The organism is Photorhabdus luminescens subsp. luminescens, from assembly GCF_001083805.1.
Classification (GTDB): domain Bacteria; phylum Pseudomonadota; class Gammaproteobacteria; order Enterobacterales; family Enterobacteriaceae; genus Photorhabdus; species Photorhabdus luminescens.
Map to the genome: position 1 here is coordinate 692055 of NZ_JXSK01000002.1, position 44202 is coordinate 736256.

A 44202-nucleotide genomic window follows, 5' to 3' on the forward strand; every position below is an offset into this window, starting at 1 on the left:
ACCGCAAAGAATCTCGCGGCGCTCATCAACGTTTGGATGAAGGTTGTACCGAACGTGATGATGAAAACTTCCTAAAACATACACTCGCTTTCTATAAGCCTGGAGGTGTCCCTCACCTGGAATACAGCGATGTAAAAATCACCAAATCCACACCGGCAAAACGTGTCTATGGCGGTGAAGCCGCGGCACAAGAGAAAAAAGAGAAAAAGTATAAGGAGCAGGAGAATGGTTGATATGAACACCCTGAGAATGGAGGTCATGCGCTATAACCCGGAAAGTGACCATAAACCCCATTTTATAACCTATGAGATTCCTTATGATGAGCAGACTTCCCTACTTGATGCCCTAGGTTACATTAAAGACAGTCTCGCTCCCGACCTCTCTTACCGATGGTCTTGCCGTATGGCTATCTGTGGCTCTTGCGGCATGATGGTTAACCGCGTGCCGAAACTGGCCTGTAAAACCTTCCTGCGTGATTATCCTCAAGGGATGAAAGTTGAAGCGCTGGCTAACTTCCCCATTGAACGTGACCTGGTAGTGGATATGACCGACTTTATTGAAAACCTGGAAGCTATCAAACCATACATTATCGGGAATGACCGTAAACCTACAGAAGGCCCGAATATTCAGACTCCGGCACAGATGGCGAAATATCATCAATTTTCCGGCTGTATCAACTGTGGCTTATGTTATGCCGCTTGTCCCCAATTTGGTTTGAATCCCGAATTTATCGGCCCGGCGGCAATCACGCTGGCTCACCGTTACAATCTCGACAACCGCGACCACGGTAAGAAAGAACGCATGCCCCAGCTTAATAGCCAGAATGGGGTATGGAGCTGTACATTCGTTGGTTACTGTTCTGAGGTCTGTCCGAAACATGTCGATCCCGCAGCGGCTATTCAACAAGGCAAGATCGAAAGCGCGAAAGACTTCATGATCGCCATGCTAAAACCACAATAAGGGGAGGAGAAAGTAATGACGACTAAACGTAAACCTTATATCCGCAGCATGGCGCCCAACTGGTGGCAAAAACTGGGCTTTTACCGCTTCTATATGCTGCGTGAAAGTACCGCAGTGACAACTATGTGGTTCAGTATCTTACTGATATACGGTCTATTCGCCCTAAAAGGCGGCGCACAAAGCTGGGATGAGTTTGTCACGTTCCTGCAAAATCCCGTCATCTTGCTGATTAATCTCATCACTCTGCTAGGTGCTCTGCTGCATACTAAAACTTGGTTCGAACTAGCGCCGAAGGCAGCTAACGTAGTGATAAAAAGTGAAAAAATGGGGCCTAAACCAGTGATCAAACTGCTATGGGCCATCACTATTATCGTCACCACGATTATCTTAGGTATAGCCTTAGTTTAACCTCAAGGAGGATTTAATGAATCAAATACCTAAACGTTCCGATGAACCGATTTTTTGGGGATTATTTGGCGCCGGTGGTATGTGGGGCGCCATTGTAGCTCCAGCCATTATTTTACTGGTAACCATCCTTTTACCATTGGGAGTAGCGCCGGAAGCATTAAGCTACGCACGAATTCTGGCTTTCTGTCAGAGCTTTATTGGTCGTGCGTTCCTATTATTGATGATCATTCTACCGTTATGGTGCGGTTTACACCGTATCCACCACGGTATGCATGACCTGAAAATTCATATTCCCGCGAGTAAATGGATTTTCTACGGCTTAGCAGCAATCCTGAGTGTTATCGCTATCATCGGCGTTTTTACTCTGTAAAGGACGTCTGGAAGATGAAAAACTGGCGGCATTGAAAATTGCCCGTTCAATGCCGGATATCGGTATCGAACGAGAAACAGTGATGAAAAGTCTCTATTTCTTGATTAAAAAATATTGCATATAAAAACTGCACTGCCAAAGTGTGAAATTTTTGGAGTGCAGTTCAATATTAACTGGACAATTTCAGACCGATAATACCGGCGATAATTAGAACAAAGCTTAGGATTCTGGCAAAACTTGCAGATTCACCGAACACAATAATGCCAAAAATGGCAGTGCCCACTGCACCTATTCCAGTCCATACTGCATAAGCTGTACCTATTGGTAAACCTTTCATTGCATAAGCAAGCAGCCCCATACTGAGCGCCACAGCACTAGCGGTAATCAGGCTCGGCGTCAACCGGGTGAAACCATGAGTATATTTCAGGCCAACCGCCCAGACGACTTCGAATAAACCAGCAATAACAAGCACAAACCAGGACATATCAAAGCCCCATAATAATTGAGAGGTCGTCCCCAGAAAACGGCAGCATATCCAGGTCGTCCCGGATAACCATTAGAAATAGAGGCAAATTATAGTCGCGAAAAATTGCAGTATCAATAACGCAGCATTATGCGCTAAAAAGAAAAACCACAGTCTGTTGCCAGAACTGTGGCTTTTATTGAATACAGTCGATGGTTATTTTACGCGGGAAACGTATTCGCCAGAACGGGTATCCACTTTAATCACTTCACCGATTTGAACGAACAGAGGTACTTTAACCACAGCGCCAGTGCTCAAAGTTGCGGGTTTACCCCCGGTACCTGCGGTATCACCTTTCAAACCGGGATCAGTATCAGTGATCTCTAATTCAACAAAGTTTGGTGGAGTGACAGAGATCGGCTGACCATTCCACAGCGTCAGGATACATTCAGCTTGTTCAACTAACCATTTCGCATTATCGCCAACGGCTTTTTCATCAGCCGCTAATTGCTCGAAGGTTTCGTTATTCATAAAGTGCCAAAACTCACCATCGTTATACAGGTAAGTCAGATTCATATCCATCACGTCAGCAGATTCTACAGAATCCGTAGACTTGAAGGTCTTTTCCAACAGTTTACCGGAAATTAGCTTACGAATACGGACACGAGCAAACGCCTGACCTTTACCCGGCTTCACGAATTCACTTTCAAGAATAGCGCACGGCTCGCCATCTAACATGATTTTAAGACCTGAACGGAATTCATTGGTACTATAAGTAGCCATGGAGATCCTCTTTATAAACAAAATGGCTTAGCCAAAAAATGGCGCACATTATAACCCCAAAGATCATCATCAGAGAAGACTGGTTGAAACAACTGACAGATGTTATTACCGATCCTGATGAATTATTACAATTATTATCTTTAGATAAACACCCGGCATTGAGTAAAGGTAGTGATGCACGTCGCCTGTTTCCATTACGGGTACCCAGAGCTTTCGCTGCCCGTATGCAGGCAAACGATCCTAATGATCCGCTGTTGCTTCAGGTTATAACGACACCGGAAGAATTCACGCTTACGCCGGGTTTTTCTACCGATCCCCTGGATGAACAGCGCAGTGCTGTCCCCGGTCTATTACATAAATATCGTAATCGCGCATTATTGTTGGTTAAAGGAGGATGTGCTGTTAATTGCCGTTATTGCTTCCGCCGTCATTTTCCATACGAAGATAACAAAGGTAATAAACGCAATTGGCAGCAAGCATTAGATTACATTCAGCAACATCCTGAACTTGATGAGATTATCTTCTCTGGCGGCGATCCTTTAATGGCAAAAGATCACGAACTTGACTGGTTAATCAGCCATCTGGAAAAGATTTCCCATATCAAACGACTGCGCATTCATACTCGTCTGCCTGTGGTTATTCCTGCTCGGATCACAACGACACTTTGTGATCGGCTAGCACAATCGAGACTACAAGTGCTCATGGTGACCCACATCAATCACGCTAATGAAATCGACCAATCCTTGCGCAACAGTATGATGTTGCTGAAGCAAGCAGGTGTCACGTTATTAAATCAAAGTGTGCTGTTACGCGGTGTCAATAATCATTCTGATACTCTGGCTGATCTGAGCAATGCTCTGTTTGATGCAGGTATTCTGCCTTATTACATTCACGTGCTGGATAAAGTACAAGGAGCCGCTCATTTTATGGTCAGTGATGAAGAAGCCAAGGAGCTTATTCGGGAATTACTGACAAAAATTTCAGGTTATTTAGTACCACGTCTGGCAAGGGAAATCGGTGGAGAACCGAGTAAAACACCTCTTGATTTGGGATTAAAACAAAACTAACAAAAAATTCATGCCCGGATACCTTTTAACCGGGCATATCACTCAAATTCTGAATGCTATTACTGACACTTATAGACCTGACCAATCATCTTACTATCTAGTGGAGCAAAGCTAGATAACAGACTTTCACTCGGACTGGTCACCCCATAAATCACATTTCCCCCCATGACTGCGGCTTTATTGCGTAAATCATTAGCTGCCCCACGCATTGAGCTGCTTTCATTACTTACACCAGTCATCCAATTGCTTTGCGTACCTGTTACTTCACCTAATAACTGACATTCGTTGCCAGGTTTAGTGTCAACAAAACGAACCTGTGAGCCTCCAGAAGTTAATTGGTTGGTGGTTGTACACCCTGCCAGCAGTAGCAACACTGAAGCGCTGAGCAAAACTTTAATTCGCATGTTTTTCCTCACTCATTGTTGTAAATTCGACAATTAATCATCAATATACCTTGTTGTGCACCAATATCGCAAAAAATAATTTAATAAAGTGTCCTTAAGGTAAAGTGTTTAGGCTAAAAATACTTTATACCAAGGTGAATATAGTAAAGAAATAGAGGAAAATAACTGAATAAATAACACGAATAAACTCAATAAATTGCCTTTTCCATAAAAAAGTAACTTATTAATTATCCCATTGATTATGTAAATATTTAACCAGTTTGTTAATCTCCTCCGGGGAAATCTTGAATAAACTTATAATAATCATATGACATATATTCCAGTTAGCTATATTTGTAATTATTTTCTATCTGCTAAATTCAATTCCCATGTTGCGAATGATATTTAAACTTAAATCACCTCATTAAAAATACGATTAGAACATCTATCAACAGTTTTGAGTTAGTAATATCTCACGATAATTTTCTATTAAGTCATTATCTGATGTCATATTCCACAAAAATTCCACTTACTAAGATGATTTAGCTATTATATTCATGTGGATTTTATTATGTATAAATAATTATGCTTTTTTAACATGGATTTAATTTGGATACAGATATTTCATTGACACCACAATAACACTCGATCAAATGTTCTCGTGGTATCAATTTTATGGTTATTGCCATCCATCGCCAATATGGATGTACTCTGTTAGATAGTCGAGAAATACTCGTACTCGTGATGGAGGTTGTCTGCCTGTGCCGACAAAAACGGCATATATTTCTTCTTTATCGCCAGGATTATAGTTCTCAAGTACAGGTAGCAACAAACCAGCCTGAATATCAGCATTCACATGGAAACGGGCCAGTCGAGCTAAACCAAGCCCTGCTAGCGCAGCTTTACACATGGTTTCTCCATCACCAAGTAACAAGTTCCCTGAAGGCAATTGTTGCACCCACTCTTCCGAACCGATGAAAGGCCAAGCTTTCGCATGGCGGGTGAAACCAAAACCAAGTCGATTGTAACGCCCCAAGTCGCCAGGCGTAGCGGGCATCCCCACTCTTTCAAGGTATGAAGGAGATCCTACCACAACCATTCGACTTGACCCCAACCGGCGCACTATGAGACATGAGTCGTCCACAGGAGGGCCAATACGAATTGCCACATCGCTACGATCATCAAGTAAATCCGCTACCAAATCACATAATGAAATGTCGAGTGTGATCTCCGGGTAGCGTTGCAGGAAGTCCGGTAGTAAAGGCATCAAGCAATGCTTTCCAAACGCAACATGACAATTCACACGTATCCGTCCACGTGGCGCGGTTCCCTGATTTGCTTCTTGTTCTGCGGCTATGATGTCCTCCAAAATCCTGACACTACGCTCATAGAAAACAGAACCCTCAGCCGTTAACTGAAGTTTGCGTGTTGTTCTATTCAACAGCCGTACACCAAGCCGCATTTCCAGTCGATTAATAAGTTTACTAACGGCTGATGGAGTCATGTCGAGCTTGCGAGCCGCGGCTGAGAGACCTTCCGATTCAATTACCTGAACGAATACAGCCATTTCTGTAGATCGATTAAATTTGTGCATAGATATTTGAATTATTTTCCAAAATCCTATGAATAAATGAATTTTAGTCTAATAAGCTCATTTTTTCTAAAACTTAAGGAAATATTTTTTTCCTTAAGAATTTGTCCTATGCCAAATTGCTTTTATTACTTAACTCATTGCGTGTTATATGGCCAATGTCTACGGGATCAGCATGATCGAATGTTGTTAACTCCTATCTGGAATTTAAATAAATATTTTACTTATTGCTATTGGGATTGACGCTGTTAACGAACAAGATAATGGAACATCAAGTCGCTTTTTAAGCTGATAATGGGGTCAGTCACTTTATAAAGTCATAGCTTCACACAGGGCAAAGCCTGTGTTGCACAAACTTTCAATCACGAACATGACACGCTGGATAACGCTGACAGAGAGAGAAATGAGGAGAGAATAAACTCTATAGCAAGAAGGCTCTTGTGTCGTTCATCGGAACGTCAGCAAAAATAGAATTGACGGGAAAACACTCTAGCTATCCCAATAAACCGATCACTTAATAAAACGGAGACCAATATCCGGACTTAAACCTCAGCCCGAATATTGGATTTTATCAAATGCTATTTCGGCGGGAAGGTAATGAGTACAACTTTAGTTAGTACCCACTTTTGGACGTAATCCACCAGGCTAGCGACCTACGCGACTATTACATCATGCCGCCCATACCGCCCATGCCGCCCATACCACCTGCTGCGCCTAAATCAGCTTTATCGTCTTTAGGCAGATCAGTGATCATACATTCAGTAGTGATCATCAGGCCGGCGATAGATGCTGCAAATTGCAGAGCAGAACGGGTTACTTTGGTTGGATCCAAAATACCCATTGCGATCATATCGCCATACTGTTCGGTAGTTGCGTTATAACCGTAGTTGCCTTCACCTGCTTTCACGCTGTTTGCGATAACAGATGGCTCTTCACCTGAGTTGTCAACGATCTGACGCAGAGGAGCTTCCATCGCGCGCATTGCAACACGGATACCTACGTTTTGATCTTCGTTATCGCCTTTCAGACCAGCAATAGCCGCTGCAACGCGAACCAGCGCAACGCCACCACCAGCTACCACGCCTTCTTCCACTGCTGCGCGAGTTGCATGCAGAGCATCATCAACGCGAGCGCGTTTTTCTTTCATCTCAACTTCTGTTGCAGCGCCAACTTTAATAACAGCAACACCGCCAGCCAGTTTAGCTACGCGCTCTTGCAGTTTTTCACGGTCATAATCAGAAGTAGACTCTTTGATCTGCTGATTGATCTGAGCAACACGTCCGGCAATTGCATCTTCTTCACCAACGCCATCAATGATAGTGGTGGTATCTTTGTTGATAACGATACGTTTTGCCTGACCCAGATCTTCCAGAGTTGCTTTTTCCAACTCCAGGCCAATCTCTTCAGAAATAACATTACCGTTAGTCAAGACAGCGATATCTTGCAGCATAGCTTTACGGCGGTCACCGAAGCCAGGCGCTTTAACCGCAGCCACTTTGACGATGCCACGCATGGTGTTAACAACCAAAGTAGCCAGTGCTTCGCCTTCAACATCTTCAGCAACAATCAGCAAAGGCTTGCTTGCTTTAGCGACACCTTCCAGAACTGGCAACAGTTCACGGATGTTGGAGATTTTTTTATCTACCAGAAGAATATATGGGTTTTCTAATTCAACAGAACCGTTTTCTGGTTTGTTGATGAAATAAGGAGAGAGGTAACCACGGTCGAACTGCATACCTTCAACGACATCCAGCTCGTCTTCCAGGCCTGTACCTTCTTCAACGGTGATTACACCTTCTTTACCGACTTTATCCATCGCTTCTGCGATCAATTTACCCACAGTTTCGTCGGAATTCGCGGAGATAGTACCTACCTGAGCAATAGAGGTGGAATCTGAGCAAGGTACGGACAACTTTTTCAGTTCCGCCACTGCTGCAACCACGGCTTTATCAATACCGCGTTTCAGATCCATTGGGTTCATGCCAGCGGCTACGGCTTTCAGACCTTCAGTAACAATAGACTGAGCCAATACAGTTGCTGTCGTTGTGCCGTCGCCCGCAGCATCATTCGCTTTAGAGGCAACTTCTTTCACCATCTGAGCACCCATGTTTTCGAACTTGTCTTCCAGTTCAATTTCACGAGCGACGGAAACACCGTCTTTAGTGATTGCAGGAGCGCCGAAAGATTTATCCAGCACAACGTTACGGCCTTTAGGGCCTAGGGTTACTTTTACTGCATCAGCAAGAATATTCACACCACGTAGCATCTTAACGCGAGCGTCGCTACCAAATTTTACGTCTTTAGCTGCCATTGTTTCTTTCCTTTAAATTCGTTCAGTTAAGAAGATCTAAGCGCAATAATTACGCTTCAACAATTGCCAGAATGTCGCTTTCAGACATGATCAACACTTCTTCGTTGTCGATCTTCTCTGACTTAACACCGTAACCATCGTTAAAAATAACGATATCTCCAACTTTCACACACAGTGCTTTCACATCACCGTTTTCAAGGATGCGGCCATTGCCCACAGCCAGAACTTCGCCACGAGTGGATTTACTCGCAGCAGTGCCAGTCAGCACAATACCGCCAGCAGATTTTGATTCAACTTCTTTACGCTTGACGATTACACGATCATGCAATGGACGAATATTCATTGATAGCTCTCCTATAAGAAAGTCCATATCAGGTAAGAGGATTGATACCAGTATGCTTTCATTAAACTAGTATCATAATAAATTAAATGGGGACTTATTTATGATACTTCAAGGGCAGGCAAAAAAATATTTTACTTTTCTTGCCTACAGAAAAAAACCTATAGTTAAACCAAACATTTAGAAAATAACCGCTTATTAATGAGGCTTATGCTCGTCATCATCGGGCTTATGTTCTCTCAACGAACGGGAGGGATCATCCTGCTTACGCTCGTATTCACCCTCGAAAGTATTGCTATCCCGTCTAAACCCACCGCTATTATGAGGACGATAGAAATTGATATGCGGCATCAGTTTCATTACTAATTTTTTCTGAACCGGCGGCAGTAGCAACAATAATCCAAGGAAATCCGTAAAAAAGCCGGGAACGAGTAACAGGAAACCCGCCAGTAAAAGGGAAACGCTTTTTATCATTTCTGCTGCCGGACTCTCACCGTTAACCAATCTCTGCTGGATCTGGAGAAAATTCTTTATGCCCTGACTGCGAACCAAAGAGATACCGACACAAGAAGTAAACAACACCAGTAACAGAGTAAACAGCACGCCTAGTTCAGAGGCAACACGCACAAATAAAGTTGACTCGATGTAGACAAGCAAAAATATCAGGATAAATGGCAACCAACGCACTTGGTGCTCCTTCAATTGATTTGGATGAACAGGTTGTATCCTGAATAAATCATATCAACAAAATCCAAGGAACAACCAAATTAACGCTTTTTAATTTATTAAAGATATAATTGGGGTCACAGTTATCGTTTTCAATCCGCTGAAAATTTTGCTAATTAGACACGCAATTGTGATAAATATCACATATATCAAATCAGACTAAACAAATACCACTATAAAGTGATCCAGATTCAATGCATTTATTGCTAACCAGCATATGATCACGCGGGCAATCTGGTGATGAAGAGTTCATATCATAACTATTGCTGTTGGCAACATAATAATTGAATAAACGCATAATTAGACAGTAAAAACGTCATCTAATAAGAAGGTTCTCATGTCAAACAACATTCGTATCGAAGAAGACCTGTTAGGTAAACGAGAAGTCCCTGCTGAAGCCTATTACGGTATTCACACCTTACGTGCGATTGAAAACTTCCACATCAGTAACAACACCATTAATGATGTACCCGAATTTATCCGTGGCATGGTGATGGTAAAAAAAGCCGCAGCCTTAGCTAACAAAGAACTGCAAACTATTCCTAAGAAAATTGCAGACATCATCATCAAAGCATGTGACGAAGTGCTCTATAACGGCAAATGCATGGATCAGTTTCCAGTCGATGTGTTTCAGGGCGGCGCCGGTACTTCACTCAACATGAATACCAACGAGGTTCTGGCAAATATTGGTCTGGAACTGTTAGGTCATAAAAAAGGCGAATATGAGTACCTGAATCCCAATGACCATCTGAATAAAAGCCAGTCAACTAACGACGCTTATCCAACTGGTTTCCGTATCGCAGTTTATAACTCCATCCTGAAACTGATCGAGTCTATTGAGCTGTTAATTGCGGGCTTCGATAAAAAAGCTAGAGAATTCAGCGAGATCCTAAAAATGGGTCGTACCCAGTTACAGGATGCGGTTCCTATGACTCTAGGGCAGGAATTCAACGCATTCTCTATCCTGCTGAAAGAAGAAGTTAAAAACCTAAACCGCACGGCTGAATTACTGCTGGAAGTTAACCTTGGCGCTACTGCTATCGGGACCGGTTTGAATACCGCGCCAGGTTATCAGAAATTGGCGGTTGAAAAACTGGCTGAAGTTTCAGGTCTGCCTTGCATACCAGCCGAAGATCTGATTGAAGCAACCTCTGACTGTGGAGCTTATGTTATGGTCCACGGCGCTCTGAAGCGCCTGGCTGTCAAACTGTCTAAGATCTGCAACGACCTGCGTTTGCTTTCTTCTGGCCCTCGCGCTGGCCTGAATGAAATCAATCTACCAGAATTACAGGCAGGCTCTTCTATTATGCCGGCAAAAGTGAACCCGGTTATTCCAGAAGTTGTGAATCAGGTCTGCTTCAAAGTTATTGGTAACGATATTTGTGTTACTATGGCATCCGAAGCAGGCCAGTTACAGCTCAATGTAATGGAACCTGCTATCGGTCAGGCTATGTTTGAATCTATCTCTCTGCTAAGCAACGCTTGCTGCAACCTGGTAGAAAAATGCGTTAATGGCATCACGGCTAACAAGGAAGTTTGCGAAAACTTCGTATTCAACTCGATCGGTATCGTCACATATTTGAACCCGTTCATCGGTCACCACAATGGTGATATCGTTGGTAAGATTTGTGCCGAAACTGGTAAGAGTGTTCGTGAAGTCGTGCTGGAACGAGGCCTACTGACCGAAACTGAACTGGATGACATCTTCTCTGTAGAGAACCTAAAATGTCCATCTTATAAGGCAAAACGCTTTGACGATTAAGTTGTTGAATATAATAAAAAATAGCTCTTAGCAATAAGGCACGCGACTCCAACTGGATAGCGTGCCTTTTTACTTCCCTACATGCACAAAGTATTAACCTAAAATTTTCAAATTTTTAATTATTTCAAGGAGTCACTATTATGTTAGCCGTAGAATTGATTATCGTTCTGCTGGCCATCTTCCTGGGTGCAAGATTAGGGGGAATTGGCATTGGATTTGCCGGTGGTCTCGGCGTTCTGGTGCTGGCTGTAATTGGCGTTAAACCAGGGCATATCCCATTCGATGTTATTTCCATCATTATGGCCGTTATCGCCGCTATCTCTGCAATGCAGGTTGCCGGCGGTCTGGATTACTTGGTTCAGCAAACTGAAAAACTGCTGCGTAAAAATCCAAAATACATCACGATACTCGCACCTATCGTTACCTATTTCCTGACATTGTTTGCAGGTACGGGCAACATCTCTCTGTCAGCACTGCCTGTGATTACTGAAGTTGCGAAAGAACAAGGCATTAAGCCATGTCGTCCGCTTTCCACGGCGGTTGTAGCGGCCCAAATTGGCATCACCGCCTCACCCATTTCCGCGGCGGTCGTCTATATGTCCTCTCTGATGGAAGTCCACGGCGTCAGCTATATCCATCTGTTGATGGTGCTATTACCATCCACTTTCGCCGCTATCGTTCTGATGTCTTTCATCATCTCCTGGGCATTCAATTCCAAACTATCTGATGACCCCGTTTATCTGAAACGTCTGGAAGAAAACCTGGTAACTCTGCGTGGCAGCAAACAGATTGAGATCAAATCAAGGGCTAAAGCTTCTGTTCTGTTATTCCTGTCGGGTGTTATCAGTGTTGTTATTTACGCTATCGTCAACAGCCCAAGCATCGGCCTGATTGCAGAACCCCTGATGAACACTACTCACGCTATTCTGATCATTATGTTGAGTGTTGCAACTATCACCACCATGTTCTGTTCAGTTGATACTGACGCCATCCTGAACTCCAGTACCTTTAAAGCAGGTATGAGCGCATGTATCTGTATTCTGGGTGTTGCATGGCTAGGAGATACTTTTGTACAGGCAAACATGGATTGGATTAAAGGCACCGCTGGAGACTTAATCCACTCTCAACCTTGGCTGCTAGCGATTATTTTCTTCTTCTGTTCCGCCCTACTCTATTCTCAGGCGGCAACCGCAAAAGCATTGATGCCGATGGCTTTGGCTCTGAATGTCACACCATTGACCGCCATTGCCTCTTTTTCTGCGGTTTCTGGGTTGTTTATTCTGCCTACTTATCCAACCTTGGTTGCCGCCGTTCAGATGGATGACACCGGCACTACCCGTATCGGCCGTTTCGTATTTAACCATCCATTCTTTATCCCCGGCACCATTGGAGTTGCTCTGGCTGTTGCTTTCGGCTTCCTATTCGGCAGTATGATCCTCTAATTCTGCCTACCAATAGCCGCTTAATACAGGGGTGTATATCGCCCCTGTATACCCTCCCCAAAATGATATATTTTCTCTGAAAACCTTCGATAACTGTTTCAATCTTAACCAGAACACTTTCTGGTCTGGCAACCTTCGGTTATAGTGCTGAATCTGTTCCATTCAATTAGCTATCATTATCTTTATGATTAAACGTACTCTGATGCTATTTTTGCTGCTTTGCAGCATCCTCTTTACCCCAATGGCAGCGAACGCGCTGTTTGAACAACCGGGGCAAAATCCATATTTGCCAGTAGATCAGGCATTCATGTTTGATTTTCAGCAAAAAGGCGACAAATTGACGTTAAACTGGCAGATCAAACCGGGTTATTACCTTTATCGCAAACAACTTCATATTGAGCCGCAACAGGCCATACTGGGTAAAATTACGTTGCCGCAAGGTACAGCTCATCGAGATGAGTTCTTTGGTGAAACTGAAGTTTATTTCCAACAACTCATCGTCAATGTTCCTGTTACAGAGGCAAACAACAATTCTAATATCGTTGTCACTTACCAAGGCTGTGCCGCCGCAGGATATTGCTATCCACCTGAAACCCGCCTTGTTCCATTAAGTGCAGTTATTCCATCAAAAACAACTGACGCAACACCTAATCAACCTGCCCAGAAAGCACCAGAAAGCGCATCAAATGATCAACAACATTTACCTTTCTCACCACTCTGGGCAATCTTGATTGGCATCGGTATCGCCTTTACACCTTGTGTACTACCGATGTATCCATTGATTTCCGGCATTATTCTTGGCGGCCAACGCCCTAAGAGCCTAAAACAGATATTTTGGTTGGCGTTAAGCTATGTTCAAGGCATGGCGCTCACCTACACGCTACTTGGGTTGATTGTCGCGGCTGCGGGTCTACAATTTCAGGCCGCACTGCAACATCCATATGTACTGATCGGCTTATCAGTATTGTTTATTCTGCTAGCACTATCGATGTTCGGCCTCTATTCTCTGCAACTGCCTTCCTCTGTTCAGACGCGCTTAGTCAACTGGAGTAACCAGCAAAAAAGCGGCTCGCTTTTCGGTGTATTCGCTATGGGCGCGTTAGCGGGATTAATTTGCTCTCCTTGTACTACCGCGCCGTTAAGCGCGATTCTGCTCTACATCGCTCAAAGTGGTAATACCGTGTCAGGTGGCCTAACCCTTTATCTTTACGCTTTGGGAATGGGATTACCGCTCATTGCCGTCACCCTATTTGGTCATAAACTCCTGCCACGCAGTGGACCTTGGATGCAATATGTTAAAGAAGCTTTTGGCTTCATTATCCTCGCGCTACCCGTTTTCCTGCTGGAAAGAGTTATCGGTGATACCTGGGGAATACGGTTATGGAGCCTGCTGGTAGTCAGTTTCTTGGGATGGGGATTTGCTCTGACAATTAGAAGCCAAAACGGTTGGGTACGAGTCATACAACTGATATTGTTAATTCTGATGCTGATAGCTACCCGTCCGTTGCAAGATTGGTTTTGGGGTACAACAGTTACCCAACAGTCGCAGCACAGCCTCAACTTCCGCCAGATAAATAACTGGCAGGAGTTAGAAGATATAATGACACAAAACAGCCATAAAACCGTTATGCTTGATTTCTATGCTGACTGGTGTACCGCTTGTAAAGAATTTGAAAAATATACTTTCAGCGATCCACAAGTTCAGTTACAACTGCGGGATACCTTACTATTACAGGCCAATGTCACAAATAACAGCCCGCAACAGAAACAACTTCTAGAAAAACTTAGCGTTCGGGGATTACCGACTATTCTGTTTTTTGATTCTCAAGGAAAAGAGATCCCCGATTCACGGGTGAATGGTTTTATGAATGCAGCCCGCTTTAACGAGCATTTGCAGCATCTGCCAAAATGATCTTGAAGGAGAACACCGTGCAACGAGAACAAGTCCTTAGTCATGCCTTAAACTTACTAGAGCAACATGGCTTATCCATCACCACTGAGATACTTTTTGGCTCGCTCAACATGGATATCGAATATCTCAAGCAGTTCTGGCCCGATCGGGAAGCGCTGCTTTATGACTGCCTACGTTATCACGGCCAACAGATTGAAGTCTGGCAACGACAGATATTACTGGATGAAAATCTGACTCCAGAACAGAAGCTACTGGCCCGTTATGCAGCCCTTGATGAAAAAGTAAAAGAGAAACGCTATCCAGGCTGCCTGTTCATCGCGGCCTGTAGCGAATTCCCTGAATCTGACCACCCTATTCATCAATTAGCTGAATTACAAAAACAGAGTTCCTCCCGCTACACCACCGAGCTATTACATCAACTGGATATTGAAGATTGCGAACTCGTTGCCAAACAGATGGAGCTGATTCTGGAAGGTTGCTTAAGTAAGCTACTGATCAAACGGAATATTGATGATATCGCGACGGCAAAACTACTGGCAGAAGATGTTTTAGCTATTGCTTTATGCCGCAAAAATGGCGCGTTAAGTTAACAAAAATCAGCCTAAGATGAACAACCACACAAATTCCGGGCAAAAAGAAAGCAAACAATCCGCTTTTATCATTTTTTATCAGAAAGGCATTGACGACTTAGGCTGAATACGGTTTAATGCGCCCCGTTGCCCGGATAGCTCAGTCGGTAGAGCAGAGGATTGAAAATCCTCGTGTCGGTGGTTCGATTCCGCCTCCGGGCACCATATCAAAGAGCGTTGGTTGAGAGATGAGAAGACTGAACGGGCGTTCGATATCGGAACCTAAAAGTGCATCGCGTAGTATTATTCAATCATGCAATATTTCGATGTTAATTAAAGGGGTTCTAAATTCAGGATATCTGAGAAATCAGATGTTCCTTTTTCGTTTGAGCGCAATATTTACAAGTTCCATTGTAACTGTCAAGCCATCCAAACCAAAATCAACGAATTAATTAACACGATGTTGTATATCGGTTCTTCAGATTTCCTGATTGGTTAGAAGAAGGTTAATTCTGGGAGACTGCATCAGTTCAAAAAAATTCCCCATCTTGCAACAGGGAATTATTTATGTAGAAAAAGGCAAATTCAGACAACAGCGAGAATATTCTGTTTTATCCGATTAACATTTCGCCTCTTTCTGGCTCAACATCAATATACAGCATCAACTCACGCTCCAGCGCGCGCCCGGCAATATCCAGATTGATATCAATATATTCCATCGTAGTCGTAATACTGCGATGCCCCAGTAATCCGCGCACCATTTGCAAATTACGATCAGGCGCTTTCATCAGTTCAGTTGCCAAAGTATGCCGGAAACGGTGGGGGCCCACATCAAATCCACACTCCTTTGACAAACGACGAAAGAATGACTTTATCGTCTGTAATTGATCAGTTTCATTTCCTCTGTCTGTTTTGGCGGTAAAATAGTTCACACAGAACAGGGGATCACTGGATTTTGCCCCAGCGGCTTGCGCACGTTCCAGCAAAATCTCCAGCCGCGGATACAACCATTTCACCACCGGCACCTGGTGTTCATAATGGTTCTTACTCCCCTCAGAGCAAAGAATAATCCGGCGCTCATCCAGGTCAATATCCCCGAGCCGGATATGTAATAACTGATTTTGCCGCATCCCGGTATAACGCAACGTATCCAATACCGTCAGCCAGTACCAGGTCGGATATAATGCACAGCGGGCACGATGATTATCCCCTGTCCGTCGTTCCCGCTCTTCAAATTGCCCCATCGTGAGATACAAGGTTGTCAGTTGTTTTTTGGTCAATGTTTTCTTTTTATTTTTGTTCTCATTAACCTCTACACCAATAAATGGGTTTTCCGTTTGGGGCAGTATTTTTTCTTCTATCGCCAAATTAAACACTGACCGCATATGCGCAATCTTACGTTCCAGGTCACGCCTTTCAGTCCGCGCTGATGCAACACATATCTGCGCCACGCCAGGACCTGCTGTCGGGTTACCTGAGCAGGCCGATTGTCGGCACCTGCAAACACCTGGAATGTATTCACCACCTTGCGATAACTCGACTCAGTAGCCGGTCGCAAGATTTTGGCAAAAAAATATTCATCCAGCAGGTTATCCCAGGTCATACTGTCCATCTCTACTTCCTCACTTCATCAATTTAAAAACCCATTGCGGGGCGCGAAAAATAACGCATGGTTATTATAACACATTGTTATTAAAGATACTTTCTCAGGAAATCATTAGAAAAGGGCTATCCTCGGGTACAGGACTACCACGGTAAAGCAAAGTACTTTTGATTAAGTAGCCATGAACACGTTGATAAGAGCCAATCCGATCAGCAGAATCATAAAGATGACAACAACAAAAACACTTTCCACGACTTACTCGATGTCGTCCCAGCCGCTCAAATGCGGTTTGTACCCGCTTCCATTTTTGGCTAACCTCTTTGCCATCCGCCTGTTTTTTCTCACTAAGAAACTGAAAGAAAATAGCCGGCGCACTCACAAACACAAAGCCGCCAACCAAATGTATCCGGGCTTTCGGCGTATTCATGTTCATCACCCCCTGCATTAAGCCAACGGACAACCAGTCCCAGAACTGCTCTCCAATACAGGATGTCTCAATAGCATTTTCATGATTCTGCCATGTTGTCTGAACAGCGTGTTGTGAAGACATTGACGTGTATGGCGGTGCGATTTCCGCTTCATTCACCATAACTTGTTCTGTCACTGTAGTAGCAACATTCATCCCCATCAATGACAGTAACTGTTGCGTGCTTCCGTCCGACTGCATCCCCTTCTCCGGCGTGACTGTCATAGCAGTAAAGGGGAGCTCATCAACAGGCTTCACGGCTGATGAAACAATTTTAGCCATCGTGTTATCTTCTTGCCGTATCTGAGAGGGCAGAACACTTTCCATTGCGGTTGATAAAGGCGTAGCAGAAACATCGGGATTTCCTGAAACAATAATTTGCGATGATGCAGCTGTGACAGATAATATTTCTGATATTGTCGGTGCACCGGCTTTATTCAAAGCTTCTGTCATTATCTGATTTATTGCGTTATCTTTCTTCATCTCACCGGATAGAATACAAAACAGCGAAGGCAAGGCATCAGGTACCGACGCCAGCCAGGTCAATGCCTTAGCCGGCAGCAATCGCCCGGCAAGTAACACCCCAAAATGACAGGCAACCCTCATCGCCACTGGGGGAGTTTTGAACCGGAAACGATACGACCCCTGCGGCACAGCCAGCCCAGGGTACCAGGGTTGGCCTTCATCCAGTTCGCCCTCAAACTTTGCCAAAACAGGCAAAAAATGAAATAACGCAGCGTAAAACACCACCGTGTTCCATATCACACTTTGTGCTGCCTGCGTCTCAGGCGCCACACCCGGCGGTAACATCTGCCCTTTCGCCAGACGTACGGCAAATGCAGTACATTGCAACGTCACATCAATTAATCCGCCCAAACGAGCATAAGGTCCCTGCGGTGCCGCCGGAAGTTGTTGCATCAATGCCACACACTCATGTAATGGGGCCAGCCACAGCGTCTGATAGAGTGTTTTGGATAATGCGCTATTGTCCCACAGACACTGTAAATACTGTCGTCGCCGGGAAGTATCCAGCAATAGCCTGGACTCAGACGGCAAAAAGTAGCCTGCTTTGACCGTTTGTGGGATGGCGGCGGATTGTGGAAGTGGCTTTTTTCCTGTGGATGCTCCTGCCAGCAGGACTTTAATTTTTTTCAACACGATTAATCTCCCCTATTTTTTCTAAAACCCTAATACATCCTCTGACAGGGACAAGGCAAAACTCTTTTTCCGGGAATAAAAATTAATCGATGAAAACAGCACGCAATGATTCAAACGTGTCCAATTCAGTCACGGGTAAACGAAGCATGTATCCAGTTATTTCGTTGAATCCGCTACGATAAGTACAAAAGGCAAGAACTTTATTCAATGAGGGATCATGCAAGAAAGGATTAAAGAGGGAAATAGAATGCGCCCAGTGCATCTGGGAAGCACTATCGATTCAGACTAAAACACGTCAGGGATGAACCCAATAACCTCAGTCGGTTTATTTTGCACCTCCGTCCTGTTGGATAAAAACTCCGGCCCAAGAGCCGGAATTTGCTTAATCAAGTGTCTCAAACCGTTTGAACCTCATACTGCTGACGATTTTTCCTGAGACGACAATGCCAGTTTCCCAGCCAATGTACCGGAGTATACATGACCCGATGACGTTCATTCGTCAGGGCATCACCTATCACCACCTCCCCAGGTATCCCCAATAGAGAAAGCTGGATATAGGCCATCGAAGCCGCCACGACATCAATATCCACACAGGATACCCACATATGCTGAGCAGGATTATAACCTGACATTTTCAACACTTCCGCTGCCGCAATAACCATACAACCCGCACCACAAGCTGGCTCATATAAGGTGAAAAAGGGCTGCTTCGTTAAGCGTTGCTCGACGTCACTCAACTGCATTTTCGCCATGACCAAGCTAATGGGCCAGGGAGTAAAGAATTGCTTCAGATGTTTGTTGCCCAGATTCAATTGCATAAAAACACCGCCAAGAAAATCATGGGGTTCAAATTCCAATCCCATCATGACATGTTCAAGCAGTTGAGAAAACCGGCTAACATCCTCCGGCTTATAGTGTTTGATGATTTGCAGATATCCTTGCTCCAGCTTACTGTCCGGGCAAACTGCATTATGCAGACTAATTGCCGCACATTGTACAAAATCATCGAATACTCGGTTACGATAATAATAACGGGCAGTTTCATTAAACAAGGTAATAAACGCTTTTTTATGATCAATCAAGACAGACAAAACATGCTCCTGGAAAACGGGGAACATGTCCCACTAAGGGATATATTCCCCCTTGTGGGTAAATCGCCGGCGTAATATCCGCCGGCAGTAGCGTTATCAGACACTCAGGCAAACCTGAACTTTTTTATGTCAATTCACCCCAGGGAATTTCCCTACGGGATAACACTGTCAGCGCACTAACAGCCGTCATGTGAAATATTACCGAGAATGTAGGCTGGCCCTATCACCTTACGGATACCGTCTTCCTCACCAAACTCCAGCTCATCAACTCTACCTTCTTCCCACTGCCCATTCCGGTATTTGTCGTAACCACAAAAGCCACAGACATCCTCAAAATAATGGGTGATATGGCAGTGATATTGTCTGGATAAAGGAACCATGATTTTTTCATACCACGGCTCCCAAGGCGCTGCATCAAAACTCCCGGTTAAACTGCCATCATCATTGTGCTTCCAGGCTATTTCATAACCTCGCGGCCGCACCATATCGTACAATCGGAAATACAATTCATGAGTTGTCTCGTGATCCCTTAACAATCCGCCGCAAAATCCATTGATTTCACTCGCAAGATGGGTCGGTATCAGCAGAAACAAGTCACAAGGCACCGTCTCTGTCAGCCGATCATCAAGATGAGACCACTGCATTTCCGTGTCACGTTCTCCGCTCCAATCAACCAAACCGAACCAGTCACAGGACTTTTGGTTAAATAAAGCCATGATGGTTTTCTGCGCTGTCGGGAGCAACGTCTCCCATTTTCGCTCGGCCAGACCACTTTGTTGGTATAGCCTGTCAATCTGTTGGCTGGTGACTTCATCAAGCGCAACATTCTCTTTTAACAAGGCCAGCCATTGCTCAAATGCCCAATTTTCCGGTGACATTTCACCCACTCCACTCGCTACCAGCGCTGGATAAAGTGGGTAATCTATTGTTTCAGTCGGTTGCAGAAGACCAGCACAGCCCGCGACAAACAGCTTAATACTTTGATGGATCGCCTGCCCGTAATAGGGAATTTTGTCTCCCAATCCCCATTGTCGCAGGGCATCCAGTTGGTCAGGTTGGCCAGTGATATTCAAACGATTGGCGTACCACTTCGACATAGTAAAACATCCTCTTTTTTTACCTGAAAAAGGGCACACCTTGTGAAGGCAATGCCCCCACAGGCAAGTGATAAGTTCAGAAATGTGAAAAAAGGCTATCCGGCTTTCAGACAGACCCATTCAAGTTATTTATAACCGGACAGCCGGTCTCCACAATTTTGTGGCCTGCACATCAGAGCGCCTTCTCTTTCCAAACGCCGCGATAACCCTGCCCGTCATCACCCGGTACAAATCAGGCCGGAAACGCCTGCCGTGGCGACGGGCAGTTTTATGCTTACGAACGATTTTTAGGTAAGTTTTGGTATGAATCTTTTTCATCAATAATGCTCCGAAATAAAAACGGGCATTATCCCCTGAGGGGAAATAACGCCCGTCAGGGTGAAAACAACTGCCGGCAGCCCGGCAATCAGGGGTAAAATTGTGTGATAATTTGTGTGGCTGTCAGCGCCACCTTCAGATCACATTTGTCATTCAGTAACCGGTTGAGTGTAGATATGGAGAAACCCAGCTTTTCCGCAAAATCATCGCCGCCCGATTCCTCCCGGGCACGTTCATACCAGCCTTCGTCCTTCTCCGGATGATAACCGCAAGCATAAGCGACAAGATATTTGCCGTTTTGCATCGAACCGATATCAGACATGATATAAATGCCCTGATCCTTGACCAGCAACACGTCACACTGATGGGCTATCGCTTCCTGCAACACAGGTTTCAGATCTTTAGCCTTAAAAAGTAACATCATCATTCTCCTGAGGAGAAACGTTCCCATTGAGGGAACATGTCCCCCAATGGGTTAAAGTTTAGTTATGCCGCCAGCCTCTGTACTGGCGAAGACAGGCTCACTGAACGGGTTTTCAGCACAAACTGCTCATCTACCCATGTGATTGCCTCATCCACCACATCCCGATAATCCTTGAGTGTCGGGTTATTAACATTTTCAATGTCTACATCTGATCGAAAACTCTCTATTACACAACCATTTTTGTATACCACATCAACCTGGAACTGGACTGGCGTCATGAGTCCATCAGAGACCTCATCGATATAGTCTTCGAGATACCATGACTCAAATTCCTCTGCGTCAATATTGTGTAAATCCTGTGGCCCCATGAAGACATCGATGTAACCGACAGAGAAGGAAAAACGCCTTATCAAACGGGGTTCAACCTGTAAGTGACGAAGAAATTGGCCCAGACGTTCAAAACAATACAGACACGTTTCTGTCAACTGCTTATCCAAATAGTCCATAAAACGTGTCCAGTACTTTTGTGTTTTGCTGAACTGTTCCAGCCCAATTTGTTCATCTTCCGGTAGATTATCCTGCGCCGTCAGACGCAAAAATTCCTCTGCCGTTAGATTCAGTAACACGGCTGTATCCGGCCGGATAAGGGTATCCACACGACCATTGCTTTCCGGATGGGTATAAGGCATCAGCAACGGATCCTGATAAACATGAGATATCGCATCCATCCCCCGTATCCATAACGTCAGGATACGTTCACTATTTCTGCATCTAGCCCGGTTTGCCGGATCCTCAGACAAGCTGTCCAAAAGATGAGTCATGACAGGCAAAAGTAACTCTTTGGTAAACTTTATATGGGTATCGACGTAGTCTCTCTGGCTTTCATTAAACAGACAGAAAATAGCGTCGTCATCCAGCGCCAGCCCCATTCGTTCTACGAATTGATGCCGGATATAAAAACGTAATAAAGACATAAGGGAAATCTCGTAATTGACGGGGTTCCCCCTGTAGGGGATATCCCCTATCGGGTTAATGTGATGCCACCCAATGGTGACCTGAATGAAAGATGTGTGTCAGCCGGCCTTGCGCATCGCTATTTCATCTTCAGCTTCCTGACGCTGACGTTTAAATTGCCAGAATCCTAAATGGTACATTGGCGTCACCATTTTCTGAGACATGACATTAGTGAGTGAATTGCCCACCGTGACCACGGCCGGGACACCCAGCAACGACAGTTGGATATAAGTCATCATCGCAGCAACCGGGTCAATATCGAGACAAAACGCCAACATCTGTTGCTGAGGATTAAACCCCGCTTCCAGCATGGTCTGATACATCGCAATAATCATTCCGCCAGCACCGCAAGCCGGGTCAGACACCGTGATATATTCACGCTCACCGGATTCCAGCATTGGCAAACCGTCAGCAAGCTGTAATTTGGCCATCATATGACTAACCGGAAACGGCGTAAAATACTGGCCAACCTGGTCATTACCTAATTCCAGCGCCATGAAAACAGCGCCCAGAAAATCACCGGCTTCATACTCCAGCCCCATAATAACTTCACTCAGCAAACGACTCAGCCGGAATGCATCTTCACGGGAATAACGTTTAACCCGCTGCATATAGTCCGCTTCAAATTCATCATTTTGCAACAACGCGTTGTACAGTGAACAAGCTGCCATATGCACAAAATCACAGAACACCTGCCAGCGATTTTCATGCGGCGCAATCTGGTTAAACAGTCTGATAAAAGCCTGTTTATGTGGATTCGGTTCCCGGTAAGTGGCCGCCAACGGCAGTTCCACAACATTATCGTCAGACGGATCATTATCTTCATCTTCACGGCTACGGTCAGACGCCACCGGCGGTAACAGCAACCGTTCAGATTGTGATAATCTGTCCGGTTCACAGGTATCAGCCGGTTCTGTCGCCGGGATCCGAGAATAGTTCAGACACGATGGCTGGCTGGAAAATAACGCCAATGCCTCACTGGCCTGCCCCAATTCTTCCGGAAACAACCTGCCTTCTGGCTGGTCACGCCGTTCCCAGTGATATATTCGGGCTAAAGCACTGACAGCCATCAGCGGTGTGATACCCTCATCAATATGGCGCTGAACCACCTCATCATATTCCAGCATGGTGTCATTCAGCGGCAGACCATAGTGCTCACTGAGTAATACGGTAGCCATCTGCTGCCACAATTCCACCTGGCTTGGTAACTGCTGTCGCCGGTCTTGCAAATAATCCATTGCACGGCGGGCATCATTAGCAACCTGAAATAACCACCACGGATCTGAGCCCAAAGCGTGTTCCCAGAGTATCGTATTATCAGGATATACCAGGTTACCCCGGACACCCGTCAATGCAGCCAAAAACGCGGCGCCTAGTGCTGTCACCCATTGTTCCCGACTTTTATCCCACTCACTTCGGGCTGTCAGGCCAAAACGGTTTAACCGGGACGGATGGCCAGAGGCATGAACCAGTTGATGCAATAAATCATGCCAGTATTGTGTACTTTCGGCATAGTCCTGACAGCCAGGCAGTTCAATACGGTCATGCAACGACCAGTAAACGGGCACAATGCCTGACCGATGAACCACCGGGATCCCACTGGCCGTCACCAGTTGCTGAACAGCGGCAAAACCGGGAGCCGGACGGGGGGGTAAAGGGCAACCTGGTTGGAGTTCTGCCGGCAGTCCTTCACATTGTTCCAGATTAATCACACGCATCAGCGACATTGAAGGCCGGTAACGGACGATGGTTGTCGGTTTTTCACCTTTGACCACACATCCGCCTAACGCTCTTAAATCATCACCGGTTAACCAGCGATTAGATATCAGCTGCCGCTGCAACATAGTTTGCCAAAGCAACAGCACATTGATACCGCTAAACGGTTGTCCGGTCAGTGCATGCTGCGGCAAACCGTACTCACTGGCCGCTTGCCAAGGCTGCTGCCAGAGCGCCCCTCCACTTTCCATTCTGTCTGTAAGACGTCGGGTTATTAACCGGCAGATATCGTCCGGTAGGTAAGAAAGGGTCATCATCTTTCCTGTCTAAAATTAAGGAAGAGACCATTCCACAGGGAGTCGTCTCTCCCCTGGAGATAAATAATTAGCGCATGAAATAATTAGCTATTCTGGCCGGTAACGCAGTCAGCCCGCGATAAACCGATGACAAATCAACCTCATAAGCGTGAACAATCAAACATACTCCCGTCACCAGCGACGTCAATGCTATCCCGGTCAACAGCCAGCGACGACGCTGCCTGAGTTTTTTCTCCTTTAGCTGAACCTGTTGATACAGGAACAGCCCCAGAGTCTGCAACTCACTGAACCGGTGAAATTCCTCACGCCGTAAGGCTTCACATGCCTCATCGTAACGCTCAAGCTCTGTCGGATGATGACGAGCAAGAAAACAGCGGTAACCGTGATTTCTCAGCGTGTGATAATGATTGTCGAATTGCGCCTGCAACCACTGATTAAACCGGTTACGGGTTTTTTTGAATATTTCCGGCTCAGCCAGCGCCTGCACGGACAGGGACTGGGACGGTGACCGAATATGTTCTTTAGTCGTCATTGTACTCATAGGGTTAACTCCTGTTGTAAAAAAATGACTGACGGAGTTAACCCTCACGGGTTTCCCCGTCAGGGTGATCAATAAATTAGGCGTCCAACGCAATCAGCAACTGTTCAGATTCATGTTTAAGCCGCAGTGCTTGCCATAAGGGGACCTTCATGTCGTCATCATGCGGCAAACAGAAAAAACCAAACGTCACCTCACACGTTCCCGGCTTTGCTGCTGACCAGGCTTTGAATGCCTGGTAAATCAGTTGATGAAACCGTTCTGTTTCATATTCCGGCGCAGACGGATAACTCACCATTCGCCGCCAGACTGGCTCTTCAATCGCTACGGCCGGCATCACCCACCGGGTAACAGCAGTCAACGTCTCATTGACCATTATGCGGCCTCATCATAAGCATGCGATAAACTACGCTGTCTCAACAGGCGCGTTAGCATCTGTTGTGCCGAATCCACCGCTTCCGTTTCGTCGATAAGGTACCGCTCGCCATAAAACGGCTCCGAACTCTCCTCACCGAAATACAGCAACTCCACACCCGGTTTGTAGCTGTGTCTATCTCTGACCACAACCGGTCTCCCGCATGACTTCGCGTCATCAGAAAGTTGCCATTTACCCGCATACACCGTTTGTCTCCGAGCCTGGGTCATATGAGTCACCGGTAGTCTCACCTGTCTTCGGCGTAACAACCAGGACATCACATGGTAAAACGACAGAGAAATCCAACGAATAACGCCCCAAAGTACTGTCGCAAAGATCATTAACATCGTTCGTCTCCTTTATCCCCATAACAACTGGAAAACCAGCAACAGCACACCTAACGTCAGGATCCCCGCAACTTTGAACAGCGTTATCATGCCCAAAAGTTTAAGGAGTGCGTCACGATCCCGATAATCACACTCATCACGGATCAAATCGCGGATAAGTGAGCGTTGTTTCGGCGTTAACATCTCTGAAGCCGACAAGGTTGTCGTATCAGTGGGGGGATGAAAAGCAGGCATTAACCACTCCTGTTACCGGGAGCCTGCCCTTGACGGGGACAAGCCCCGGGAAATGTAAGGAAGATGTTCATCACGAACATCATACAAAGTAAATAAATCCGTCAGGTCAATCCCTGTCAGGATGCCTGATAAGTATCGCCAGCCGAGGCAATCTCCCCGACTTAACTTTGCGCCCAATCAGTGCTTCAGACCGGACAGATTTCATCAATATTTCAGTTAATCACGATAAAGTTTGCATAATATTTCCTCAAATGTAAAAAAATGAGGAATAACCTCATCCCTCAGGGAAAGGCATTCCCCATCAGGAGGTGGTTGTATGACAGAGACAACAGAGAACTAACCCTGTCCCTCGGAGGTGAGATCACCAAATGGCAAGCCTGCCACCGTGTGTTACTAAAAATGCACCTTCATCACTGTAATCAGTGATACCCGTTTTCAAAGGATAAACGGGTGTACCGCCCAAAGGCACCATCTCTCAGGTTACAATGGTTTTATGACGAGCCACCCAAAGGCGTCAGTCTCAGACTCATCTGACATTGGCCGTTGTCCGAAAACAACAAGTTAACATATTGATATTAAGCCCAGGGCTGTTTCGATTCAAGCTAAATTCAAAAGCCAATTAATCATCACTGCACTGTTTATTGTAGACACGGGCAACATAATGTCCTCGTCCATCTCCATGTCCCAAATCCATTGCAACCATCGCTTCTGCTTCTTTTCGACTTAATCCTTTCGACAAATGATAATTTATTGCCTCAACAGCATAAGCATAACGCAAACTGTGTGGTGAAGACTTTCCGGTTAACCCCGCTTCCCTGACTCTATTCCGGTAACGATCAATGGCCGAATGTAAATTTGGCTTATCAATCAAATGCCCCTCATTTTTATTGGTATACTTTATTGCCGTCCTGACTGCCGGGATCACTTTATCCCGATCAACCACCGTCGTATCACGGGGACGTCCCCCTTTTGTACCAAACACCCCCCTCAATCTTTCATCCCCACGCAATAAAGCTTTTTCCCACGTTCTTAATGATTTTACCGTCTGAACAGCTCCTTCCATTCGTGATAAGGGTTAGCTAATTGAGATCTTCCCGCCATAGCAAATATTGCCCGAACAGCCGCCATCTCATTTTGTAACGTTCGCTTTGAAAATTTCCTTTTTAACACACACAACACAACCGCTTGCAACCTGACAGATACAGGCAATACCGAACGGCATTTTGAATGTTATATCTCAACCCCAACGGCACGGTTTGGTTTGCGCTTCCTGCGGCTCGACTGATATCTGTGCATCGGGGCGGTGAAATTGTTGAATTCTTACAAGGCACCCCAGCTCTCTGAGCTGTTCGCGGTTTACACCGTCCTGACCGTTGTCAGACTACCTCCAACGCCAGTTTTCACTGACGTCGCCATCAATACCGAGTCGATTGTTCTCCTTCTTCTGAATATAAAACGTCAACATGATTATTTTTCACTCAAGACGTTAAGGTGGATTGCGATCTTCAAACCCTCCGACCGGGGTACTACGTATTGGTCAGAAGGTAGAAGATACAGGGAAAGCTTGTATTACGTGGTTTGGGATGTTGTACGCTGGCAGCGTCACTTGGTTTTCGTTATCACGCCAACAAGTGACGCTGCCCGTTTCTTCTGGACCCAATGCGTTATCCGTAAAATATCCAATAACCTGTCGAATCTGGCAACAGTCACCCGAAATGCTAAACGAAACCACCCAAGCAAGCCAATCGTAGAAAGCAAAATCAACCCGTAGATTGTTTTTGATGATACTGACAAGTTAGAAAATTATATGTGAAATTGCACCTTCATCACTGTTGTTAGTGATACCCGTTTTCAAAGGATAAACGGATTTACCGTCCGAAGACGCCATCTCTCAGGTTATGATGGCATTGAGATTCAGTCACCCGAAGGCGTTCCTCTCAGACTGCGGGAACATTAACGATCGCTTACGCGACAACCAAATACTTCCTTAAATTAATCAAGGTCCATCTCAACGTCAAGAAAGCTTTTCATGCTGTATAAAATAATCATTTATGTTCTTCAAAAAGTGAGCAAAATGCAGGTTGAAAGTTGACTGGCATAGAGAAATCCAAAATAGCATAGCGCCAGTGCTGCCAACTGAGCTAAAAGTCATCATCTAACCTCATCAGAAAAGATAATATTTCATCACCAATTTACGACAAGTATCACTTCGTCAGTGATTTCATCCTGAAATCAAACATCATAAATGTGACAAGAATCACATAATTAACACAAAAAATGAAATTAATTTGAAATTATTAACATTGGTTATTAAATGATTAATATTAATCTATTTTTTATACAATATTGTCACAAAATAATCACATTGGCCTGTTTTTTGCTTGCAATATAACCCCTTGTTTTTGCTGCTATCTTAACCAACCTCCTATTTTAGATGTCCAGTTGATCATCAATCTCAAATATTGATCGCTAAGCTAAATTCGTGGTTAATACCGCTATGGCATTGTGGAATAGAAAGTCAATGAAAAGCAGTATTTTAGTATTAACAGTTTTTTGTAGCATGGTTTCAGGCAGTCAAGCTGCCGACATCGCAGATCAACAACTCATTCATCAACAGGCCCGCCAGCAAGCCCTGGAAGCCCAGTTAACGCCACCCCCTGCGGAGGTTCACCTGTCTGTCCCCGAACAGGCGGTGTCATCCGCCTTTCCGCTGGAAACGCCGTGTTTTCCGATCACCCGCGTCGTGTTGGCCGGCACTGAAAATTTCCCGCACTGGTTGCCGTTCAGGCGTGTCGCTCAACAGGGCGAAAACCATTGCCTCGGCGCTCAGGGCATTAACCGACTGATGACCGAATTGCAAGATCAGCTCATTAATCACGGTTATGTCACCAGCCGGGTTCTGGTTCCTCGTCAGGATTTGCGTACCCAAACGCTAAAACTGGTGATGATACCGGGCAACATCCGGCATATCCGCTATACCCCTGACAGCGGGAAATATATCCAGCGGATAACCCCCTTTCCCGCGCGTGAAGGAAAATTGCTGGATTTACGGGACATTGAGCAGGGACTGGAAAACTTGCAACGCTTCCCGACGGTTCAGGCGGAGATGAACATTGTCCCGGCAGCGCAACCGGGGGAGAGTGATATTGTGCTGGACTGGCGTCAGTCCCGGCACTGGCGAGTCGCCACGTATCTGGATGATACCGGGTCCAAAAGCACCGACCGTTATCAGGGCGGACTCACCTTTTTTCTGGATAACCCGCTGGCGCTAAGCGACCTGTTCTATCTCTCCGGTGGACGCGATATTCATGCGTCTGCCGGGAAAGGCAGCCAAAACGACACGCTCTATTATTCGCTGCCCTTCGGCTACTGGATGGCGAGCGTGACGGCCAGTCATTACGATTATGTGCAGACAATCGCCGGGCTGAATCAGGCGATCCAATACCGGGGCAAAAGCCAAAACCTGGCGGTCCAGCTCAGCCGGGTGCTGCACCGTAACGCCGACCAGAAAACCCTGCTCAACGGTGAAATTTATCGCCGGGCGTCCCGCAATTTTATTGACAACACTGAAATCGATGTTCAGCGCCGGGAAACCGCAGGCTGGAAGCTGGGGCTGTCCCATCATCACACTATCGGCAACGCCACTCTCGATACCCGGGTGACTTACCAACAGGGCATGCGCTGGTTTGGCGCGCAACCGGCGCCGGAAGAGTATCGCAATGAAGGGACCGCCTTACCTAAAATCACCCAATTCTCAGCGACGCTGGCCGGGCCGGTAACGCTGTTTTCTCAGCCCTTCTCTTATCAAACCCAATACTTACGTCAGATAAGCGCCAGCCCATTGACGCCCCAGGATCGCTTTTCCATTGGCGGCCGCTGGACGGTACGCGGCTTTGATGGCGAGTTGACGTTATCCGCTGATCGGGGTTGGTACAGCCGGAACGAACTGGACTGGCAAACCCCGTTGCGCGGGCAATCGCTGTATCTGGGGATCGACTATGGCGAAGTGGGCGGACGGGGCAGTGACGCGCTGCTCGGAAAACACCTGGCGGGAAGCGCCCTGGGCTGGCGAGGCAACCTGAAAGGGGTGAGCTACGACCTGTTTGTCGGCATCCCGCTGTCCAAACCCGCCGGTTTCCAAACCTCCCCGGTCACGGCCGGATTCAACCTGTATTGGCAGTATTAATTCAAATAGCAAAACTGCCAGTGGGTAGTGTTGTGTGGAGCAAAAGTCATGAATAAGCAGTTATATCGTATTATCTTTAATCAGGCCCGCCAGATGTGGATGGTAGTGGCCGAGATAGTGTGTGCCGGACAGGGACGAACCGGACGTCGTACTCGTCGCCCCTCTTCACCGCAACGTTGTTGTCGGCTTACTGCGCTACGGTTTGGGGTGTTATTCGCCCTTGGCGGGATTTCCCTCACGGCACAGGCGGCGATTGTGGCTGACGGACAGGCGCCGGGACGTCAGCAGCCGACTATCATTCGCAGCGCCAACGGCACGCCGCAGGTTAATATCCAGACGCCCGGCTCTGATGGCGTTTCTCACAACAGCTACCGTCAGTTTGATGTGGATAAACAAGGGGTTATCCTTAATAACAGCCATCAGGCCACGCAGACGCAACTCGGTGGTATGGTGGCGGGTAATCCATGGTTAGCCAAAGGGGACGCCAGCGTTATCCTCAATGAAGTCAACAGCCATGACCGCAGTCACCTCAACGGCTGGATTGAAGTAGCCGGGCATAAAGCCGAGGTGATTATTGCCAACCCGGCCGGTATTACTTGTAACGGTTGCGGGTTTATTAACGCGCATCGCACCACGCTCACCACCGGACAAGCGCTGATGGAGCGGGGCCGATTGAAAGGGTTTGATGTCAATCAGGGGGAAGTGCGCATTGACGGGCACGGCATGGACAGCACCCAGCAAAGTTACACCGATATTATCGCCCGCTCCGTGGCGATTAACGCCAAATTACACGCGCAAGACCTGAAAGTGACCACCGGGCGCAATCGGGTGGATGCGGCACACCAGAAGATTGAGAAAAAATCCGCTGAGGCCACTGACCAGCCGGAGTTTGCGTTGGATGTGGCGGCACTGGGCGGCATGTATGCCCATAAAATTAGGCTAATAGGCACCGAAACGGGGGTGGGCGTCCATAATGCCGGCAATATCGGGGCCTCAGCCGGGGACGTGCATATTACCGCCGATGGCTGGATAGAAAACCGCGGCGCCATCAGCAGCCGTGACGGGCTGCAATTAACGTCGTCTGCCGATGTCACTAACGCGGGCAAATTGCTGTCACAATCAACGGTGAATTTACAAGCCAACGGGGCGTTAAAGAATCAGGGCCGGGTGGAAGCCCGCGGCGATACCACCGTTACCGCAGGCACCATACACAGCAGCCATGACAGCGTCTGGGCCGCCGGACTGGATGATAAGGGCAACACCACCCGCCCCGGTTCACTGACCCTGACCGCGCAACACGTTCAGGCCAATGGCAAAAATCTGGCGACCGATACGCTGGCTATCCACAGTCAACAGATTGACCTGAGCGACAGCCAGACCGCCGCTAGCCAGATTCAACTCACCGCCGGCCAATCGGGGATAAATACCGCTCGCGCCACCGTTAACGCAAACCGTTTGACTGCGAAAACGCCGGGCCAGTTTAACAACAACGGCGGCCAGTTAGTGGCGCGGGAAATCCACCTCACGACCCCGGATATCTCTAACCTGAAAGGAAAAATTAACCAGACAGGCAGCGGTGAACTGACGCTCCATACCCGTACCCTGAATAACCGTGAAGGGACAGTGTTCAATCAAGGGAAACGGTTGATCCTCACCACAGACCAGCTCGACAACCATCAGGGCAACATTGCCAGTCAGGGCGAGGACCTGCATCTCACTGCGCGTCACGCAGATAACACTCAGGGCACGGTGCAACTGGCGGGTAACGGGAAACTGGCACTCAACAGCCAACACTGGCTGGGCAATAAGGGCAAACTGCTCACCAACGGCGCCCTGACGATACAAGCCGGGGAACTGCAACTCAACCAAGCTGAAACTCAAGCCGGGCAGATTACCGTCAACGCGGATACCCTGAACCATCAAGGGGGTGTGATGCAACAACAGGGTAAAGATACGCTGTCTCTGACGGTGAACACCCTGAATAATCAGGAGGGCACCCTTGCCGGTAACGGCAACCTGAACCTTAAGGCAACGACCGTCGATAATCGTCACGGCAACCTTGTGGCTGCCGACAAAGGGTCGCTGACACTGACGGTCAAAGACACGCTGGACAATCAGGCGGGCCGGCTGGAAGCGGGTAACGCGCTCCGGCTCAGCGCAGCCCAACTGGATAATCGCCGGGGGAGCATCGTGGCGGCCGGGGACAGCGCCACCTTGACCATTGGCAAAGCCATTCAGAATGCCCACGGTCATCTTGAAGCCAAAACCCGACTGACCACGACCAGCCAGACACTGGATAACACGCAGGGCGTGTTGCTGGCGCAGCATATCAACAGCCAGACCACCGGCCAGCCCTTCATCAATACGGCGGGACAGGTGATAGCCGGGGACACCCTGACCTTAAACAGTGGTGAACTGGATAATACGGCGGGGCGGTTACAATCCGGCAGGGAGATGGCCGTTGATACCCACGGGCATGGGCTCATTAATACCCGCAATGCCGACCAAAAAGCGGGCCGGTTGTTAAGCGGCGGGCAGTTAACCCTGCGCACCGGCGACATTGATAACACCGGCGGCATGATAGCGGCGGACGGCAAAACGACGCTGACCAGCAGCATGCTCAACAATACTCAGGGACAGATAGCCGGGAATGGCGGGCTGGACATTCACAGTCAGCAACTCACTAACCGCAACGGGACCTTACAATCCGCAGACGCCCTGAATCTGGATACCGACGGGCAGTTACTGGATAACCAGCAGGGCCAGATTATTGGCGAGGGCAAAACCACCGTCACCAGCGGCCCGCTGGATAATCGCCACGGCCATCTTCAAGGCGGACAGTTGGTTATCGACACCCGACAGGCGCAAACCGATAACCGGGACGGCAAATTGTTGTCGGCCGGTACATTCAACCTGAAAACCCAGCGGCTCGATAATCGACACGGGCAGGTGCAAGCCGTGGGCGACACCACACTCAATGTCAAAACCCAAACCGATAACACCGGCGGCCTTATCCGTGGCGGTCAGCAATTGACCTTGAGCGCCGCTCACCTGATTAACCGCGACACGGCGCAGACGGATAAAGGACTGGAAGCGCAAAACCTGACGGTCAACGCCCAACAGGTGGACAACCGCCAGGGCGCTTTACGGGCGGCCGACCGCCTGCAAGCGAACATCAGCCAGACCTTGAATAATACTCAGGGGCTGGTCTCCGCAGGCAAACAGCTCACTATCAACCGCGAGGCTCAGCAACCGCATCTGAGGATTAACAACCAACAGGGCGCCTTAATTGCCGGAAAGCAGTTCGATATTAACGCCGAGTCCCTCAGCGGTGACGGCCAACTGTTATCGCAGGGGGATATGGCCGTCACCTTAACCGAGGATTTTCACCATACCGGCAACACGGCGGCCAATGGCAATCTGACCCTGAAAACCAGCGGCAATATTCTTAATGACCGCCAGATAAAAGCCGGTCGGGCGCTGCATCTTGGGGCGCAAAATCTTACCAACAGCGCTGCCGGTGAAATCAGCGCCGGGCAAACGCAAATCAAGGTCCACGATACGCTGAACAATACCGGATTGATTGACGGCGGCCTGACCCATCTCACGGCCAACACCCTGAACAATACCGGCACCGGGCGCATTTACGGCGACCAACTCGCCCTCCAGACGGGCACGCTGAATAATACCGCACAGGACGGCAAAGCCGCCGTGATTGCCGCGCGTGACCGGCTGGATATCGGCACCGGGATACTCAACAACCAGCATCATGCCCAGATTTACAGCGTGGGCGATATGCACATTGGCGGCCAGTTGGACAACAGCCTGACGGCGACTGGTCAGGCCTGTGAGCTCAATAACCACGCGGCGACAATTGAGGCCGGGAACAACCTGAAAATTCAGGCCGACCGGATTAATAACACCAACGCCGGTCTGGTGACGCAGGTCGTCGAAACAGAAAAGTCGCCACATCACGACGCGGTACTGAGCGGCCGGACCACCCGCTATGACTGGTCGCAAGTGGACACTTCCCGCCACAACTCATACGGCGTGCACGATGCCATCATGCCGGACGGCAGCCGCAGTAATGACTTTTACGAATATCAGTACACCCGCACCGTGAAGGAAACGCAGGTTAAACAGAGTGACCCCGGTAAAATTCTGGCGGGCGGCAATATTACGCTCAACAGTGCGAAAGTGGCTAATCACGACAGCCAAATTGTCGCCGGTGGTGAGCTGAACGGCGAAATAGGCGAACTGCACAATATAGCCACTCAGGGCGAACGTATCACCACCGATAAAGGTCGCCAGACTCACTGGTATGCGAAAAAGAAACGACTTAAGCCCAGATTCCGCGGCACCAAAACCTCGCAGGGGAAAAGCCGCAGTGGTTATAACCCCGCGCCGGTGACAGAAACGATTGACCTGAAAACGTTGGCCTGGCAGGACCACACCCGTCCACAGGGTACCGATATCACGATTACGGACCGACAGACCGGTCAGGTACATGCTGCTCCCACGGCGGTCAAACCGGTGAGCGGGATAAACGACCAGCCGCTGGTCTTGCCCCCCAGTCAACCGTTTGAACTGTCTCTGCCCCCGGAAACGGTAAAAGGGCAAACAGTCGACCCGGCGATACGTGTAGTGACCCCCAATACCCGCCTGCCGGATAACAGTCTGTATACGGTGCAACCGGGCAGTGACAGCCACTATCTGGTCGAGACCGACCCGAAATTTACCCAGTATAAACAGTGGCTGGGCTCGGATTATATGCGGCAACAATTAACGCACGACCCGGCGCTGGTCCACAAACGCCTGGGCGATGGGTTTTACGAACAGCGGCTGGTGCGCGACCAAATCACCCAACTGACTGGCCGACGCTATCTGCCGGGCTACAACAACGACGAAGCGCAGTTTAAAGCGCTGATGGATGCCGGAATTGCCTTTGGCCAACAGCAACAGTTAACGCCGGGCGTCGCCTTAAGCCCGGCGCAAATGGCATTGCTGACGTCGGACATTATCTGGCTGACGAACCAAACCGTGACTTTGCCGGACGGCACTACCGAAGTGGTCACCGTGCCGCAGGTGTATGCGCGCGTCCGTCAGGGCGACCTGAGCAGTGATGGCGCCCTACTCGCCGGTAATTCCGTGGCCCTCAACAATCAGGGCGATATTACCAACAGCGGTACGATTAGCGGGCGTGACGTCACCCAACTGACCGCCAACAACCTGACCAACAGCGGCTTTATTCGCGGCGGTAAAGTCGATTTAGCGGCCCAACAGACGCTCACCAACCGGGGCGGGCAGATTCAGGGAGATGACCGGGTAACTTTGACAGGTCGCGATATCACCAGTGCATCAACTGTGCGCGGGGATGAGGCTAACCGCTGGCTGGACCGTCCGGCGGGGATTTATGTGCAGAACGATAAAGGCGCCTTATCGCTGAGCGCCATCAATAATGTGCAATTAACCGCCAGTGAGGTGAAGAACGCCGGTAAAGACGGTCGCACCGAGATAACCGCAGGCCATAACCTGACGCTGGATACCCTAAGCACGCGCCGTACAGAACAGGGCGACTGGGGGAAAGATAACTATCGCCATCTGAATCAACAACAAGATATCGGCAGCCAGATAACCGGCGCCGGTGAGGTGACCCTGCAAGCCGGGCAGGATTTGACTGCCTCCGCCGCTCACGTCAATGCCGGTCAACAATTGACGGCGCAGGCCGGAAATAACCTGGCATTGACAACCGGTACCGCCTCATCTGACTTAGTGGAGCACAGTAAACAGACCAGCAAAGGCTGGCTGTCCAAGTCGTCGGTGGAAACCCACGATGAAGTGCACGACCGGCAGGCGCTCAGTACCACATTCAGCGGCGATAAAGTGACTTTACAGGCCGGTAAAGACCTGCATATCAGCGGCAGCAATGTGGCAGGCACGCAGGATGTCAGCCTGAACGCCGGTCATCAGCTTACCGTCGCCACCGCCGCAGAAGCGCACAATGAAACCCATTTGCGGCAGGAGAAAAAATCCGGCCTGATGGGCACCGGAGGGATTGGTTTTACCGTTGGCAAAGCCAGCCAGAAAGTCGCCACCGACAGCGACAGCCAGCTGAGTAAAGGCAGCACGGTCGGCAGCAGTCAGGGCAACGTGACTCTCAACGCGGGAGAACAACTCCGGGTTCACGGCAGTGAAGTGATTGCCGGTAAGGACCTGACGCTGACCGGTCAACAGGTCACGGTCACCAGTGCGGAAAACCGCAATAACACCACGACAAAAACCGAACAAAAACAGAGCGGCTTAACGGTGGCATTGAGTGGCGCGGCCGGGGGCGCCATCAACAGTGCGGTGCAAACGGCCCATGAAGCGCAACAGACTGCCGACCCGCGCCTGAAAGCGTTGCAAAACACCAAAGCTGCCCTCAGCGGAGTGCAAGCGACGCAGGCTGCCAGACTGGCCGAAGCTCAGGGCGGTGGCAACAGCAGCAATAACAATTTGGCCGGGGTGAGCCTGTCCTACGGTCGTCAGTCTTCCCGTTCAGAACAGCAGTCCCGTCAGACCACCCAACAGGGCAGCCATCTCACCGCCGGGGATAATCTCACGATAACGGCGCACGGTGACGATAAAGGGACCTCAGGCCCGAACGGCGATATCCGCGTTCAGGGCAGCCAGTTACAGGCGGGCAAAGACCTGCAACTCAATGCGAGTCGGGATATTGCGCTCTCGTCCAGCCAGAACACCGAACAGACCGCCGGCAAAAACAGCAGCCACGGCAGCTCGCTGGGCGTGGGCCTGACCGCCGGCCCCGGAGGCACCGGTCTGAACGTCTCGGCCAATGTCAGTCGGGGCAACGGCCGTGAAAACGGCAACGGCGTCAGCCACAATAACACCACGTTACAGGCGGGACAGACCGTTGAGCTGAACAGTGGCCGGGATATCACGCTGAAAGGGGCACAAGTCAGCGGCGAACAGATTACTGCCGACGTGAAACGTCATCTGACACTCAGTAGCGAACAGAACAGCCAGCGCTATGACAGCCGACAACAGAATGCCAGCGCCGGAGTCAGCACCACCGTAGGCCCGCAATCTAACGGCACCCTGACTCTCAATGCCAGCCGCAATAAACTGCACAGCAATTACGATTCAGTGCAGGAGCAGACCGGGCTGTTTGTCGGCAAAGGCGGTTATCAGGTTAACGTCGGCGACCACACCCAATTAGACGGTGCAGTGATAGCAAGTACCGCTGACAAAGCCAAAAACACCCTCAACACCGGAACACTGGGTTTTAAAGATATTCAAAATAAAGCGGATTTTACTGTCGAACAGCAAAGTGCAGGCGTCAGCCTCGGCCAACCGACCGCCGGTCAGGTACTGAATAATCTGGCGGTCAATGCGCTGACGGGGGCCCATAATCAGGGCCATGACAGCAGTACCACGCACGCCGCCGTCAGTGACGGCAACCTGATTATCCGGGATAAGGCGCACCAAACGCAGGATATCGCGAACTTAAGCCGTGATACCGATAACGCCGCCAATGTCTTGAGTCCGATATTTGATAAGGAAAAAGAACAGCAGCGGCTGAAACAGGCGCAACTGATTGGCGAACTCAGCGCCCAGATGACCGAGATAGCCGGGACCGAAGGGAAAATTATCGCGACCCAAGCGGCGAAAGCGAAACTGGACCATATCAGTGAACAGGACCAAGCCGATGCCAGAGAAAAGTTGATCAACGCAGGGAATAAACATCCGACTCCGGCGGATATCAATAAACAAATCTATGACACCGCTTACACGCAGGCGCTGAATGACTCCGGCCTGGGGACCGGTGGTAAATACCAGAAAGCCTTGCAGGCGGCTACGGCAGCGATTCAGGGCCTGGCGGGGAACAATCTCGGTCAGGCGCTGGCCGGCGGTGCTTCGCCGTATCTGGCTGGCGTGATTAAAGAACTGACTACTGACCCACAAACCCATCAGGTGGATATCGCCACCAATACGCTGGCCCATGCGATTTTGGGCGCGGTGGCGGCGGAAGTCAGTGGTAACAATGCTTTGGCGGGAGCAGCCGGCGCCGCTTCCGGCGAATTGGCCGCACAAGTCCTGATAAAACAGCTTTACGGCGATAAGGCAAAAGTCAGTGAGTTAACCGAGGAGCAGAAACAAACTATCAGCACCCTTTCTACCCTGGCAGCCGGGCTGGCCGGCGGCATTGCCGGTGATTCCAACGCCAGCGCACTCACTGGGGCACAGGCTGGGAAGAATGCAATTGAGAATAATGCGCTGGCCTCCCGAAATCTGGGGGATTGCAGCACAATGTCACCGGAAGCGTGCGGCAAGGCCAAAGAACTGAGTCAGCGCATTCTAGATAAAGGTCTGCCGTCAGTTGAGGACATGCGCGATAAACTGGCGGCTTGTCAGGATGACAGCTGCCGCAAAGGCATCTGGACGGAATACCGTCAGGCCAGCGATGCGACCATCAATACTTTGAAACAAATGGCGCTGAATGGCGAGTTGAGCCGTGAAGAACTGGCCTTTATCAACCATGAACTGGGTAAAGAACTGGCGGTCTCGGGCTACCGTGCCAATGATAAGATAGGTCGTTCAGAGCAGAGTAGTTGGCTAAATGGTGGCGGTGGGCCACTCTCCGGGTTCTTTAATACTGAATTACGTCAGAAAGAGCTGGAGAACGCTGGATTATCTAAAGCCGATGCGGCGCAGTATGTGAAGGAAGAGCATCGGAATCTGATGTTGCTGGAGACAGCGACGGGAATTATTGGGGCAAAAGCTAATAGAACTTCTATAAATATAGTCGGAAAAGGCGCAACATTACCTACTGGTTATGCTCCAAAAGGGAATTCAGTTATCGGGCCAAAAGGTAGTGTTTATGGCAATACAGGAAAAGTAGATGCCTCAGGAAACACGATTTATAGTAACAACGGTGGGTACTATACGTTTGAAAATGGCGTGAAAACAAAAGTTCAATCACCTAACTCTGATTCACAAATACGGCAGAATTATGAGAAGGGTAAAGAATTTGAACAATCTACTTACGATAAATTCAAAGTTGATAAAGTTGAATCAGCACGAGAAATTACTGTCAAAACAGATAGTAATACAAAAATAAGGGTTGACATGATAGGCAAAGATAAAGAAGGAAACATTATCTGTGTTGAATGTAAAAGCTCATCAACTGCTCCATTAACAACAAATCAAAAGAAAGGTTTTCCTGAACTTGAAACCAAGGGGGGCACTGTCGTTGGAAAAGGAAAACCGGGTTTTGAAGAAGGGAGCAAAATACCGCCAACCAAGGTTGACATTATCAGGCCCACTTCTAAAGATTAAGTAAGGAGTTAATATGTCTATAGAAGATGTGAACAAAATAGATATGATAGGTATACCTAATGACAATGAAAACTTAGTTGTTCTGGGATTAACTGATCATTTATCGTGGAGTGGTTCGATAGAAGAACATTTACTAAAACTACAAGAAAAAATAAATAGTTATATTCGTTTTATTGAAAGCGGAGAGATATACGAAAGCTTTCCTGCTTCTTGTGGAAAAAGTGAAATATTAATAGAAGTTTATTTTAAGTATTATATCCCACATGAATGTGCTGATTTTTTGGAAAAGGTTGGGGAAATTCTTGCACCTGTTAATATTCAGTTAAGATATGAAGAAGGTGATATTGCTTAAAATAGATGTATTAACTATGTGATCTCAATGACTAAATTAGCGCAGAAGGCTTGCTCACTGCGCTAATTTCGATCTTTTTTAACTTTCCAGCTGCAAACTCAATCTTCCGTAACAACTTGAATAATCAATTGTCCCCGTTCAACTCTCACCTGCACCGCCTGTCCGGTGGCAAATCCCGCCTCTTCCAGCCAGTTGCCTTTGAGGTGCAAACTGGGGTGCTGGCTGTAATAGCGAGTGATGCCAGTGTGGCGGTCGGCATGACATCGGCTGATATAGCCGACTTTATAGCGGCGCTGGGCTTTCGAACTGTTTGAGTTTGCATTACAATCGCGTTCAGCCATAAATCAACTCCTACATAGTTGGTTATGTGGTCAGCGGCCATCATGAGGTGCGAACTCATGGTAGCCGCGTCATCTCAGCGCTTGGCGCTCTTCATAACAACTTTTTCCATCATTGACTTGGTGACAAAACTGTCAATCACCATAATCAACGCCTTCTGCTCCTCATCGGATAACGAATCAGCCTGTTGCCAGAGTTCATGCAATATGTGGTTACGTATCTTCACATCTTTGCTGGTCTCGCAGCGGCCAACCAGTTCATCGAGAGAAACCTGTAAAACATCAGCCAGCTTAATCAAGGACTCCAGTTGAGGGACGATGTGTCCCCGCTCCCAGCGGTTATACACTCTGGGTAGTACCTCAATCATCTCGGCAAGCCGTGATTGGGTTAATCCCCGAGCTTCTCTGAGCATCTTAAGCCGTTCAGAAAATACGGACATATCAATACCTGTTTGCAAAACACAAATGTCCGCCATTGTACCCCTTCCTTTTTAGCTGGCTGTTGTAAAGTCTCTTTTATGTGATTATTATATATCGCAAACATGTCTATTGACAAGGTTCAAAAGGAAAGACTTATGACCCGCACTCCCGATACCGATTTAGCCCGCTTAAAGCAGTCCGTCTCATTGCTGGGGCTGGCGCGTAAGCAGGGCCGTCCGATGAAAAAACGCGGTGAGGATTATGTGCTGCGCTGCCCGTTCCACAATGAGAAAACGCCCTCAATGGTCATCTCACCGGCCAAAAACCTCTATCACTGCTTTGGCTGTGGCGCCGCGGGGTCGGTGCTGGACTGGGTGATACAAACGGAAGGGGTGACGCTGAAAATTGCTATCCGCCGGCTGCGGGAACTGGCCGGGTTACCGGACATGGACAATGCCGTGGTGGCCGCTTCTTCTTTAGCCGCCCAGCCGGAATCACAGGCGGCCCCCCTGCCGCGCCCGAAACTGGCCGATCTGGACGATGACGGGCAGGCGCTGTTGCGCCAGGTGATTGATTTTTATCATCAGAATTTACTGGCGTCACCGGAAGCGAAAGAATGGCTGGAACGACGCGGACTCAATCATCCTGAACTGGTCAGTCACTTTAAGCTGGGGTACGCGGGCCATCACGGGATCGGCGGTTCAGCGGGGTTATTGCCGTCCAAAAGCAGTCAGGAAGGCCAGCAACTGCGTGACAAGCTATCGGGTCTGGGCGTGTTGCGTACGACCACCCGGCAGGATCACTTCCGGGGCTGCGTCGTGGTGCCGGTGATCGGCTGGGCCGAATCGGCCAGTGTAGCCAGCCGCGGGCGGGTGCTGCAACTGTATGGCCGCCGAACCCAGCCGGATTACAAGGTGCTGAAAGACAGCCCGAAGCATCTGTACCTGCCGTCGCCACTGGCCGGGGTCTGGAACGAGGAAGCGATGAAAGCGGCTTCGGAAATCATCCTGTGCGAAGCACTGATCGATGCGATGACCTTCTGGTGCGCCGGGTTCCGCAACGTGATCGCCGCCTACGGCGTGAACGGTTTTAACCGCGATCACCTCGACGCCTTGCAGTATCACGGCGTGAAACGGGTGCTGATTGCCTTTGACCGGGACGAGGCCGGAGACCGTGGCGCGGCCAGTGTGGCGGCTGACTTACTGGAATCCGGCATTGAGGCGTGGCGGGTGCAGTTCCCGCCGGGCATGGATGTCAATGACTATGCCGTCAAAAGTGGCAACGCCGAACATGCGCTGGGGCTGGCCCTGCAACAGGCGGTCTGGTTGGGACAGGGAACGGCACCAGGTGCAGTGTTCAGTCATGAGCGGCCCGTCTCGTCAGATATGACGGAAAAGCCTCACAATGCAGATGTGGCTAAACCGGCTGCCTTAGCCGCCCCACCAGAGCTGACTGTTGCCCCCGTGCCTTGTGAGCGCACGGCCTGCGGTGAACTGCTGATGAAAAGCGGGCCCCGGGTCTGGCGGATACGGGGATGAAAAAATCGCCGGTGCCCGATGTGATGAAAGTCAATGTGCAGGTGCGGGATGAAACGTCCGGCCTGTTCCATGTGGATACACTGGACATGTATCACGCGCGGCATCGTCAGAACTACATCAGCACGGCGGCGCAAGAGCTGGAATGCGAGCTGTCGGTCATCAAACGCGAAGCCGGGCGGGTCTTGCTGATGCTGGAGCAGCAACAGGACGCGCAACAGCAGGCCGACGCCGAAGCCTCAGGGACAACCGCAGTCACGGTCAGCGCAGAAGATGAAGCCGCCGCGCTGGCGTTGCTGACATCGCCAAACCTGACAGAACAGATTATCAACGACATGGCCGCCTGTGGCGTGGTCGGCGAATCGACCAATCTGCTGACCGGGTATCTGGCGGCGGTCTCGCGCAAACTGGATAAACCGCTGGCCGTGTTAATCCAGAGCAGCAGCGCGGCGGGGAAATCCTCCCTGATGGACGCCGTGCTGAACCTGATGCCGGAAGAGGAGCGTATCCAGTACTCGGCGATGACCGGACAGAGCCTGTACTATCTGGGGGAAACCAGCCTGCAACACAAGATACTGGCTATCGCCGAAGAGGAAGGCGTGCGGCAGGCGGCCTATGCCCTGAAACTGTTACAGTCCGACGGCGAGCTGAAAATCGCCAGCACCGGCAAAAACGAACAGAGCGGCGAACTGGTGACGCGGGAATACAAGGTGCAGGGACCGGTCATGCTGATGTTAACGACGACGGCCATTGATGTGGATGAAGAGCTGCTGAACCGCTGTCTGGTGCTGACGGTCAACGAATCGCGCGAGCAGACGCAGGCCATCCACGCGATGCAACGGCACCGTCAGACACTGGCAGGGTTGCTGGCTGACTCAGAGAAAGGTTATCTGACGCAGTTACACCAGAACGCCCAGCGCTTGTTAAGGCCGCTGAAAGTGGTCAATCCTTACGCCCATCAACTGACGTTCCTGTCAGACAAAACCCGGATGCGGCGCGACCATATGAAATACCTGACGCTGATACAGGCCATTGCCTTGCTGCGCCAGTATCAACGTGAAGTGAAGAAAACGACCCACCGCGGACAGGTCATCGAATATATCGAAATCACCCAAGACGACATTACCCTCGCCAACCGGCTGGCGCATGAGGTGCTGGGGCGCACGCTGGATGAAATGCCGCGCAGACGCGTAAGCTGTTACTGCTGATACAAGAGATGGTGAACGCACAAGCGCAAATCCAGCACTGCCAGCCAAACGAAGTGCGCTTTACCCGCGGGATATCCGCGCCTTTACCCACTGGAGCGACAGCCAGCTCAAGAACCACTGTCAACGGCTGACGGAAATGGAATACCTGTTGTTGCATGGCGGCAGCCGGGGACACCTGCTGCATTATGAACTGCTGTGGGACGGGAAGACAACGGCGCAGCCCACCTGTGCGGCCTGCTGGATGTCGGAGAACCGGACTCAGAAACCGCGGCAGTGAACGCAAGTCTGACCCGGAAGGTCGCAAGTCTTCCCAAGTCCGGGGCAAGTCTGGCCTGAGTCTGGGGAAGAAAAACCCGCATCAGCCCGGACAGCACAAGAGTCAGCGGGGGCACAAGTCCGGCAGATGAAAACGCTATTATTAAGGAAAATAATCACAGAGACGCATTGCCCGTGCCCGACAGGGATAAAACATCGGAAGCCATCCCGACAGGTCATGAGAGCAAGTCTGACTTAAATGAACGCAAGTCTGCCTCAAGTCTGGGTCAAGTTAGGGTCAAGTCTGGGGTGAAAAAATCCCCATCAGGGCAGACAGAACAAGGGTTCAGCGTGCCACAAGTCGGGGTAACGGAAGACACAGTGATAAAAGGAAAAAAGAAAACGCGCCCCTTGTCTGCGCCCGCCACTCAATCTCAACCGGAGGTCAATCATGGCAAACCGTAAACCGCGCAAAGGAAGTCTCCTGACCGTCGATGACGTCTACCGTCAGCCGGTGGGTCCAGCGCATGACCCAAAAAGCCTGTATGCGCTGCTGCTGCGCTTTGTGGCGGTGGCGGCAGGAGCGGAACTGGTCGGAGACGACATTGAAAGTGCAGACCCATCATACTTACCGCTTATATCCTGTGGGCCACCGAACGGGGCCTGTACTCTGCCGCTGATATCACGCGGCCAATACTGGAACGTTACCAGCGCTACCTGTACCAGTACCGCAAGACCAACGGG

Annotated in this window: 34 protein-coding genes, 1 tRNA gene and 4 pseudogenes (1 of these 39 cut by a window edge); 17 read left to right on the plus strand and 22 right to left on the minus strand. The window is 48.8% G+C overall.

Annotated features, from left to right (window positions below):
* The 5 genes in view from frdA to TI10_RS24910 are tightly spaced (at most 16 nt apart) and all read left to right on the plus strand, a layout consistent with a single transcriptional unit that may run on beyond the window.
* Positions 1 to 233, plus strand: the final stretch of a protein-coding gene (frdA, locus tag TI10_RS07980) for a fumarate reductase (quinol) flavoprotein subunit (RefSeq protein ID WP_049582768.1). It extends 1573 nt beyond the left edge of the window; 233 of the gene's 1806 nt are visible here — the last part of the coding sequence; its start codon lies off the left edge, out of view; the stop codon is at positions 231 to 233.
* Positions 226 to 960 carry a succinate dehydrogenase/fumarate reductase iron-sulfur subunit gene (locus TI10_RS07985; RefSeq protein WP_049582769.1) on the plus strand — a complete coding sequence of 245 codons (735 nt, stop codon included), beginning with the start codon at positions 226 to 228 and terminating at the stop codon, positions 958 to 960. The genes frdA and TI10_RS07985 overlap by 8 nt, the downstream gene beginning before the upstream one ends.
* A 15-nt stretch (positions 961 to 975) precedes the next feature.
* Positions 976 to 1368, plus strand: coding sequence for a fumarate reductase subunit FrdC (gene frdC / locus TI10_RS07990; protein ID WP_049582770.1), 393 nt, complete (start codon positions 976 to 978; stop codon positions 1366 to 1368).
* 16 nt (positions 1369 to 1384) lie between these two features.
* Positions 1385 to 1738, plus strand: a complete 354-nt coding sequence (gene frdD, locus TI10_RS07995) for a fumarate reductase subunit FrdD (protein WP_049582771.1) — start codon at positions 1385 to 1387, stop codon at positions 1736 to 1738.
* Entirely contained in the window at positions 1704 to 1862 is a 159-nt protein-coding gene (locus TI10_RS24910) for a hypothetical protein (RefSeq protein ID WP_155416467.1), read from the plus strand. The genes frdD and TI10_RS24910 overlap by 35 nt, the downstream gene beginning before the upstream one ends.
* Positions 1863 to 1907: 45 nt before the next feature.
* Here TI10_RS24910 and sugE read toward each other — a convergent pair whose 3' ends face one another.
* Positions 1908 to 2222 carry a quaternary ammonium compound efflux SMR transporter SugE gene (gene sugE, locus TI10_RS08000; protein WP_049582772.1) on the minus strand — a complete coding sequence of 105 codons (315 nt, stop codon included), beginning with the start codon at positions 2220 to 2222 and terminating at the stop codon, positions 1908 to 1910.
* A 195-nt stretch (positions 2223 to 2417) separates the two neighbouring features.
* On the minus strand, positions 2418 to 2984 hold the full coding sequence (gene efp, locus TI10_RS08005) for an elongation factor P (protein WP_036776062.1): 567 nt from the start codon (positions 2982 to 2984) through the stop codon (positions 2418 to 2420).
* 38 nt (positions 2985 to 3022) lie between these two features.
* Between efp and epmB the strand changes: the two genes are divergently transcribed.
* Positions 3023 to 4051 (plus strand): EF-P beta-lysylation protein EpmB, encoded by a 1029-nt coding sequence (epmB, locus tag TI10_RS08010; RefSeq protein WP_049582773.1) that lies wholly within the window; start codon positions 3023 to 3025, stop codon positions 4049 to 4051.
* A 59-nt stretch (positions 4052 to 4110) separates the two neighbouring features.
* On the opposite strand, the gene TI10_RS08015 is transcribed toward epmB, so the two are convergent.
* From TI10_RS08015 to TI10_RS08035, 5 genes are all read right to left on the minus strand, one after another.
* On the minus strand, positions 4111 to 4455 hold the full coding sequence (locus TI10_RS08015) for a DUF4156 domain-containing protein (RefSeq protein ID WP_049582774.1): 345 nt from the start codon (positions 4453 to 4455) through the stop codon (positions 4111 to 4113).
* Positions 4456 to 5113: 658 nt separating this feature from the next.
* Positions 5114 to 6001, minus strand: coding sequence for a LysR family transcriptional regulator (locus TI10_RS08020; protein ID WP_244161541.1), 888 nt, complete (start codon positions 5999 to 6001; stop codon positions 5114 to 5116).
* Positions 6002 to 6689: 688 nt separating this feature from the next.
* Entirely contained in the window at positions 6690 to 8336 is a 1647-nt protein-coding gene (groL, locus tag TI10_RS08025) for a chaperonin GroEL (RefSeq protein WP_049582776.1), read from the minus strand.
* 49 nt (positions 8337 to 8385) lie between these two features.
* Entirely contained in the window at positions 8386 to 8679 is a 294-nt protein-coding gene (locus TI10_RS08030; protein WP_049582777.1) for a co-chaperone GroES, read from the minus strand.
* Positions 8680 to 8874: 195 nt separating this feature from the next.
* Complete coding sequence (locus tag TI10_RS08035) at positions 8875 to 9363, minus strand: FxsA family protein (protein WP_049582778.1); 489 nt, start codon at positions 9361 to 9363, stop codon at positions 8875 to 8877.
* A 376-nt stretch (positions 9364 to 9739) separates the two neighbouring features.
* Here TI10_RS08035 and aspA point away from each other — a divergent pair, with 376 nt between their 5' ends.
* The 5 genes from aspA to TI10_RS08060 all read left to right on the plus strand — a co-directional run bounded on the left by aspA (position 9740) and on the right by TI10_RS08060 (position 15312).
* Positions 9740 to 11164 carry an aspartate ammonia-lyase gene (aspA, locus tag TI10_RS08040; RefSeq protein ID WP_049582779.1) on the plus strand — a complete coding sequence of 475 codons (1425 nt, stop codon included), beginning with the start codon at positions 9740 to 9742 and terminating at the stop codon, positions 11162 to 11164.
* Between the two features lie 140 nt (positions 11165 to 11304).
* Positions 11305 to 12606: an anaerobic C4-dicarboxylate transporter gene (locus tag TI10_RS08045; protein WP_049582780.1), complete on the plus strand. Its 1302-nt coding sequence runs from the start codon at positions 11305 to 11307 to the stop codon at positions 12604 to 12606.
* Between the two features lie 184 nt (positions 12607 to 12790).
* Positions 12791 to 14518: a protein-disulfide reductase DsbD gene (locus TI10_RS08050; protein WP_049582781.1), complete on the plus strand. Its 1728-nt coding sequence runs from the start codon at positions 12791 to 12793 to the stop codon at positions 14516 to 14518.
* 17 nt (positions 14519 to 14535) lie between these two features.
* On the plus strand, positions 14536 to 15108 hold the full coding sequence (gene dicD, locus TI10_RS08055) for a division control transcriptional repressor DicD (protein WP_049582782.1): 573 nt from the start codon (positions 14536 to 14538) through the stop codon (positions 15106 to 15108).
* A gap of 128 nt (positions 15109 to 15236) precedes the next feature.
* A tRNA-Phe gene (locus TI10_RS08060) sits at positions 15237 to 15312 on the plus strand.
* Positions 15313 to 15698: 386 nt separating this feature from the next.
* On the opposite strand, the pseudogene TI10_RS08065 reads toward TI10_RS08060, so the two are convergent.
* The 13 genes and pseudogenes from TI10_RS08065 to TI10_RS08120 form a co-directional block, all read right to left on the minus strand.
* Positions 15699 to 16699, minus strand: a pseudogene (locus tag TI10_RS08065) (tyrosine-type recombinase/integrase).
* 94 nt (positions 16700 to 16793) lie between these two features.
* On the minus strand, positions 16794 to 18314 hold the full coding sequence (locus TI10_RS08070) for a conjugal transfer nickase/helicase domain-containing protein (protein ID WP_049582783.1): 1521 nt from the start codon (positions 18312 to 18314) through the stop codon (positions 16794 to 16796).
* Positions 18315 to 18709: 395 nt separating this feature from the next.
* A complete protein-coding gene (locus TI10_RS08075) occupies positions 18710 to 19432 on the minus strand; it encodes an N-6 DNA methylase (RefSeq protein WP_049582784.1) in 723 nt (240 codons plus the stop codon).
* A 149-nt stretch (positions 19433 to 19581) separates the two neighbouring features.
* Entirely contained in the window at positions 19582 to 20502 is a 921-nt protein-coding gene (locus TI10_RS08080; RefSeq protein WP_049582785.1) for a DUF1281 domain-containing protein, read from the minus strand.
* 129 nt (positions 20503 to 20631) lie between these two features.
* On the minus strand, positions 20632 to 20820 hold the full coding sequence (locus TI10_RS23580) for a hypothetical protein (protein WP_074524944.1): 189 nt from the start codon (positions 20818 to 20820) through the stop codon (positions 20632 to 20634).
* An 88-nt stretch (positions 20821 to 20908) separates the two neighbouring features.
* Positions 20909 to 21241 carry a DUF3085 domain-containing protein gene (locus tag TI10_RS08085; RefSeq protein WP_049582786.1) on the minus strand — a complete coding sequence of 111 codons (333 nt, stop codon included), beginning with the start codon at positions 21239 to 21241 and terminating at the stop codon, positions 20909 to 20911.
* 65 nt (positions 21242 to 21306) lie between these two features.
* Positions 21307 to 22218 carry a hypothetical protein gene (locus TI10_RS08090; RefSeq protein ID WP_049582787.1) on the minus strand — a complete coding sequence of 304 codons (912 nt, stop codon included), beginning with the start codon at positions 22216 to 22218 and terminating at the stop codon, positions 21307 to 21309.
* A gap of 99 nt (positions 22219 to 22317) precedes the next feature.
* On the minus strand, positions 22318 to 24288 hold the full coding sequence (locus TI10_RS08095) for an ArdC-like ssDNA-binding domain-containing protein (RefSeq protein ID WP_049582788.1): 1971 nt from the start codon (positions 24286 to 24288) through the stop codon (positions 22318 to 22320).
* Positions 24289 to 24358: 70 nt separating this feature from the next.
* Positions 24359 to 24832 carry a hypothetical protein gene (locus TI10_RS08100; RefSeq protein WP_049582789.1) on the minus strand — a complete coding sequence of 158 codons (474 nt, stop codon included), beginning with the start codon at positions 24830 to 24832 and terminating at the stop codon, positions 24359 to 24361.
* Between the two features lie 76 nt (positions 24833 to 24908).
* A complete protein-coding gene (locus tag TI10_RS08105; protein ID WP_049582790.1) occupies positions 24909 to 25205 on the minus strand; it encodes a hypothetical protein in 297 nt (98 codons plus the stop codon).
* Complete coding sequence (locus tag TI10_RS08110) at positions 25205 to 25591, minus strand: hypothetical protein (protein WP_049582791.1); 387 nt, start codon at positions 25589 to 25591, stop codon at positions 25205 to 25207. Before TI10_RS08110 ends, TI10_RS08105 begins: the two co-directional genes overlap by 1 nt.
* Positions 25592 to 25603: 12 nt before the next feature.
* Positions 25604 to 25825, minus strand: coding sequence for a hypothetical protein (locus tag TI10_RS08115; protein WP_049582792.1), 222 nt, complete (start codon positions 25823 to 25825; stop codon positions 25604 to 25606).
* Between the two features lie 619 nt (positions 25826 to 26444).
* Positions 26445 to 26992: pseudogene (locus TI10_RS08120) on the minus strand (integrase domain-containing protein); the annotation flags it as partial.
* Between the two features lie 329 nt (positions 26993 to 27321).
* Here TI10_RS08120 and TI10_RS24915 point away from each other — a divergent pair.
* The 4 genes from TI10_RS24915 to TI10_RS08135 all read left to right on the plus strand — a co-directional run bounded on the left by TI10_RS24915 (position 27322) and on the right by TI10_RS08135 (position 39702).
* Positions 27322 to 27576 (plus strand): hypothetical protein, encoded by a 255-nt coding sequence (locus tag TI10_RS24915; RefSeq protein ID WP_139180509.1) that lies wholly within the window; start codon positions 27322 to 27324, stop codon positions 27574 to 27576.
* A gap of 770 nt (positions 27577 to 28346) precedes the next feature.
* On the plus strand, positions 28347 to 30011 hold the full coding sequence (locus tag TI10_RS08125) for a ShlB/FhaC/HecB family hemolysin secretion/activation protein (RefSeq protein ID WP_049582793.1): 1665 nt from the start codon (positions 28347 to 28349) through the stop codon (positions 30009 to 30011).
* 48 nt (positions 30012 to 30059) lie between these two features.
* Positions 30060 to 39350 carry a two-partner secretion domain-containing protein gene (locus tag TI10_RS08130; protein WP_244161542.1) on the plus strand — a complete coding sequence of 3097 codons (9291 nt, stop codon included), beginning with the start codon at positions 30060 to 30062 and terminating at the stop codon, positions 39348 to 39350.
* A 13-nt stretch (positions 39351 to 39363) separates the two neighbouring features.
* On the plus strand, positions 39364 to 39702 hold the full coding sequence (locus TI10_RS08135; protein WP_049582794.1) for a DUF6572 domain-containing protein: 339 nt from the start codon (positions 39364 to 39366) through the stop codon (positions 39700 to 39702).
* 98 nt (positions 39703 to 39800) lie between these two features.
* Here TI10_RS08135 and TI10_RS08140 read toward each other — a convergent pair whose 3' ends face one another.
* Both TI10_RS08140 and TI10_RS08145 read right to left on the minus strand, forming a co-directional pair.
* Entirely contained in the window at positions 39801 to 40043 is a 243-nt protein-coding gene (locus TI10_RS08140; protein WP_049582795.1) for a SymE family type I addiction module toxin, read from the minus strand.
* A 74-nt stretch (positions 40044 to 40117) separates the two neighbouring features.
* Positions 40118 to 40516, minus strand: coding sequence for a helix-turn-helix domain-containing protein (locus TI10_RS08145; protein ID WP_049582796.1), 399 nt, complete (start codon positions 40514 to 40516; stop codon positions 40118 to 40120).
* 99 nt (positions 40517 to 40615) lie between these two features.
* Here TI10_RS08145 and TI10_RS08150 point away from each other — a divergent pair.
* Positions 40616 to 43923 (plus strand): annotated as a pseudogene (locus tag TI10_RS08150) (CHC2 zinc finger domain-containing protein).
* Positions 43910 to 44202: pseudogene (locus TI10_RS25880) on the plus strand (site-specific tyrosine recombinase XerC); the annotation flags it as partial. The pseudogenes TI10_RS08150 and TI10_RS25880, both read left to right, overlap by 14 nt.

What these genes read in the sequence shown, in the direction of transcription:
- TI10_RS07985 (WP_049582769.1), top strand. Translation starts at nt 226, where the DNA reads ATGGTTGATATGAACACCCTGAGAATGGAGGTCATGCGCTATAACCCG.
- frdC (WP_049582770.1), top strand. Translation starts at nt 976, where the DNA reads ATGACGACTAAACGTAAACCTTATATCCGCAGCATGGCGCCCAACTGG.
- frdD (WP_049582771.1), top strand. Translation starts at nt 1,385, where the DNA reads ATGAATCAAATACCTAAACGTTCCGATGAACCGATTTTTTGGGGATTA.
- sugE (WP_049582772.1), bottom strand. Translation starts at nt 2,222, where the DNA reads ATGTCCTGGTTTGTGCTTGTTATTGCTGGTTTATTCGAAGTCGTCTGG.
- efp (WP_036776062.1), bottom strand. Translation starts at nt 2,984, where the DNA reads ATGGCTACTTATAGTACCAATGAATTCCGTTCAGGTCTTAAAATCATG.
- epmB (WP_049582773.1), top strand. Translation starts at nt 3,023, where the DNA reads ATGGCGCACATTATAACCCCAAAGATCATCATCAGAGAAGACTGGTTG.
- TI10_RS08015 (WP_049582774.1), bottom strand. Translation starts at nt 4,455, where the DNA reads ATGCGAATTAAAGTTTTGCTCAGCGCTTCAGTGTTGCTACTGCTGGCA.
- TI10_RS08020 (WP_244161541.1), bottom strand. Translation starts at nt 6,001, where the DNA reads ATGGCTGTATTCGTTCAGGTAATTGAATCGGAAGGTCTCTCAGCCGCG.
- groL (WP_049582776.1), bottom strand. Translation starts at nt 8,336, where the DNA reads ATGGCAGCTAAAGACGTAAAATTTGGTAGCGACGCTCGCGTTAAGATG.
- TI10_RS08030 (WP_049582777.1), bottom strand. Translation starts at nt 8,679, where the DNA reads ATGAATATTCGTCCATTGCATGATCGTGTAATCGTCAAGCGTAAAGAA.
- aspA (WP_049582779.1), top strand. Translation starts at nt 9,740, where the DNA reads ATGTCAAACAACATTCGTATCGAAGAAGACCTGTTAGGTAAACGAGAA.
- TI10_RS08045 (WP_049582780.1), top strand. Translation starts at nt 11,305, where the DNA reads ATGTTAGCCGTAGAATTGATTATCGTTCTGCTGGCCATCTTCCTGGGT.
- TI10_RS08050 (WP_049582781.1), top strand. Translation starts at nt 12,791, where the DNA reads ATGATTAAACGTACTCTGATGCTATTTTTGCTGCTTTGCAGCATCCTC.
- TI10_RS08075 (WP_049582784.1), bottom strand. Translation starts at nt 19,432, where the DNA reads ATGTTCCCCGTTTTCCAGGAGCATGTTTTGTCTGTCTTGATTGATCAT.
- TI10_RS08080 (WP_049582785.1), bottom strand. Translation starts at nt 20,502, where the DNA reads ATGTCGAAGTGGTACGCCAATCGTTTGAATATCACTGGCCAACCTGAC.
- TI10_RS23580 (WP_074524944.1), bottom strand. Translation starts at nt 20,820, where the DNA reads ATGAAAAAGATTCATACCAAAACTTACCTAAAAATCGTTCGTAAGCAT.
- TI10_RS08085 (WP_049582786.1), bottom strand. Translation starts at nt 21,241, where the DNA reads ATGTTACTTTTTAAGGCTAAAGATCTGAAACCTGTGTTGCAGGAAGCG.
- TI10_RS08090 (WP_049582787.1), bottom strand. Translation starts at nt 22,218, where the DNA reads ATGTCTTTATTACGTTTTTATATCCGGCATCAATTCGTAGAACGAATG.
- TI10_RS08095 (WP_049582788.1), bottom strand. Translation starts at nt 24,288, where the DNA reads ATGACCCTTTCTTACCTACCGGACGATATCTGCCGGTTAATAACCCGA.
- TI10_RS08100 (WP_049582789.1), bottom strand. Translation starts at nt 24,832, where the DNA reads ATGAGTACAATGACGACTAAAGAACATATTCGGTCACCGTCCCAGTCC.
- TI10_RS08105 (WP_049582790.1), bottom strand. Translation starts at nt 25,205, where the DNA reads ATGGTCAATGAGACGTTGACTGCTGTTACCCGGTGGGTGATGCCGGCC.
- TI10_RS08110 (WP_049582791.1), bottom strand. Translation starts at nt 25,591, where the DNA reads ATGTTAATGATCTTTGCGACAGTACTTTGGGGCGTTATTCGTTGGATT.
- TI10_RS08115 (WP_049582792.1), bottom strand. Translation starts at nt 25,825, where the DNA reads ATGCCTGCTTTTCATCCCCCCACTGATACGACAACCTTGTCGGCTTCA.
- TI10_RS08125 (WP_049582793.1), top strand. Translation starts at nt 28,347, where the DNA reads ATGAAAAGCAGTATTTTAGTATTAACAGTTTTTTGTAGCATGGTTTCA.
- TI10_RS08130 (WP_244161542.1), top strand. Translation starts at nt 30,060, where the DNA reads ATGAATAAGCAGTTATATCGTATTATCTTTAATCAGGCCCGCCAGATG.
- TI10_RS08135 (WP_049582794.1), top strand. Translation starts at nt 39,364, where the DNA reads ATGTCTATAGAAGATGTGAACAAAATAGATATGATAGGTATACCTAAT.
- TI10_RS08140 (WP_049582795.1), bottom strand. Translation starts at nt 40,043, where the DNA reads ATGGCTGAACGCGATTGTAATGCAAACTCAAACAGTTCGAAAGCCCAG.
- TI10_RS08145 (WP_049582796.1), bottom strand. Translation starts at nt 40,516, where the DNA reads ATGGCGGACATTTGTGTTTTGCAAACAGGTATTGATATGTCCGTATTT.